The organism is Pseudomonas sp. SC11, from assembly GCF_047039205.1.
Lineage (GTDB): Bacteria > Pseudomonadota > Gammaproteobacteria > Pseudomonadales > Pseudomonadaceae > Aquipseudomonas > Aquipseudomonas boreofloridensis.
Window position 1 is genome coordinate 4609971 of record NZ_CP178183.1, and the last position, 57671, is coordinate 4667641.

Here is a 57671-nt window from a genome sequence, read left to right on the forward strand (position 1 = left end):
CCGCAACAGACCACTCAGGGCAAGTACAAGCGGAACAGCCCACCACCCAATGCACCGCCATTGGCCAACTCGATCCGCCCACGCACGCCGTCACGCTCATGCAGCGCGGCGATCCTGGCGGCGAAGTACAGGCCCAGTCCGGTACTGCCGCTGCGCCCATCGATGCCCTGGATGTAATCGTGCTGACGTTCGAGCATGTAGGGCGGGTATCCGGCGCCGTCGTCGTTGACGCTGATCACCAGTTGTTCGCCCTGCTGCTCGACGCCGATCAGCAAGGCATGCCCGGCATGGCGAATGGCGTTGGTCAGCACATTGCCCACCACCGAGGCGACCAGTTCGCGGTCGAAGAAACCCAGCGGGCTTTCGCTGTCGATGCGCCAGGTGGCCAGCAGGTCGCGATGGCGAATGACCTCCTGCTGCTGCGCCAACTGTGCTTCGACGAAGTCCTCGAGCTCGTGATAGTCGGGACAGATGGGCAATTGGTTGATGCCCAATTTGTACAGCCCCAGCATCTGCACCAGCATGCCGTTCAGATGGCGGAACTCATGCTCGATCACCCCTTGTTCGCTCCCGCTGCGCGCCTCTTCGGGCAGGCGCGCCAGCCACTGGTCATGGGCCTGGATCAGCGCCGACAGCGAGTTCTTCATGTCATGGACGGTGGAGGCGATCACCGTGGAGAAGTCCAGCCCCTGCTCATCCTGGCTCATGCCCCGAACACCCGTACATGCAGTTTGCGGTAGCGATCGAAGCGGTTGTCGCTGGCCGGGATGCCGGCCACGCTGTTCAGGCAGTTGCGGCATTCCTGCATGATCGCCTCCGGCGGGCTTTCACCGCCCACGCGCAGCAGCGCCTGGGCGGTGTTAAGCGCGATACTGATGTTTTTCGGCTGCAGCGAGAGTGCCTTGCGGAACATCTCCAAGGCCTCGTTCAATTGACCGCCCTGGTAGCTGCGCACCCCTTGGCGGTTGAGATCGACGGCTTCGGTCACAGCGCCGAGCACGGTGGGGTCGTCAGTGACCTTGGCCACGCTCTGCATCACCTTCGGATCGTCACCATAGGTTTCCACGCAGCCCTTGAGAATGGAGGTGCCGGCCGACGCCTGGCCCAGCGCATTGAGCTGGCTGGCCACGGTCAGCGCCGCATCGACCGAGAAGAATTGGTCCATCTTCTCCAGCCGCTGCATGGCCTGCTCGGTCAGCTTGGCGGCGGTCTCCGCATCACCCGCCTGCTGCAGACTGGCGGCCTTCATCAGGCGCGCCCGCACCTGCAAGCCCTGGTCCTCGGTATTCTCTTTGGCCACTTCGCTGAGCACGCTGTTGATTTCCACGCGGGTGCGCGCATCCAGGCCATTACCGACGTTCTTGTTCATCAGAGCCTGGGCCAGGCCGAGGTTGCTCTCGGCATCCTTGTAGCGCGAGCTCTGCCCCTGACTGACCGCATGTCGGTAAGCCTTGGAGGCGCCTTCGAAGTCCTCGTTGTCCAGCGCCAGCTTGCCCAGCGCCGCCTGACGCCGAACAGCCAAGGGCGACAGGCGCACGGCTTCTTCAAGCATGTTCTGGGCACGCTTGGTCTCACCCTTGGCCACCAGCACCTCGGCCATGCCGTCGTACAAGGCAGGCATGATCGGGAAGGCCTTCAGGGCCTGCTCGTACACGCCCTGGGCCTGGTCCTGCTGACCGCGCTTGTGCAGCAGACTGCCCAGGGCGGCATAGGCCCAGGGCTGTGGGCGGCTGGCCAGGATACTGGTGAGGAACTTCTCCAATTCTTCGAAGCGGTTGAGCTCGCGCAGCGCGTCTGCCCGATAGCGCAGGCACAGCGGGGCGAAGCGCGGATCCTGCTTGCACAACTGCGCACAGGCGGCCAGCACTTCGGCCGGCCGTCCCCGGTCCAGGGCCTGGAGGATCGGCTTGAGCAGCGTCTTGCGCTGCGTCAGTTTCTCCAGGCGCTGGGCCAGTCCCACACGGTTGAACGGTTTGGTCAGGTAAGCATCGGGTTCGTGCTCCAGCGCACTGAGCACAATGGACTGACTGCTCTCGGCCGTGACCATGATGAACACGCACTCATGGCTGATGAGCTTGTCCAGCAGCAGGTCTTCGAGCACTTGCTGGCCATTCTTCTTGCCATCGCCCAGGTGGAAGTCCTGGAGGACGAAGTCGTAGCGCTTCTGCGCGCACATGCGCAGGGCCTGCTCGCCACTGTCGGCGGTGTCCACGTCGCGCACGCCAAGTTCGCGCAGCATCGAGCGCGTGGAGGTACGAAAGTCGGTGTAGTCGTCGACGATCAGAAAGCTTTTTTGCCCGTACTGCAGCATCGACACAACCTGTATTGGGGAATGGGAAATTGACTGCGGCGCTTTGCTGTATCGGCCGTGCGTCGGAAAAGATGAGGCGAGGATGACGCCAGCAGGATAGCTATTAGCCATCATCCTAACGGGCCGCGCGCACCTAGGCCAGCAAGCCCAGCGATTTGGCCCTGGCCACCGCCTGGGTACGCCGCTCCACGCCCAACTTGCTGTTGATGTGACTGGCGTGGGTTTTGACCGTGTGCAAGGAAATGAACAGGCGCTCGCTGATCTGCTGGTTGGAACAGCCCTGGGCGATCAGTTCCAGAACCGCCAATTCGCGACCGCTGAGTGTCTCGCTGGCGACCGCACCCAGAACAGGCGCCTGCGGCAGGCGCGCCAACAGTCCTCGCTGAACGGGGCATGCCGGCAGTTTATCGAGCAGCTCGCGCAGCCAGGCCGGGTGCTCGTCGAGCAGCGCCTGAAAGGGATAGAGCGCACCGCCGCGGGCCGCCAGCAGGGCGTGACCGGCCACCTCGGACGCCTCCTGCCCACGCCCTTGCCCCAATAACACGCTGATCAACTGGCACGCGGCACTGAGCACCAGCATCAAGCCGCCGGTGTCCTGACCTTGTCTCATCAGCGACCGCAGGCGTTGCTCCGCCACATCGGTACGCCCAAGGGTGGCGTCGAGCAACGCCTGTTGCAGGTCGATGTGCAGCGCCAGCAAGGGGTGAAATTCCGGCGCTGCCGCCGCCTGTTCACCGCCGTAGGTCTGCCCCAGGCGTTGCAGCCAGGACTCGGCCAGGTCGGTGCGGCCCTGGGCCTGCCACAGCTCGCATTTGATCAGGGTGATCATCGCCAGGTAGAAGATCGGTGGGACGTCCCAGATATGCATCAGCCGCTCGGCCTCAGCCAGTTCGGCAAAGGCCTCGGTGAATCGACCCTCCCGCCCCTCCAGCGAAGCGATCATACAATGGCCGATCAATACGCTGATATCGCGACAGGCGCGCGCCTCGGCGATCCCGGCGCGCAAGCGCACACGGCCCTGCTCAGGCTGCAGCCGTGAAGCCTGCAGATAGCCTTCGTAGAGCACCAGTCGAGCACGCACCGCATACAGACGCTGGCTCGACAACCCCTGCAGTCGCTTCAAGCCGCTCTGCACCTCGTCCAACGCCCGCAGCACCTGGCCACGGGCATGCAGCACACGGGCGCGGTCGTAGTGCGCCAGCGCTTCGAACAAGGGGTTGCCGACGCGCTGAGCCAACTCCAACGCCTCACGGTTCCAGCCCCGCGCCCGCCAGAAGTCGCCATCGGCAATGGCCAGGTTGGACAACGTCGACAGGCACACCAGGCGCTGCCCATAGCGTTTGCACGGCAGGCTGTGCAGCGCTTCTTCACAGTACGCCAGGGTGCGCTGACGATCTCCGCGACCACGCGCGATGACACCGCTGAGCGCCAGCCACTGGGCAAGCATGGACCTTTGCGCAGTGGCTGACGGCGCCGGCAGAAAACGACTGAGATGGGCTGCCAGCTCCTCGGCGGCATCGAGCTGGCAAGCCAGACCCAGCGCCCAGCTGTACAGCACGATCAACCGCGGCGTGCTGATCAGCAGGCTGTCGGGCAGGTCCATCTTCCAGCGCAGCAACATACCGACGTTCTGCTCGGCCAGCAGTTGCTCCTCGGAAAGGCTCTGCACCAGCTCGGCGGCGGCCTCCAGCGACCCCGCACGCAGCGCCTGCTCCACGGCTTCGTCGAGCAGCCCCTGGCGCTCGAACCAGCGGCAGGCGCGCAGGTGCGAGGCGCTCGAAGGGTCGCTGACCTGCCGGCTGCGCAGCAGGTCGGAGAACAGGTGGTGGTAGCGAAACCAGCGTCCGTGCTCATCCAATGGCACCAGAAATACCTGGTGGGCCTGGAGGTAGCTGAGGATCTGGGCGCTGTCCTGGCGCTCGCGCAGGGCATCGCACAGGTCGCTGCAAAAGCGCTCCTGACACGCGGTGTCGTAGAGAAAGGCCTGAACCTGCGCAGGCAGAATCTCGATCACCTCCTCTAGCAGGTAGTCGCGAATCAGGCCCTGGGCGCCATGCAAGGCCTGGGGCAGTGCCTGTTCTTCGCCTGCCTCGCTGGCCGCCAGTTGCCAGAAGCGCAAGCCGGCGACCCAGCCATCGCTGCGCTGGATCAGGTTGTCCAAGGCTTGCCCGCGCAGACCGGTGGGCTGCCTCCCAATCACCGCCAGGGCCTCGTCAGGGGTCAGGCGCAAGTCCTGTTCGTTGAGTTCGACCAACTGCCGCGACAGACGCAGCCGGGCCAGATGCCAATCCGGCCGCTGACGGCTGGTGACCAGCAGCGTCAAGCCCGACGGCAGATGATTGAGCAGAAATTGCAGGCAGCGGTCGAGCACCGGTCCTTGTGCCAGGTGATAGTCATCCAGCACCAGCAGCAACGGCGTCTCGGCATCGAGGTGCAGGGCCAGTTCGTCAAGCAGGCCGTCCAGCCACGCTTCATAGGCAAACGGCTGATGACGCTGGCGCATGCGCAGCAGACCCATGGCCTGACCGCCGACCGCCGGACAGCACTGCTGCAGGCCTTCGAGCAGGCGCTCGAGAAACCGGCCAGGCTCGGCATCGCGCGCACTCAGACCCAGCCATAGACTGCGCCAGCGCTGCGGCAGACGCTCGCAGAATTCGATCGCCAACGAGCTCTTGCCAAAACCGGCCGGCGCATTCACCAGCAGCAGACGCCCCTGCAACCCGGCCTGCAACCGCTGGCACAGACGGCCACGCAGCACATGCCCCTCCGGTAGCGGTGGGCGAAAGAAACGCCCATCCCGCAGACCCTGGGCCTCGCTGGCGACTCCATGCATGCGGGACAGATCTGTCATGGCCGACTCGTTCGAACAGGAAGGTAACGGCGCGGATGTGCTGCGAGACTAGCGACAATTCACCCGCGTTTGAAGCAGATGAACGCGTTTGCTGGGAAAAAGACTACGACAAAAAGCAACAAGACTCACAGGCATCAGTGAGATCTATGGCGAGTCATAGAACAGCGGGTGCATTACCCAACGCAGTCAGCGAGCAGCCAACCAGACCAACGAAGCGAAACGCCCGCCTTGAGGGGTACGGCGATAGGAGAAGAAGCGGGGGTCGTTAACCGTGCAGAAACCACCGCCATATACGGCAGTGACGCCGCAGGCGGCCAAGCGAATGCGCGCCAGCGCGTAGATATCGGCCACCAGTTTGTCTGGGCGCTGGCCAGGCACAAAGGCACTGGCCGCGTGCGGATGGAGGTCGGTAAACGCATCGCGCACCTCCAGACCGACTTCGAAGGCGTGTGGACCGATTGCCGGCCCGAGCCACACCAGCACCTCCTCAGGCGCCAGCCCCAGGCGCTCGAGGGTGGCTTCCAGCACGCCGCCAGCCAAGCCACGCCAGCCGGCGTGGGCGGCGGCGACACGGGTACCGGCACGGTCGCAGAACAGCACCGGCAGGCAGTCGGCAGTCATCACGCAGCAGGCGATGCCCGGCTGATCGGTCCAACTGGCATCGGCCTGCGCCACGTGAGCGGGGTCGGCGTCGGCCACGTGCGTACCGTGCACTTGCTGGAGCCAGACGGGTTGGGTATCCAGCGTGTCGCGCAGACGCCGACGGTTTTCGGCAACCGCTGCCGGATCGTCACCGACGTGATCGCCCAGATTGAAGGTGGCATAGGGCGGCAGACTGACGCCGCCATCGCGGGTAGTGACGCAAGCGCGAACCGAGGCCGGGGCCGGCCAGTCGGGATTGATCAGCGAGTGCGTCAGCTCACTCATCCGATGAAGCTCTCGCGGTCCTGGTCCAGCAGCGACAGCAGCCACATGAAGTCATCCGGCAGTGGCGACTTCCACTCCATGCGCTCACCCGTGGCCGGATGGTCCAGCGCCAGGAAGCGCGCATGCAGGGCCTGGCGAGGGAAATGCTTGACCGCCTCGACCATCGCCACACTGGCCGCCGGCGGAATGCGGAAGCGACCGCCGTAAGTCTGGTCGCCCACTAACGGGAAACCGACATGGGCCATGTGCACGCGGATCTGGTGGGTACGCCCGGTTTCCAGCTTGACCCGCACATGGGTGTGCGAGCGGAAGCGCTTGAGCACGCGATAGTGGCTGACCGCCGGTTTGCCACCGTCGGTGACCGCCATACGCTGGCGCATGCCGCCATGACGACCGATGGGGGCGTCGATCTTGCCGCCGGCGGTGACCACGCCGACCACGATGCATTCGTAGATGCGGCTCACCGAGCGCTTCTGCAACTGATCGACCAGGTTGGTCTGCGCCTGCAGGGTCTTGGCCACCACCATCAGACCGGTGGTGTCCTTGTCCAGACGATGAACGATGCCGGCGCGCGGCACGTTGACGATGTCCGGCACGTGGTGCAGCAAGGCGTTGAGCAAGGTGCCACTGGCATGCCCGGCGGCCGGATGAACCACCAGCCCGGCCGGTTTGTTGATCACCAGGATCTGATCGTCTTCATAGACGATGTCCAGCGCAATGTCCTCGGCCTCCCACTCGCCCTGGGCTTCCTGTTCGGCCTCGAGCGCCAGGACCGAGCCACTGTGGACGGTGTCGCGCGGGCGCAGTACCGCACCATCGACGGTCAAGCGACCTTCCTTGATCCACGAAGTCAGGCGCGAACGCGAGTACTCGTCGAACAATTGGGCGGCGACTTGGTCGAGGCGTTGCCCCCCCAGTTCGGACGGGACCTCTGCACTTAATTGAATGATCTCGGACATGCTCGAATCGATGGGCTTACAGCCTTTGGTTTCGGCTGCGTGCTTGTGGTTAAATACGGCTTCTTTTGCCCCGGGGTTCGCCGGGGGCGCTCATCATAACAGGACGGCACCGCCCAAGACAGCGGCCGTCAAAGGACGCAAGCCGCCATGCAAGTGAAACACCTGCTGCTGATCGCCATCCTCGGGCTCACCGCTGCCTGTTCCTCGAACAAGGAAGTCATTGACGAGAACCTCAGCGAAGCCGAGTTGTACCAGCAGGCGCAGGCCGACCTGGACAACCACAGCTTCACCAGCGCCGTGAACAAGCTCAAGGCCCTGGAATCGCGCTACCCGTTCGGCCGTTACGCCGACCAGGCCCAGCTCGAGCTGATCTACGCCAACTACAAGAACACCGAGCCGGAAGCCGCCAAGTCGGCCGCCGAGCGCTTCATTCGCCTGCACCCCCAGCACCCGAACGTCGACTACGCCTACTACCTCAAGGGCCTGACCTCGTTCGACCAGGATCGTGGCCTGCTGGCGCGCTTCCTGCCGCTGGACATGACCAAGCGTGACCCGGGCGCGGCCCGCGACTCCTACAACGAGTTCGCCCAGCTCACCAGCCGTTTCCCCAACAGCCGCTACGCCCCGGACGCCAAGCAGCGCATGATCTACCTGCGCAACCTGCTGGCCTCCTACGAGATCCATGTCGCCGACTACTACCTGAGCCGCGAGGCCTACGTCGCTGCCGCCAACCGTGGCCGCTACGTGGTGGAAAACTTCCAGGAAACCCCTTCCGTGGGCGATGGTCTGGCCGTGATGACCGAGGCCTACCAGAAGATGCACCTGGACGAGTTGGCTGCCACCAGCCTGGAAACCCTCAAGCTCAACTACCCGAATCACCCGAGCCTGGTCGATGGCCAGTTCGTGCCGCAGCAAAAAGACGATGACGACCGCTCCTGGCTGTCCAAGGCCACCCTGGGCTTGATCGAGACCGACACCCCGCTGCCGCCGGGCGAAACCCGCGCCAACCAGGATGTGGTGCGTCAGTTCAAGGACGCCCGTTCGGAAATGCCAGCCGAACTGCTGCCCAAGGACGAGAACGGCGACCCGATCCTGCCAGCAGGACCAAAAGATGCCGACGAAGATCGCTCCTGGTTCAGCTATCTGACCTTCGGTCTGTTCGACTGACCGCTCGCGTAACGACAGAAAGGGAGACTCGCAGGTCTCCCTTTTTTCATGGCCGCAGCCTAGACTGTGGCCTCTTCAATTCACGACAAGCTGGACACCATGGTTCGTCTACTCTTCTGGATCGCCCTGATCGCCGCCGCGTTCTGGCTGTGGCGCAAATTCAAGATCAGCCAGCAATCGCGCCCAGAGCAACGCCTCGAAGATCCCCTGACCATGGTGCGCTGCGCCCATTGCGGCGTGCACTTGCCCAACGACCGGGCGCTGCGCCTGGGCAATGACTGGTACTGCAGCCAGGCGCATCTGGAGCAGGGGCCGCTGAAAAAGCGGTGACGACGTACAACGCACACACATTCGTTTTTCAGATCTTCACTTTACAAGCGATACATCAGCACGTATTTTGAAGATCTGTCTGCAACCAAAAGTTGCAAACATCTCATCTACAATCGCGTTCAAAAAATGCGATCCCATGCAGGTAGCCAAACGCCCAATGAAGTAATTGCAATCTCATACAACGGAGTTTCATCCATGCACGATGCATACGCTTTCATCTCTCCCCTCTTCCCCCTCGCCTCCCACACTTTGTACCTCAGCGCAGACAGGCGCTCGAACTCTTTCGGCCAGCGGCTGATCTCCTGATCTTCGACACCCTATTGTCTTATTCGAACCGACACGTCACCTCATGCAGGCGGTACGCGTTCGACTGAACTATCTGCAATAGGCCCCACGAGATATCCGAACTGCGACATCGTCGCCGTATATTACCGTGCCCGCCTGAAACGCTGACGGCGGACTTGTAAACTAGCGCCTGGAAATTTCATGAATACCAAAGACTTATTGGACGAGTCTGTACGCATCCGCGAAAGTTACGCCCAGCTCCCTTTTCAAGGGTTCTGGACATGGTTAACCGGCAAAGAGTTACGTGGGCGCAAGGCGCTCTGGCAATCATCGCCACTGGAGTGTCTGGCCTGGTCCTGTCTCTGGCTGATAGGGGGCATCGCGACTTCGCTGTTCATTCTGTTGAACGACTATAGCCGCCTGTGGCTCATCCCCTCCGTTATCTTTACTGCGGGGGGTGCTCGTTATATCGTGGCAACCATCATTCATCATGCGGTGCACCACACGCTCTTAAGCAGCCCCCTCAAGAATCGAGTGATATCGGAAGTGCTGTCGACGATCACGATCGTCCAACCCTACGATGTCTATCGACAGTTCCATGTCTTCGAACACCACGGTAGCGATTTTTCCACCACGGGCGACCAAGACTTGGCAGCCATCTATCGCATGGGCCTGACGCCCGGCAAGAGTTTATCCGAACTCAAGATGATTCTGTTTCTGCAGTGCCTAAACCCCGTGTTCCACGTCAAGTTCCTGTTCGGCAGGGTGAAAGCAAACTTTATCGGTGCGCCGATGTATCGAGTTTTGATGAGCCTGATCTGGTTCACCCTGCTCGGACTGTCGCTGTATGTCTTGGGGGGCGAAGTGTTCGGGCTCGCATTCATCTTGCCGATGGTTCTGGTTTATCAAGTCTGCTCGGTACTTCATTTGGTCACCGAACATGTATGGGTCGTTCGTAAAGCCGGCCAGACGGTGAAATCCTCGCATGTAAACAATAGCCTGGGTCGATTCTGCGGTGAACCAACGCCACGGGGCAGCAGTGTGGTCACGCTAACGCCCATGTGGTTGCTATGGCTGGCGCGACACCTGCTGTGGCACCTGCCCTGCAGGATCCTGTTCGTTCAGGGATCGCTGTCTGTACATGACTGGCATCACCGCCACGGCGGCAAACGTAATTGGCCGGACTCCATCCAGGCCCGCGAGATGGAAATCGTCAAGCAAGCCGAAGCCGGCGAGTACTCCTACACCGATATCTGGGGCTTCGACAATGCGCTGCACTATACGCTCGGCGGCATCAGCCAATCGGAAGAAGCCATCGACCTGAGCAACATCCGCTACCGCTTGAACTGACCCTCTGCACACGATAAGGAATTCACATGCCGACCACTCTCGAACGCGCTGCTGCGCAGGACAACCTGTTGAACATCGTAAATGGTTTTCGATTCATTTCAGGAAGCCATTATCTTCAGGACATCAGCCAAGAGCAGTTGCTGGCGTTCCGTCAGTTCTACAACGCTCAAGTCGCCGAAGACCCCTACGCGCCCGGTGTGCGCGACCGAGGGATGCTCAAGATTGTCTTTGACCCTTTCACTCTCGCGCTACGGCTCGCGGACACTCAGAACTACTTCCAATCCTATGGCGCCAACGACTCCGATGGTGGTCGTGTACGCGTGTTTCCAGGCATCTGCCCCTCTCTGATAAACAACAAGACTTTCATCAGCATCCTCGAACAAGACGCCGAACTCATGAGGGTCTATTGCGAACGGCTTGATCGCACCTCCCTGAATCTCAGTGTGCATTTCATTCGCTACAAAGCTGAAGAGGGGGGGGCCTCGTACAGTTCACCGGTATGGCTGCACCTGGACGATGAACCGCTGGTCTTCATCCATCTCGTGGAACTGACCCACAACGCCTTGGGCGCGGACAATGTCATCTCCGGAATGGATAACAAACCCACCAACGTCCTGCGCCTGATAGCGCCTTTCGACACACTGGTGGTAGACACCATGAAAAAGCATGCAGTGACCCCACTGGGCTCATCGGCAGGCACTGCCTACCGTGACGTGATGCTGATTAATCTGGAAGCCGACCTGCAACAAAAATAAGCCGCTGGCTGGAGTAGAAGACCTTGAGTGCAATGACAGACGAGAAGCAAGGGCGCATGGCCATGGTGTTGGCCATGATCATCTCGGGGACCATCGGCTTTTTTGTCGTATCTTCGCAACAGAGCCCATTCAACGTGGTGTTTTTCCGCTGCGCAATAGGTGGATCAGGCCTGATACTTTACTGCTTGTACAAAGGCTTCTATCGTTCGCTACGGATCACTCGGCGGCAGGGTTTATTCCTGCTGCTGGGTGCACTGACGCTCATCTTCAACTGGGTATTTCTGTTTTCTGCCTATACCCTGACCAGTATTGGCATAACGACCATCATCTATCATCTGCAGCCGTTCTTTCTGCTGTTCAGCAGCCTGCTGTTCATGAAGGAGCGGATCAAACGCTCTCACCTGCTCTGGCTCACATTGGCCTTCGTGGGGCTGATTGTCATCGTGCGTCCTGAACAAGCCACCCTTGACCAGCGCTTCTACTTAGGCTGCCTGAGCGCCCTGGCTGCGGCGATCCTCTATGCCGTTACCACGCTGCTGACCCGACAGATTTCAAGCGAGATGCGTCCGGAGGTCATCGCCAGCAGCCATATGGTAATCGGTACGTTGGTTTTCGCATTCCTCGCCGACTTCAGCCTGGTGCCAGTCACAGGTTCGCACTGGGGCGCCATCGTGACGCTGGGCTTGTTCCATACAACATTCATGTATTTGCTGCTCTATACAGCCTTCAAGAAAGCCAGCACTGCAAGTCTGGCCGTCTTCGGCTTTCTCTACCCGCTGGTGGCCCTGGTCGTCGACTACTTTGCATTCGGGCATGTGATAGGCCTGGGCCAGGCATTGGGCGCCGTGCTCATTCTGGCTTCCGGGCTGGCGTACAACCAGAATGTGGTTATTGGCGCTCTGGAACGACGCTCGCAAAACGACGCGCGGGTGTCGATCAAGGTGGGAAGCGAAAAATCATGAGCCGCGATCTTATCAAGCGGATCCTCAACGCCCGTCTTTACGATGTCGCCATCAAGACCCCCCTCCAACAAGCGCCGAAGTTGTCATCCCAGTTGCGTAATCGCATCCTGCTCAAGCGTGAAGACCTGCAACCGGTGTTTTCTTTCAAAATTCGCGGAGCTTACTGCAAACTTGCCCAGCTTGATGACCAGCAGCGCCAGCTGGGCGTGATAACGGCCTCGGCAGGCAATCACGCCCAAGGGCTGGCGCTGGCTGCACAGGCGATGGATTGTCCGGCGATCATCGTGATGCCAGTCACTACGCCAGATATCAAGATCGATGGCGTTCGGGCTCGCGGCGCCCAAGTCGTTCTGCATGGCGATACCTTCAGCGAAGCGCTGTCCCACGCGCTGAGTCAATGCGCTCTGCATGGGCTGACATTCATACATCCCTACGATGATCTCGACGTGATTGCCGGGCAGGGCACTATTGGATTAGAAATCCTGGAGCAATGCACAATGCCCGATGCGATCTTCGTTCCAGTCGGCGGCGGTGGCCTCATTGCGGGTATCGCCGCCTACATCAAGTATGTCAGCCCCCAGACACGCGTCATCGGCGTTGAGCCTGAAGACTCCAACTGCCTGCAACAAGCGCTGCAAGCCGGGCAGCCAGTTCCACTTGCACAAGTTGGTCATTTCGCCGATGGCGTTGCGGTGAGCCAGGTCGGAAAACACACATTCGAGTTATGCCGACGTCATGTGGATCAGGTCATCACGGTAAACGACGACGAGATTTGTGCAGCGATCAAATCCGTGTTCGAAGAAACGCGATCGATTCTAGAGCCTTCTGGGGCATTGGCGGTGGCAGGCATCAAACGCTATGTCCATCAAAGCGGCAGCGTGGGACAGTGCTTGGTGGCCATCAACTCTGGAGCAAATATCAACTTCGACCGCCTGCGCCATGTGGCAGAACGTGCAGAGCTGGGCCAGCAGAGAGAGGCGTTGTGCGCTGTCACGCTTGCCGAACTCAAAGGCAGTTTTTGGTCGTTGTGCGAACTACTCGAGGGCCATCAGCTCACCGAGCTCGGCTACCGCCGTCAGCCGGGTAACCAGGCACAGGTGTTCCTCGGTGTGCAGACTCACCCGTCACAGGCACCGCGCGACAAACTTATCGGTATGCTCGCCAGTTTCGGCTTTCCTGTGCAGGATCTTACCGACAATGAACTGGCCAAGACCCATGTCAGGCACATGATCGGCGGACGCAGCCAAGCATTGCCCGATGAGAGGATAGTGAGCTTCGACTTTCCAGAACGGCCTGGCGCGCTGTTCAGATTTCTCGAACAACTGGACACTCGTTGGGATATTTCCTTGTTCCATTATCGTAATCACGGCGCGGCCCAAGGCCGCGTGCTCATGGGTTTGATAGTGCCGCCTGGGGACGAAGCCAAAATGCGTGAGGTCCTCGACGCGGTGGGCCACCGGTATCAGGATGAAACGGATAATCCTGCTTATCAGCTGTTTCTTGGCATATCGGCAAAAGCGAACCCGGGCGAGACAGTGAATCAGGTGCAATCAGCGGAGTCAGCCACCCTACGTCGGCCTTACCGGCATCTATCCCTCGAGCAAGAGACGGTCAGCTAGATCGAGACGCGCATGCGCGCAGGCACGGCGCGTAGGCTGAGGCATCCAACGAAGGCTGTTGGGCGCTCATCAGGTCGACCAACAGCTTGCACGAGGCCGGAGCAAGCACCAGTCCATTACGATAGTGGCCACAGTTCAGCCATAGCCCTGCATGCCCCGGCACCGGTCCTATGTAGGGAACGCCTTCTGGCGACCCAGGCCGCAGTCCCGCCCAATGCGCCACCACTGGCGCCTGCGCCAACTGCGGCAACAGCTCGATCGCCGATGCCCGCAGACTGTTCAGCGCCACCTCGGTCGGGGTCTTGTCGTAGCCTTCGTGCTCCAGGGTGCTGCCCACCAGAATGTGCCCATCCCGACGCGGGATCGCATACCGCCCTTTGGCCAGCACCATGCTCGGCAGAAAATCGGCGGCGCACTTGAACAGGATCATCTGCCCTTTAACCGGCTCGACTGGCAGCTCCAGACCCAGCGTGCGCAACAAGTCGCCGCTCCAGGCGCCAGCGCTGAGTACGACCTCGTCGGCACTGAGCACACCCTCCTGCGTGACCACACCGCTGATGCGCTCGTGCGTGCGCACAAAGCCGCTGATCTGGCAGTGCTCGCGCAAGCTCACATTCGGCAGCGCCAGCAATGCTGCTTTCAGCGACTTCACCAAGCGGGGATTACGCACATTGGCCACCCCAGGCATATACAGGGCTCGCTCGTAGCCAGGACCCAGCGCCGATACCGCCGCATAAGCGGCCGAAATGGGCACCTCACTCAGCGGCCGCTGCTCACGCGCTGCCCAGGCCAAGGCCTGACCCTGGTCCTCCAGGTCGAGCCAGTACAATCCAGTGGTGTGAACCTGCGGGTCGATACCCGTACTGGCGAACAGATGGTCTCCCAACTGCGGATAGAAATCCTGCGACCAGTGCGCCAGCGCAGTCACTGCCGGGCTGTAGCGCCAAGGGTACAACGGCGAGACGATGCCCCCTCCTGCCCAGGACGACTCACGCCCCACGGCCCCCTGATCGCACACCACCACCTGCTCGACGTTCGCCGCCAAGTTGTAGGCCGTCAGCAGGCCGATCACACCACCACCGACAATTACTACGCGCTTGCTCATCTGTCGTTCCACTGCCTGAAGAAAAATGCCTCACCAGCACGCTGTCGCGTCCTGAGCACCGGGGTTGTCGCGCACGCCTGCCTGATCGAGAAGATAATCACCGCAACGATCATCGGCCATCAGTCCACCGGGTAGACGTACGGCCAGCAAACGATAGCGGTCCGCCTCTCGCCAGGCGTGCAGGCGATAGAACCGGCTGCCTTCTGGCAGCGTCGTGTGCAACGGGTCGTTGCCGGCATACTGGCCGGTGCGCGCATGATGATACTCCAGGCGCTGGGCGGCATCGTGCAACAGACCGACCACCTCACTACGAGCTGCACGCCGGAGAGGATCGCTGTAGCTGGGATAGGCGACGCCCGCCAGGATGCCGAGCGCTGCCAGCACAAGCAACAGCTCCATTAGACTAAGGCCGCGCTGCATCGCTGCTCTCCCTGAAACGCTGGCGCCAGACGATACGCTGTGGCGGGTGGGCCTCGACGCTGTCCTGCGCATAGATCGCCTCGATCACTTGACGCGCACGCGCCTCGCGACTCACAGCGGTGACACGGTACAGCGTCACAGGCGTACCCTGCGGCACGTGTACCGCTCGGGTCGTGACGCCAAGACGCTGCACGAGAAAGAAGCCGTGCTCGCTGGCTTGCCAATCCCCCTGATCAGCGATCAGATTGTGAGGATCGGCAGGCGGCACACAGGCGCTGCACGCTTGCAGCGGTGTGTGTGCAAGCGCTTGGGCACCGGCCAGCAGACTCGCCTCCGCCTGCTCCAGCGCGCGGGCGGACGCCAGCACATTGCCGGCCAACGTGGACTGCAGCAAGGCTTCTCGCAGTGCTGAGGTTGCGAACAGTCCAAGCAACAGGCTCGACATCAGCGCCAGCAGCAGCACCATGCCTCGCTGACGACTCATGACGGGGGCAACCGATTGCGCAGGGCCACACTCAGGGCATAGGTGCGCTCCACCTGCCCCTCCAAGTCGCCCAGGATCAGCTGTAAATCGAGCCGTGTGCCCTGCTCGGCCTCAACGCGCATCACCCGGAAATCACGCACGTTGTCGATCAGCGACGCATTGAATCCGCCGCTGGCAAGCATCAGGCTGCCGCCCTGGAGCCTATAGGTATGGCGGCGCAAGCCGATCGACAGCGGTGCACCAGGGAGCGAGTGACGCTTTCCATGCACCTGCGCCCATTCCAGGCAATCGGTGTGCAAGGTCCAGTCCGGTGAGCCCGCCGCACCGGACAACTCGGCCGTGACGAGACTGAGCCTGGCCAGGCGGCCATCGCTGAGGTGCTCGATCTGCAAGGGCTGGGCGAACGCCTGCCGCGCGCCGGCATCGTGAAACTCGACGGCCTCCGGGGACAGACAGCCAAAGCTTGCAGTCATGCGAATGTCCAGAGCCAGCCGTTGCAGCACCAGCATGGCATCCTCCTGCAGGCGCGCCAGAGCGCCTTGCACCCGCCACAGCTGCTGGCCCGAGAACAGCACCTGGCCCGCTGCGGCCAGTACCATCAAACCCAACGCCAGTGCCAGCAGAGCCTCCATGAGCCCGAAGCCGCGCTGCCGGGCGCTCATGGCAAGACCCAACCCTGCAACTGGATGGTCTGAGGCTGGGCACCGCGCGCATCCTGCCAGCAGGTTTCCAGACGCAGCCACTGACCCGCTACCACCGCCTGCCCCCGACCGGAACTTCCCAACAGCGCCTCCAGGCGCGCTCGCCAGTCATGCAACGCGGCGGGCTGAAACCGCCCGGCACTACGCGTCTGCTCGATGAGGCTCTGCCCCAAGTGCACCACCTGGGCATCACGCCGTGCGCCCTCGGCCGCGTGCAGCGCGCGCATCTGCAGCGACGCCGAGGTGAACAGCCCCACCCCCAGTACCAGTACCGCCACCACCACCTCCAGCAAGGTCATGCCCTGCTCCCTGAGCTTCATCATTCGCCTCCTGCGAAATTTCCCGCCTGACGTGATCGGTTCGGCCGACTGGACCTCCTGGCCCCAGACCTCGAAGCTACAGAGAAGCACTTCCAGGGAGGAATGCACGATGCGGCAACAGGGAGTAACACTGATGCAACTGCTGGGCGTCCTGGCCCTGCTCGGTGTTCTGACACAGCTCGGCGCGCCGGCCTACGCCGACTGGCGCGAACGCGTCTATCAGGCTGCCGTCGCACGGGAGTTGGCACAGAGCCTGCGCAGCGCCCGCAGCCAGGCACTGCTGCACAGCCAGGCCATGGTTGTGCGACCTATCGAGCAAGAGTGGGGACGGGGGTGGCGCGCAGTGCTGGAAGCCAGCGGGCAGGTGGTGCGTGAACACCGATTGCGGCGTCAGTCGAACATCGCCGCCAACCTGGCCGAAGTGAGGTTCGATGCCCTGGGGATACCGAGGCGCGACAACGGCGCTTTCGTCGGGGGAACGTTGCAGATCTGCACAGAGGCTCGAGGCCTCAGCCAGCACCGTGTGGTACTGGCGCCCAGCGGGCGTGTCAGTGTGCGCAGCGAGGCAATGCAGACCCCCCGCTGCCCAGAGCCCTGATCAGATCAGAGTACGCACGCGCAGTTCTTTGGGCATGGAGAAGGTGATGTTCTCCTCGCGCCCATCGAGTTCCTCGGCGCCACTCGCGCCCCAGGCCCTGAGCTGATCGATCACGCCACGCACCAGCACTTCGGGCGCCGATGCACCAGCGGTGATGCCGATTCGCTGAACACCGTCGAACCAGCTGCGCTGCAGGTCCTCGGCGCCGTCGATCAGATAAGCTGGCGTGCTCATGCGCTCGGCCAGCTCACGCAGGCGATTGGAGTTGGAACTGTTCGGGCTGCCGACCACCAGCACCACATCGCACTCGTCGGCCAGTTGCTTGACGGCATCCTGGCGATTCTGGGTGGCATAGCAGATATCGTCCTTGCGCGGCCCGCCGATGTTCGGAAAGCGTGCTCGCAAGGCGTCGATGACGCGACTGGTGTCATCCATCGACAAGGTGGTCTGGGTAACGAACGCCAGATGCTCCGGGTCGCGCACCTGCAAGGTGGCGACATCCTTCTCGTCCTCGACCAGGTAGATCGCACCGCCATTGCTGGCATCGTACTGACCCATGGTGCCTTCGACTTCCGGGTGCCCGGCATGGCCGATGAGAATGCACTCACGGCCATCACGGCTGTACTTGGCCACCTCGATGTGCACCTTGGTCACCAACGGACAAGTGGCATCGAATACCTTCAGTCCGCGCCCCGCCGCCTCTTGACGCACAGCCTGGGACACGCCATGGGCGCTGAAGATGACGATGACATCGTCTGGCACCTGGTCCAGTTCTTCGACGAACACCGCACCACGGTTACGCAGGTCTTCCACCACGAACTTGTTGTGCACCACTTCATGACGCACATAGATCGGCGGACCGAAGACTTCCAGCGCACGGTTGACGATCTCGATCGCCCGGTCAACGCCCGCGCAAAAGCCGCGCGGGTTGGCGAGTTTGATTTGCATGCTCGGCTCCAGACTCACAGGGCCTTCACGTCGAGGATCTTGACCTCGAAGCTCAAGGTCTTGCCAGCCAGCGGATGGTTGAAATCGATGGTCACCTGGTTATCGTCGAAGGCTTTGACCACGCCCGGAAGCTCGGTGTTGGCAGCATCGTTGAAAATCACCAGCAGACCGTCGGACAGTTCCATACCTTCGAATTGCGTACGCGGCATCACCTGGACGTTCTGTGGATTCGGCTGACCGAAGGCGTTTTCCGGGGCAATGCTCAAGGTGCGCTCGTCCCCGGCCTTGAAGCCGAACAGCGCATTCTCGAAGCCCGGCAACAGGTTGCCATCACCTACCTTGAACGTGGCCGGCGCCTTGTCGAACGTACTGTCGACAGTGTCGCCGTTTTCCAGATGCAACGCGAAGTGCAGGGTGACTTCGGTGTTCTGGCCGATACGGGTGTCAGTCATGTACGGCCTCCTCGGACTTCTTGCTCTTGAACATGTCCAGCGCCAACATCACCGCACCCACCGTAATTGCGCTGTCGGCCAGGTTGAAGGCGGGGAAATAGTGCGTATTGCGCCAGTGGACCAGGATGAAGTCGACCACATGGCCAAGCACTACCCGGTCCCACAGGTTGCCGATGGCGCCGCCCAGTACCAAGGCCAGCGCGACAGCCAGCCAGGTCTCGTTGCGCCCCAGGCGCTTGAGCCAGACCACCAGCACGGCGCTGACCACGACCGCAATCAGCGCGAACAGCCAGCGCTGCCAGCCAGAGCTATCGGCCAGGAAACTGAAGGCCGCGCCTGTGTTGTAGGCCAGCGTCCAGCTGAAGTAGTCGGGAATCACCACGATCTGCTGGTACATGGTCAGGGCGTTGTCGAAGTACAGCTTGGTGGCCTGGTCGAGGACCAGGACCAGCAAGCTCAGCCACAGCCAGGCCAGCCGGCCGAAGCGCCCTGCGGCAGGATTAGGCATAGTGGCGCACCTCGCCCTTGCCGCTGATGTTGTCGACGCAACGCCCGCAGATCTCCGGGTGCTCCGGATGGCTGCCGACGTCGGCGCGGAAGTGCCAGCAACGACCGCACTTGGCGTGACCGGACTTGACCACCTTGAGCTTCAGGCCCTCCACCTCGGTTGCCACCGCCTCGGCCGGGGCCTGGGCGAATGGGGCCAAACTGGCGGCCGACGTGATGAGCACGAAGCGCAGTTCATCGCCCAGCTTGGCCAGGTCGGCGCTCAGGCCCTCTTCAGCGAACAGGCTCACTTCGGCCTGCAGGTTGCCGCCGATGACCTTGGCCGTGCGCTGATTCTCCAGCTCTTTGTTGACCGCCGCCTTGACCGCCATGATGCGGTCCCAGTACGCGCGGTCCAACTCACTGTCCTGCGGCAGCTCGGTCAGGCCCTGATACCACTCGTTGAGCATCACCGATTCATTGCGCTCACCGGGCAGGTACTGCCAGATCTCGTCGGCGGTGAAGGACAGGATCGGCGCAATCCAGCGCACCAGGGCCTCGCTGATGTGGTACAGCGCGGTCTGGCAGGAGCGGCGGGCGACGCTGTTGGCCCCAGTGGTGTACTGACGGTCCTTGATGATGTCGAGGTAGAAGCCGCCCAACTCCTGCACGCAGAAGTTGTGCACCTTGGAATAGACGTTCCAGAAGCGATACTCGCCGTAGTGCTCCTGCAGCTCGCGTTGCAGCAGCAACGTGCGGTCGACCGCCCAGCGGTCGAGCGCCAGCATGTCTTCGGCCGGCAGCAGATCGCGGGCCGGGTCGAAACCGGACAGGTTGGAAAGCAGGAAGCGTGCAGTGTTGCGGATGCGCCGGTAGGCATCGGCGCTGCGCTGCAGGATCTGCTCGGAAACGGCCATCTCGCCAGAGTAGTCGGTCGCGGCCACCCAAAGACGCAGGATATCGGCGCCCAGGGAGTTGTTGACCTTTTCAGGCTCAATGGTGTTGCCCAGCGACTTGGACATCTTGCGGCCGTTCTCGTCGACGGTGAAGCCGTGGGTCAGCAGCTCGCGGTAGGGGGCATGACCATCGATGGCGCAGCCGGTGAGCAACGAGGAATGGAACCAGCCGCGGTGCTGGTCGGAGCCTTCCAGATACAGGTCGGCGCGAGGCCCCGTGGCATGACCGATGTCATGCGAGCCGCGCAGCACGTGCCAATGAGTGGTGCCAGAGTCGAACCAGACGTCCAGGGTGTCGGCGATCTTCTCGTACTGCGCGGCCTCATCACCCAGCAGTTCGGCAGCGTCGAGCTTGAACCAGGCTTCGATACCCTGCTGCTCGACGCGCTTGGCTACCGCCTCCATCAATTCGACGGTGCGCGGGTGCAGTTCACCAGTCTGTTTGTCGAGGAAGAACGGGATTGGCACGCCCCAGTTACGTTGACGCGAGATGCACCAGTCCGGACGGGTGGCGATCATCGCATGCAGGCGCGCCTGGCCCCACGCTGGGACGAACTGGGTGTCCTCGATGGCCTTGAGCGCGCGCTCACGCAGGTTCTCACCGCTGGCAGGCTGCTTGTCCATGCCGACGAACCATTGCGCCGTGGCGCGATAGATCAGCGGGGATTTGTGGCGCCAGCAATGCATGTAGCTGTGGGTGATGATTTCGGTGTGCAGCAGCGCGTCGACTTCCTGCAGCTTCTCGACGATGGCCGACCCCACCTTGAAGATGAACTGGCCACCGAAGAATTCCAGTGAAGGCGCGTACACGCCGTTGCTTTGCACAGGCGTGAGAATTTCATCGTTTTGCATGCCGTAGCGCTTGCAGGTGATGAAGTCGTCCTCACCATAGGACGGCGCAGTATGGACGATACCAGTGCCTGCGCTGAGCTCGACGTAGTCGGCCAGATAGATCGGCGAGTTACGGTCGTAGAAGGGATGACGGAAGTTGATCAGTTCCAGGGCCGCACCTGGCGTACGCGCGATGATCTGACCCTCACGGCCGTAACGATCGAGACAGGCAGCCACCAGCTCCTCAGCCAGCACGAGCAGGCGGTCGCCCACATCCACCAAGGCGTAGCTGAAATCGGCATGGACACTCAACGCCTGGTTGGCAGGAATCGTCCAGGCAGTAGTGGTCCAGATCACGATGGAAGCAGGCTTGGGCAGCGTGTCCATGCCGAACGCTGCAGCCAGCTTGCCGGTGTCGGAAGGGCTGATGGGGAAAGCGACGTCCAGCGTCTGGGATTTTTTGTCCGCATACTCGACCTCGGCTTCAGCCAATGCCGAGCCGCAATCGAAGCACCAGTTCACTGGCTTGAGGCCCTTGAACACGAACCCTTGCTTGACCATCTCGGCCAGCGCGCGGATTTCACCGGCCTCGTTGGCGAAGTCCATGGTCTTGTAGGGATTGTCCCAGTCGCCCAGCACACCCAGGCGAATGAATTCGGCCTTCTGCCCTTCGATCTGCTCGGCGGCGTAAGCGCGGCACAATTCGCGGGTCTGGTCGGGGCTCAGGTGCTTGCCGTGGGTGACCTCGATCTTGTGCTCGATCGGCAGGCCGTGGCAGTCCCAGCCCGGAACATACGGCGCGTCGAAGCCGGACAGGGTCTTCGAACGCACGATCATGTCCTTCAGTATCTTGTTCAGTGCATGACCGATGTGGATCTTGCCGTTGGCATAGGGCGGGCCGTCGTGCAGGACGAACTTCGGACGGTCCTTGCCAATCTCGCGCAACTTCCGGTACAGGCCAATGCTGTCCCAGCGCTGCAGGATCTGCGGTTCGCGCTGAGGCAGGCCGGCCTTCATGGGGAAGGCGGTGTCCGGGAGGTTAAGCGTGGCTTTGTAGTCGGTCATTTCAGGCTCTTGGTTAGCGGTTGAGCGTGCCAGTGGGCACGTGCGGCGGCGATGTCCGCGTCGATCGCCGACTTCAGCGCCTCCAGGGAGGCGAATCGCTGCTCCTCGCGCAGCTTGTGGTGGAATTCTACCGTCAGGCGCCGGCCATACAGGTCGCCGGCGTAATCCAGCAGATGAATCTCCAGGTGGGGACGGCCATCACCGGCGACGGTGGGTCGAACCCCGATATTGGCGATGCCTGGCCAAACCTTGCCGTCGATCTCGGCGCTGGTCAGGTACACGCCGGACAACGGTATGCGGCGACGCTTGAGCTGGACGTTGGCGGTCGGCGTGCCCAGCTGGCGAGCCAGTTTCTGGCCGTGCAGGACGCGTCCGCTGATGGTGTAGGGACGGCCCAGCAGGTGCGCAGCCAAGGCGAAGTCAGCATTGGCCAAGGCCGTGCGTACTTGCGTGCTGCTGACCCGCAGACCGTCCTGAACAACGGTTTGCGCGGCCTCGACGGTAAATCCATGGCGCTTGCCAGCCTCGACCAGAAAGGCGAAGTCGCCGGCGCGATCGCAGCCGAAGCGGAAATCGTCGCCCACTTCGAGATGACGCACACCGAGGCCGTCGACCAGGATCGTCTCGACGAACTGCTCGGCACTCAGCTCGCTCAAGCGCTGGTTGAAGGCCATGCACAGCACTCGGTCGATGCCCTCGGCGGCCAGCAACTCGACCTTGTCGCGCAGACGCGCCAGGCGGGCCGGCGCGGTATCCGGCGCGAAGTACTCGCGCGGCTGGGGCTCGAAGATCACCACGCACGTCGGCAGCCCGAGCGCTTGTCCGCGCTCGCGCAGGCGCGCCAGGATGGCCTGGTGGCCCCGGTGCACTCCGTCGAAGTTGCCAATGGTGGCGACACAGCCCCGGTACTCGGGGCGCAGGTTGTGAAGACCTCGAACCAGCTGCATAACGCGCTTCTTGCTCATAAAGTGGTCGATTATAACCACACCAGGGCGCTGGTGACAGGCAGCAACGCCTTGGTGGGCCATGGAGTTGGAAAAATCGACGCCAGGGCGACGGAGGGCCTCAGTGCAGCGCCTTGCGGGCAAAATGCCGTGGCCGGAAGCCGCACAGCAGCAGGCAGCCGAAGTAAGTCACCACGCCAGCGACGATCAACGCCCCCAGGCGCAGGAAGCGCGCGAGCATGTTGCCCTGCTCCCAGGCCGGCATAACGTGCATGCCCAGCAACAGTACCGCCGACATCAGCGTCACCGCCAGCACCAGTTTGGCGAGGAACAGCATCCAGCCAGGCTGTGGCTGGAACAACTGATGGCTGCGCAGCTTCCAGAACAGCAGTCCGGCATTCAGGCACGCGCCCAGACTGATGGCCAGGGCCAGGCCCGCATGCTGCAGCGGGCCGACCAGCGCCAGGTTGAACAACTGGGTGCAGACCAGCGTGAAGATCGCGATCCTGACCGGGGTGCGAATGTTCTGCTGGGCATAGAAACCTGGAGCCAGCACCTTGACCAGAATGATCGCCAGCAGTCCCACGGAGTAGGCGATCAGTGCTCTCTGGGTCATCGCGGCATCGGTCGCGGTGAACTTGCCATACTGGAACAGCGCTACCGTCAGGGGTTCGGCGAGGATCGCCAGGGCCAGGGTGCAGGGCAATACCAGCAGGAAGCACAGGCGCAGGCCCCAATCGAGAATTCGCGAGTACTCTTCACGATCCCGATTGGCGTAGGTCTTGGCCAGCGTAGGCAGCAGAATGGTTCCCAGCGCCACGCCCAGCACCCCCGAGGGTAACTCCATGAGACGGTCGGCGTAGTACATCCAGGACACCGACCCGGCGACCAGGAACGAGGCGAAGATGGTGTTGATGATCAAAGAAATCTGGCTCACCGACACCCCAAGGATTGCCGGCAGCATTTGCTTGAGCACGCGCCATACACCTGTATCGCGCAAATTCAGGCGCGGCAGTACGAGCATGCCGATTTTCTTCAACGCGGGCAGTTGGTAGAGCAACTGCGCAAGGCCGCCGGCCAGCACACCCCAGGCCAACGCCATGATCGGCGGGTCGAAATAAGGCGTGAGAAACACGGCGAAGCCGATCATCGCCACGTTCAACAGCGTGGGCGTGAACGCCGGTACCGTGAAGCGGTTCCAGGTGTTGAGAATCGCCCCTACCAGGGACGACAGCGAGATCAGCAATATATAAGGAAAGGTCACTCGCAGCAGCGCAGTGGTGAGCGCGTACTTCTCGGTACTGTCGACGAAACCTGGCGCGGTGACCCACACCACCCAGGGCGCAGCCAGTATCCCCAGTGCCGTGACCAACGCCAGCACCAATGTCAGCAGGCCGCTGACGTAAGCGATGAAAGTTCGCGTCGCCTCCTCGCCTTGTTGGGATTTGTACTCGGCCAGAATAGGCACGAATGCTTGGGAAAACGCGCCTTCGGCAAAAATACGTCGCAACAGATTGGGCAGTTTGAAGGCGATGAAGAAGGCGTCGGTGGCCACGCCAGCGCCGAAAATGCGCGCCAGTATGGTGTCGCGCACAAAGCCGAGCACCCGGGAAATCATGGTGATCGAACTGACTGCAGCCAGGGATTTGAGCAGGTTCATCGAAAAGTTTTACGCCTGAGACTTGAGAGCGCTGCCAGATGGCGCTGGAGTATGCGATAATCCCGCTTCTCTGCAGGGGTGCAATAAACTTCCGAGTTTACAGGTCGTTGCGCAGAAAGGAATCTCTCCTTCCGCGCTCGCATGCCACTCGGCAGATCCTTGCAACTGGCCTTGACATCCGTCCGAGTCATCGGCATGATTCGCGGCCTTATTTGTTTGCTATTTACCCAAAAGTCTTTCGAGGAGCTCGACGGTGGCCAACACACCTTCCGCCAAGAAACGTGCAAAACAGGCTGAGAAGCGTCGCAGCCACAACGCCAGCCTGCGTTCCATGGTCCGTACCTACATCAAGAACGTAGTCAAGGCCATCGACGCTAAAGACGCCGAAAAAGCGCAAGCTGCCTACACTCTGGCTGTGCCTGTCATCGACCGTATGGCCGACAAAGGCATCATCCACAAGAACAAGGCTGCTCGCCACAAAGGCCGTCTGAATGGCCACATCAAGGCGCTGAAAGAAGCTGCAGCTGCCTAAGCGACGCGCTTGAACAAAAAAACCGACCTTAGGGTCGGTTTTTTGTTGTCTGAAATTTGAGCATGCCTTGTAGTCAACGTGCGTTCACAAGAACGGGCTGCGCTTGGCAGCCCGGCAGTTGTTCTATTTGCCCAGCGGAATCTTGGGCGCCCACACTAACCAGGCGTCGTCTGGCTTGTCGAACAGCGGGAAAGTCTGCTGCGCACGTGCAGGATTGCCCATCTGCTCCCCGTCTGGCGTCGCGAAGGCGATACCACCGTCAATGAGAGTTTCCAACGATTCGGTACGCACTGTGGCGCCCTTGAACAGGCCCCAGTCGAAACCAAAGCCGCTGCTGTTCCAGAAACGACTACCGCCGCGCACCAAGGCCGCATAACGAGGCTCGATGAGTATGTGGATCAACACACGATCGGCACTCTGGCCCAGCTCATAGCCGGTGACCTTGCCTACTTGCACCTCTCGATAAGTGACCGGTACGCCAGGCTTGATGGAGCCGCGCCTCGGTGCGCTAAGTGTCAGCGGCAGGCCAAGTTCAGGACCTTTCACTTCAGGGGCCTCGCTCAAGGCGATGAAATCGCGCTGCGGCCCTCGATTGTTCGAGGCAGGCTGCACCTCCAGGTACTGCCCACTGACCAAGGTATCCAGGTTCTCGGTGCGAACCAGCCCGAGCGCCGGCTTCACCACCCAGAATTGAGTCCCTACACGAGCGATACGGTCTGCCGACTCGGTAATCCGCGCACGCAGCAGCACAGCCTGCAGGTCGGCAGTGAGGTCGACGCTTTCGAGGCTGCCGACTTCAAGACCACGGAAGCGGATCGGCGTACCGGGCTTCAGACCATCGGCGCGATCCACGCGAATGGTAATCAGGCTGCCAGCTCGATTGGCGGCCTCCTCGTTCTCCAGCAGACGGAAGCGCGGGATATGCCGTTTCAAAGGCACGTTTGGCTCCGGCGTATCGAATGCGATCCCGCCAGCCATCAGCGTTTGCAGCGACTCACTCTTGATCTTGATACCCGATAGACCGCCGGTGAGCGTGATGCCGCTGGCATTCCAGAAACGTGTAGAACCATTGACCAGATTGGCGTACTCCTTCTCGATATGAACGCCAATCAGAATACGCTTGCTGTTGCGAGCGAACTGATAGCTCTGCACGCTGCCGACCCGGACCTGACGGTAGGTCACCGGACTGCCCACTTCCAGCGAACCTAGCGTATCGGCGAACAGCACCAAGTGCAGGCCGGGTGCCTTGAGATCGAGTGGCGGCGCCTTGGGGCGGGCTTCAAACTCGCGCTGCGGACGCGCCCCTTTCTCGCCCGGCCGAATGGCGATGTAGTTACCTTTGACCAGCGCCTCGATACCGGTGATACCGGCCAGGGAAATGGACGGTTTGACCACCCAGAACTGCGTACCCTCGACCAGGTAGTCCTCGGCCAGCGGATCGAGCGTCAGTTCTGCCATTGCACCGGTGAGGTCGTCGTCGATCTTCAGGGTCTTCATCGAGCCGACCTGAATCCCCTTGTACATCACAGGCGTACGGCCAGCCTGCAAACCGTCATAGTCGGTCAGGTGCACCTTGACCCGGATACCGGCTTGGGCAGCATCGAAATCTTCGTACAGCCGGAACGGGAGATTCGGGTCGGTGGGCGGGCTGTCCTTGCGATGCTCAGGCGTGGCGAAGGCGATACCGCCGGCGATGATGCTCGACAGCGACTCACTGCGCACCTTCACGCCGGACAGGTTGGCGTCGATGCTGATACCGCTGGCATTCCAGAAGCGCGTGTGTTTGCGCACCAGGTTCGCGTATTCAGGCTCGATGAACAGCTTGATCTCGACCGTATCGTGATCATCGGACAGTTTGTAGCTCTTCACCTTGCCGACTTGAATCTGTTTATAGAACACCGGACTGTCACGGTTCAGCGACCCCAGACGGTCAGCCTTGAGGGTCAGGTGCAAGCCTGGCTCCTTATCGGACAGCGGCGGCGCCTCGGCCAAGGCCTTGAACCGCTTGGTAGGCTCACCCTGTCCCGGATCGACTGCAATGTAGTTGCCGGAGACCAGCGTTTCGAGTCCCGATATGCCAGCAAGGCTCACGCTCGGTTTGACCAGCCAAAAGCGCGTGCCTGTGGTCAGGTGTACTTCGGCTGCCTTATTCATCTCGATGGTCGCGATCACGCCTTTATTGCTGCCTTCGGCATCCAGCACCAATGACTTGACCTTACCGACCGACATCCCTTTGAAGATGACCTCAGTCTTGTTGGCGACGATCCCCTCACCCGTTTCGAAGCGCACCTGGATCTCCACACCTGCCTCACGATAAGCCTGCCAGGCAAGCCAACCGCCGATAAGTAGCGCAATCAAGGGAAGGATCCAGATGGCCGACCAATTGGAAGCTGGGCGGGTTTTTGCCGTTGGCAGATCACTCATGGTCGTCATCCGACTCCGTGTTGTCCCAGATCAGTCGGGGATCGAAAGTTAAGGCAGCAAGCATCGTCAAAATCACCACGGCAGCGAAAGCAACGGCGCCGAGATTGGGTTCGACACTGGCAATACGGCCGAATTTCACCACGGCCACCAAGATGGCGATGACGAAGATATCCAGCATCGACCAGCGACCGATGAACTCAATGAACCGGTACATCAAAATCCGCTGCCGTGCGGAAAGAGGCTGGTGGCGCTGAACCGAGTACAGCAACAGCCCTATACCGATCAGCTTGAAGGTAGGCACCAGAATACTGGCGGTGAAGACCACGGCGGCAATCGGCAACATGCCATGCTTCATCAATGTAATGACCCCGGACATGATGGTGTCCGGACTGCCCTGCCCCAGTGTGCTGACGGTCATGATCGGCAGCAGATTGGCCGGAATGTAGAGAATCATCGCCGTGATGAGCAAAGCCCAGGTATAGACGATGCTGTTAGGGCGCCGGGCATGCACCACAGCGCCACAACGGCTACAGGTCTGCGAGTCGTGGCCATGACGCTGACGGTTTAACGCATGACATTCGTTGCACACCAGAATACCGGCATCAATCGCCCGCATGGGTGTCCTCCCCCGACAGCGCGACCCAGATCTGATGCGGGGACATCACCACCTCGAGCCAGACTTGGACCAGCAACAGGCTGATAAAGCAAAACAGCCCCAGTCCCAGCGTCAATTGCGCAAGATCGACCAGTTTGACGATCGCCACCAGTACGCCCATGAAATAGACCTCAAGCATTCCCCACTCACGCAGGTGGTGATAAATGCGATAGACCAGCAAGCCATGACTGCGACCGACATTCAGGCGAATACTCAACAGTACCAGCAACTGACATAGCAGCTTGAGCAGCGGAATAGCCATGCTGCAGAGGAACACCACCACGGCGACTCCTCGCATATCGGAATGATACAGGCCTAGCACGCCGCTCCAGACAGTGTCGTCGGAGGTCTGGCCGAACAAGTGAAGCTGCATGATAGGTAGGAAGTTGGCCGGAACGTAGAGCAACAGGGCGGTCAGGACCAATGCCAGACTTCGATTGACCACATTGTGTCGATGCGCGTAGAGCTCATAGCCGCAACGCGGGCATAGGGCTTTCTCATCGTTTTTCAAAACGGGCCTGCGTAGCAGCAGGTCGCACTCATGACAAGCCACGAGGTCATCCAGCGGCAGATCGGCCAGCGCTTCAGGGTCGGCGACGTTAGGCATAGGGGGGTCTGGTAGGAAAGTCGGCTCTATTCTAGTGTTCCGACCGAAAATGTGGGAGATGGTGCGTTACAGGCACAGTTACCATTGATTGCAGAGGACAGGCACGTCTGAGCTCGTCGTGAGAACCGTCCTTGATCCTATCCTGTCGGAAATTATCACCAACCAGAAAAGACAAAACCCCTACCTGCTCACGCAGATAGGGGTTTTGCGAAATGAATCTTGACGATGACCTACTCTCACATGGGGAAACCCCACACTACCATCGGCGATGCATCGTTTCACTGCTGAGTTCGGGATGGGATCAGGTGGTTCCAATGCTCTATGGTCGTCAAGAAATTCGGTTGCCAGTGCGCCCTTACGGACACCCCAGCCTATTCGGATATGTGATTCTGTGGTTCGTCGCGAACTTTCGGTTCTTTCGTCTTCACCACCACAATTCAGCGCTCACGCTCAAATTGCTTGGGTGTTATATGGTCAAGCCTCACGGGCAATTAGTATGGGTTAGCTCAACGTCTCACAGCGCTTACACACCCCACCTATCAACGTCGTAGTCTTCGACGGCCCTTCAGGGGATTCTAGATCCCAGTGAGATCTCATCTTGAGGCAAGTTTCCCGCTTAGATGCTTTCAGCGGTTATCTCTTCCGAACATAGCTACCCGGCAATGCCACTGGCGTGACAACCGGAACACCAGAGGTTCGTCCACTCCGGTCCTCTCGTACTAGGAGCAGCCCCTCTCAAATCTCAAACGTCCACGGCAGATAGGGACCGAACTGTCTCACGACGTTCTAAACCCAGCTCGCGTACCACTTTAAATGGCGAACAGCCATACCCTTGGGACCGGCTTCAGCCCCAGGATGTGATGAGCCGACATCGAGGTGCCAAACACCGCCGTCGATATGAACTCTTGGGCGGTATCAGCCTGTTATCCCCGGAGTACCTTTTATCCGTTGAGCGATGGCCCTTCCATACAGAACCACCGGATCACTAAGACCTACTTTCGTACCTGCTCGACGTGTCTGTCTCGCAGTCAAGCGCGCTTTTGCCTTTATACTCTACGACCGATTTCCGACCGGTCTGAGCGCACCTTCGTACTCCTCCGTTACTCTTTGGGAGGAGACCGCCCCAGTCAAACTACCCACCATACACTGTCCTCGATCCGGATCACGGACCTGAGTTAGAACCTCAAGGTTGCCAGGGTGGTATTTCAAGGATGGCTCCATGAGAACTGGCGTCCCCACTTCAAAGCCTCCCACCTATCCTACACAAGCAAGCTCAAAGTCCAGTGCAAAGCTATAGTAAAGGTTCACGGGGTCTTTCCGTCTAGCCGCGGATACACTGCATCTTCACAGCGATTTCAATTTCACTGAGTCTCGGGTGGAGACAGCGCCGCCATCGTTACGCCATTCGTGCAGGTCGGAACTTACCCGACAAGGAATTTCGCTACCTTAGGACCGTTATAGTTACGGCCGCCGTTTACCGGGGCTTCGATCAAGAGCTTCGCTTGCGCTAACCCCATCAATTAACCTTCCGGCACCGGGCAGGCGTCACACCCTATACGTCCACTTTCGTGTTTGCAGAGTGCTGTGTTTTTAATAAACAGTCGCAGCGGCCTGGTATCTTCGACCGGCATGGGCTTACGGAGCAAGTCCTTCACCCTCGCCGGCGCACCTTCTCCCGAAGTTACGGTGCCATTTTGCCTAGTTCCTTCACCCGAGTTCTCTCAAGCGCCTTGGTATTCTCTACCTAACCACCTGTGTCGGTTTGGGGTACGGTTCCCAGTTATCTGAAGCTTAGGAGCTTTTCTTGGAAGCATGGCATCAACCACTTCGTCGCCTAAAGGCAACTCGTCATCAGCTCTCGGCCTTGAAATCCCGGATTTGCCTAAGATTTCAGCCTACCACCTTAAACCTGGACAACCAACGCCAGGCTGGCCTAGCCTTCTCCGTCCCTCCATCGCAATAACTGCAAGTACAGGAATATTAACCTGTTTTCCATCGACTACGCTTTTCAGCCTCGCCTTAGGGACCGACTAACCCTGCGTCGATTAACGTTGCGCAGGAAACCTTGGTCTTTCGGCGTGCGAGTTTTTCACTCGCATTGTCGTTACTCATGTCAGCATTCGCACTTCTGATACCTCCAGCAAGCTTCTCAACTCACCTTCACAGGCTTACAGAACGCTCCTCTACCGCATCACCAAAGGTGATACCCGTAGCTTCGGTGCATGGTTTGAGCCCCGTTACATCTTCCGCGCAGGCCGACTCGACTAGTGAGCTATTACGCTTTCTTTAAAGGATGGCTGCTTCTAAGCCAACCTCCTAGCTGTCTAAGCCTTCCCACATCGTTTCCCACTTAACCATGACTTTGGGACCTTAGCTGACGGTCTGGGTTGTTTCCCTTTTCACGACGGACGTTAGCACCCGCCGTGTGTCTCCCATGCTCGGCACTTGCTGGTATTCGGAGTTTGCATCGGTTTGGTAAGTCGGGATGACCCCCTAGCCGAAACAGTGCTCTACCCCCAGCAGTGATACATGAGGCGCTACCTAAATAGCTTTCGAGGAGAACCAGCTATCTCCGAGCTTGATTAGCCTTTCACTCCGATCCACAGGTCATCCGCTAACTTTTCAACGGTAGTCGGTTCGGTCCTCCAGTCAGTGTTACCTAACCTTCAACCTGCCCATGGATAGATCGCCCGGTTTCGGGTCTATACCCAGCGACTAAGCGCCCTATTAAGACTCGCTTTCGCTACGCCTCCCCTATTCGGTTAAGCTCGCCACTGAATATAAGTCGCTGACCCATTATACAAAAGGTACGCAGTCACCTAACAAAGTAGGCTCCCACTGCTTGTACGCATACGGTTTCAGGTTCTATTTCACTCCCCTCTCCGGGGTTCTTTTCGCCTTTCCCTCACGGTACTGGTTCACTATCGGTCAGTCAGTAGTATTTAGCCTTGGAGGATGGTCCCCCCATGTTCAGACAAAGTTTCTCGTGCTCCGTCCTACTCGATTTCATTGAAAAGAGACTTTCGTGTACGGGGCTATCACCCACTATGGCCGCACTTTCCAGAGCGTTCCACTAATCTCAAATCAACTTAAGGGCTGGTCCCCGTTCGCTCGCCACTACTAAGGGAATCTCGGTTGATTTCTATTCCTCAGGGTACTTAGATGTTTCAGTTCCCCTGGTTCGCCTCTTGCACCTATGGATTCAGTACAAGATACCTAGGTTATCCTAGGTGGGTTCCCCCATTCAGAGATCTCTGGATCACAGTCTGTTTGCCGACTCCCCAAAGCTTATCGCAGGCTACCACGTCTTTCATCGCCTCTGACTGCCAAGGCATCCACCGTATGCGCTTCTTCACTTGACCATATAACCCCAAGCAATCTGGTTATACTGTGAAGACGACATTCGCCGAAAATTCGCACGTCGCTCTTTCGAGCAGAACTCACAAATTTTACCTCAGCCTGATTTCCAGCAGTGAAACTGGTCATCAGTCTGTATCTATCACATATCCGAATTTTTAAAGAACGATCTGACAAAAGCCAGAAATCAACATTCCAACGCCACGTCAACGCGACGCGCGAATGCTCATTTCTGAGTTCTAACAGTGCTGTACAAAGGTGGTGGAGCCAAGCGGGATCGAACCGCTGACCTCCTGCGTGCAAGGCAGGCGCTCTCCCAGCTGAGCTATGGCCCCGTGTATCTGCTACATCTCGTAGGCCGCACCAAGTAATTGGTAGGTCTGGGCAGATTTGAACTGCCGACCTCACCCTTATCAGGGGTGCGCTCTAACCAACTGAGCTACAGACCTATAACAGGGTCGCGTTACAGCATCGTCTTTTCACAATGAATCAAGCAATTCGTGTGGGAGCTCATCAGCAGGCTGATGTCTTCGATTAAGGAGGTGATCCAGCCGCAGGTTCCCCTACGGCTACCTTGTTACGACTTCACCCCAGTCATGAATCACACCGTGGTAACCGTCCCCCCGAAGGTTAGACTAGCTACTTCTGGTGCAACCCACTCCCATGGTGTGACGGGCGGTGTGTACAAGGCCCGGGAACGTATTCACCGCGACATTCTGATTCGCGATTACTAGCGATTCCGACTTCACGCAGTCGAGTTGCAGACTGCGATCCGGACTACGATCGGTTTTGTGAGATTAGCTCCACCTCGCGGCTTGGCAACCCTCTGTACCGACCATTGTAGCACGTGTGTAGCCCAGGCCGTAAGGGCCATGATGACTTGACGTCATCCCCACCTTCCTCCGGTTTGTCACCGGCAGTCTCCTTAGAGTGCCCACCATAACGTGCTGGTAACTAAGGACAAGGGTTGCGCTCGTTACGGGACTTAACCCAACATCTCACGACACGAGCTGACGACAGCCATGCAGCACCTGTGTCAGAGTTCCCGAAGGCACCAATCCATCTCTGGAAAGTTCTCTGCATGTCAAGGCCTGGTAAGGTTCTTCGCGTTGCTTCGAATTAAACCACATGCTCCACCGCTTGTGCGGGCCCCCGTCAATTCATTTGAGTTTTAACCTTGCGGCCGTACTCCCCAGGCGGTCAACTTAATGCGTTAGCTGCGCCACTAAAATCTCAAGGATTCCAACGGCTAGTTGACATCGTTTACGGCGTGGACTACCAGGGTATCTAATCCTGTTTGCTCCCCACGCTTTCGCACCTCAGTGTCAGTATCAGTCCAGGTGGTCGCCTTCGCCACTGGTGTTCCTTCCTATATCTACGCATTTCACCGCTACACAGGAAATTCCACCACCCTCTACCGTACTCTAGCTTGCCAGTTTTGGATGCAGTTCCCAGGTTGAGCCCGGGGCTTTCACATCCAACTTAACAAACCACCTACGCGCGCTTTACGCCCAGTAATTCCGATTAACGCTTGCACCCTCTGTATTACCGCGGCTGCTGGCACAGAGTTAGCCGGTGCTTATTCTGTCGGTAACGTCAAAATTGCAGAGTATTAATCTACAACCCTTCCTCCCAACTTAAAGTGCTTTACAATCCGAAGACCTTCTTCACACACGCGGCATGGCTGGATCAGGCTTTCGCCCATTGTCCAATATTCCCCACTGCTGCCTCCCGTAGGAGTCTGGACCGTGTCTCAGTTCCAGTGTGACTGATCATCCTCTCAGACCAGTTACGGATCGTCGCCTTGGTGAGCCATTACCTCACCAACTAGCTAATCCGACCTAGGCTCATCTGATAGCGCAAGGCCCGAAGGTCCCCTGCTTTCTCCCGTAGGACGTATGCGGTATTAGCGTTCCTTTCGAAACGTTGTCCCCCACTACCAGGCAGATTCCTAGGCATTACTCACCCGTCCGCCGCTGAATCGAGAAGCAAGCTCCTCTCATCCGCTCGACTTGCATGTGTTAGGCCTGCCGCCAGCGTTCAATCTGAGCCATGATCAAACTCTTCAGTTCAATACTGCTTGGGTTTTTAAGAAACCCTAAACTTGGCTCAGCAATCTCAAATGACTATGTGATTTCTCGCATGGCCACTTGTGATGCTGATAATCTATGCGACAATCAGTCCGTACTCACAAGCACCCACACGAATTGCTTGATTCGATTTGTTAAAGAGCGTTTGGCTAAGAGCGTTTCGCCTCAACCAAGGCCGTGCATTCTACAGCAGCCTTACTTCGTGTCAAGCGTTTATTTTGAAGTTTTTACCGAGAAACTCGTTTAGCTTCAAACACTTGACTCGCTGCGATCTCTCGTAGCGGGAGGCGAATCATACAGCACCAACCGATGCTGTCAACTGCCTTTTTCACCGCTTTCAACCCGAGGATCGAAGCCCTTCGCACCGCACCTAACTCGCTTAACTCGTTGATTCTCAAGGAGTTTCGCGTTCCGTTTGCTGCGGAAGTGGGGCGCATTATAAGGGGATCTGAACAGCGGTCAAGGCTTAATTCCAAATAAATTCAAATAGTTGAAACAAGTTGGTCGCTAAGGCGATTGAGCCCCCTACCCCGCGTCGTCGCCTCATGCGTACTTACCGTGCATTTATCCGCCTGCGACCTACCCGCCCCAAACCCCGGGCCACCACCGGAATTCGCAGCACCAACAAAAGCACCCCAAGGGCCGCATAGAACGCCCATTCCTCTAGGTCCGAGCGGACAATCCACAGGTAATGCAGCAACCCAAGGGCCAACACGCCATACACCAGACGGTGCAACTTCTTCCACCGCGCCCCCAGTCGCCGCTGAATGTAGCGATTCGAGGTGACAGCCAACATCAGCAACCCAAGCAAGCCCAACGCCCCCACAATGATGTAAGGCCGCTTACGCAACTCGATCGCCAACTGCCCCCAATCCAGCCCCAGAATAAAGAACAGGTAGGCCAGGACGTGAAGCACGATGTAAGCAAACGCCCACAGCCCCAACTGGCGTCGAACCACGATCCAGCCAGGCCATCCCGTCAGCTTCTGAAAAGGCGTCATGCACAAGCTGATCAGCAGGAAAATCAGCGCGCTAAGCCCCAGACGGTCCATCATGACCTTCCCCGGATCAGGCCCCAACAGACTCATGGCCGCTTCATACAGCCACCAAAGCGGGAACGAGCAACCGATGAGAAAAACCGCCAGGCGAAACCAGGGATAGCGCATCAATAGTTCTTCCTCAGATCGAGGCCGCTATAGAGTGATGCGACTTCTTCTTCATAACCATTGAACATCTGCGTGGCACGCACGTTAGGGCTGAAAAGGCCACTGGGCAGACGCCGCTCACGCGCCTGGCTCCAGCGCGGATGATCGACCTGCGGATTGACGTTGGCATAGAAACCGTACTCACTGGGCGCCAAGCCCTGCCAAGTCGTGTGGGGCTGCTCACTCACCAGGCTCATCCGCACGATCGACTTGATGCTCTTGAAGCCATACTTCCACGGCACCACCAAGCGCAGCGGAGCCCCATTCTGGTTAGCCAGCTCGCGCCCGTACATGCCCACCGCCAATATCGCCAGCGGATTCATCGCCTCATCCAGACGCAGCCCTTCCACGTAAGGCCAGTCGATCAAGGCGAAGCCGGAACGTTGCCCTGGCATGCTCTGGGGATCCTGCAGCGTTTCGAAGCGGACGTAGCGAGCCTTGGCGGTGGGCTCAACCTGCTTGAGCACATCGGCCAACGGAAACCCCAGCCAAGGGATCACCATCGACCAGGCCTCGACGCAACGCAGCCGATAGATTCGTTCCTCCAACTGCAGCGGCTTGACGAAGTCTTCCAGCGCATAGCGCCCCGGCTTACCGACCTCACCATCGACGACTAGGCTCCAGGGCTCGGTTTTCAGACTGCCTGCATTGGCAGCAGGATCCCCTTTGTCAGGCCCGAACTCATAGAAATTGTTGTAGTGGGTAGCGTCCTTGAAAGGCGTGATGGCTTCGTCCTTGACCGTCACTGCCTGCCAGCGTGCATGCTCAAGCTTGTCCTTAAGCCATGCGGGCGCGGCGCCATCATCGACATCGGCATAACGCGATACTTGTGCAGCCTGGCCCAGCCGCGGCAAGGCCGACAACGCCAAACCGGCCATCGAGCCCCCTAACAGGGAGCGGCGTGAGACGTAGAGGCTTTCAGGGGTGACCTCCGATTCGTGGCAATCGGATGATCTAGGCAGCTTGATGAGCATGACGGCTCCAAAGCACTGGTGAGGGATGTACCAGTAAGACTCTGGAGCCGGGAGGTTATTCCAGCATTAACTATTTTTCAGTTCTTGCGCCGACGGGTGCGCAGCAAGTACTGCACGGGGCCGGAGATCGCATAACCGAGGAAGATCAGCAGCAGGATGCGTGGCGGATCACTGAATACCACGGCGAACACCAATACCACGGCCAGGATGGCAACGAACGGCACACGGCCTTTCAGGTCGAGTTCCTTGAAGCTGTTGTACTTGATGTTGCTGACCATCAGCATGCCGGCGGCCGCAACCAGCAGCGCGACCAGGAAGGATAATTTCGAACCTTGGATGCCGTAATCGCTGAAGGCCCAGACAGTACCGGCCACTACACCTGCCGCTGCCGGACTGGCCAGGCCGATGAAGTAGCGCTTGTCGGCCGTGCCAACCTGAGTATTGAAACGGGCCAGACGCAGTGCGGCACCCGCCACATAGATGAAGGCAACCATCCAGCCGACCTTGCCCATGTCACCCAGTGCCCAGCCGAAGGCCAGCAAGGCGGGCGCCACACCAAAGGCGACCATGTCGGACAGCGAGTCATACTCGGCACCGAAGGCGCTCTGGGTGTTGGTCATGCGTGCCACGCGGCCATCGAGACTGTCGAGCACCATGGCAACGAAGATGGCGATGGCCGCGAAAGCGAAATACTTGCTCGCCTCGCGCGGATCGCCCGCGCTCAGAGCGCTTTGCGCGCTGATGGAGTTGATGATCGAGTAGAAACCGGCGAACAGGTTGGCGGTGGTGAACAGGTTGGGCAACAGGTAGATACCGCGGTGCCGGACCTTGCGCCCTTCGGCATCGTGACCTTCTTCGACATGCTCATCGACAGGTAGCAGGCTTTCGGCGTCGGAGGGCTTGTTCGGCTCTTCGGGACGTTCGGTCATGAAAAGTACCTTGCAACGGGGTGGAATAGATTCGACATGGGCCGGCGAAACAGGTTCTGACAGCCGACCTCTGGTCGCTTTATACCAGATGCGGGCGGCCTAAACGAAAAAACGCGGCCGAAGCCGCGTTTTTCATCTATTCGAGCAAGACTCAGTTCTTGGTCTTGTCGACGATCTTGTTGGCCGCGATCCAAGGCATCATCGAACGCAGTTGCTCGCCGATCACTTCGATACCGTGGGCTGCGTTGTTGCGACGCTTGGCGGTCATCGACGGATAGTTGGTAGCACCTTCGCTGATGAACATCTTCGCGTACTCGCCGTCCTGGATGCGCTTGAGGGCATTGCGCATGGCCTTGCGGGATTCTTCGTTGATGACTTCAGGGCCGGTGACGTACTCACCGTACTCGGCGTTGTTGGAGATCGAGTAGTTCATGTTGGCGATGCCGCCTTCGTACATGAGGTCGACGATCAGCTTCAGCTCGTGCAAGCACTCGAAGTAGGCCATTTCCGGCGCATAACCGGCTTCGACCAACGTTTCGAAACCGGCCTTGACCAGCTCAACGGTGCCGCCGCACAGAACGGCCTGCTCGCCGAACAGGTCGGTTTCGGTCTCGTCCTTGAAGGTGGTTTCGATGATGCCGGTACGGCCGCCACCGACACCTGCGGCGTAGGACAGTGCGACGTTCTTGGCGTTGCCCGAGGCGTCCTGGTAAACAGCGATCAGGTCAGGAATACCGCCGCCTTTGACGAACTCGGAGCGAACGGTGTGACCCGGCGCTTTCGGCGCGATCATGATCACGTCGAGGTCGGCACGCGGAACGACCTGATTGTAGTGGATGGCGAAGCCGTGGGAGAAGGCCAGGGTAGCGCCTTTCTTGATGTTCGGCTCGATTTCGGTTTTGTACAGGGTGCCCTGGAATTCGTCCGGGGTCAGGATCATGACCAGGTCGGCAGCGGCGACGGCCGAGGCCACGTCAGCCACTTTCAGGCCGTGGGCTTCTGCCTTGGCGACGGTGGCCGAACCTTTACGCAGACCGACGGTGACGTCTACACCGGAGTCCTTCAGGTTGCACGCCTGGGCGTGACCTTGGGAGCCGTAACCGATGATGGCGACTTTCTTGCCCTGGATGATGGAGAGGTCGCAGTCTTTGTCGTAGAACACTTTCATGGAAATACCCCTGGTTATATCTCGGCCCCGCAGGGCCATCGCTAATTGGATGTAGTTAGATGCTGAGGACTTTGTCGCCACGGGCAATGCCGGTGACGCCACTGCGCACGGTTTCGAGAATCGATGCGGTGCCGATCGCCTGAATGAAGCTGTCCAGCTTGTCGCTGGTTCCGCTCAGTTGCACGGTATACACGCTGGCGGTGACGTCCACGATCTGGCCACGGAAAATGTCCGTGGTGCGCTTGATCTCGGCACGCTGAGCGCCGGTGGCCTTGACCTTGACCAACATCAGTTCGCGCTCGATGTGGGCGCTCTCCGAGAGGTCGACCAGCTTGACCACTTCCACCAGCTTGTTCAGGTTCTTGGTGATCTGCTCGATCACTTCGTCGTGGCCCACGGTGGTCAAGGTGAGGCGCGACAACGTCGGGTCCTCGGTCGGTGCCACGGTCAGGCTTTCGATGTTGTAGTTGCGCTGGGAGAACAGACCAACCACGCGCGACAAGGCACCGGGTTCGTTTTCCAGCAGCAGGGAAATGATGTGCCGCATATCAGGTACGCTCCGTCTTGCTCAGCCACATGTCACGCATCGAGCCATCCTTGATCTGCATGGGATAGACGTGCTCGGACCGGTCCACCGCGATGTCGATGAACACCAGGCGGTCCTTCATCGCGAAGGCCTCTTCCAGCTTCGGCTTGAGGTCTTCCAGGCGGGTGATGCGAATACCCACATGGCCGTATGCCTCGGCCAGCTTGATGAAGTCAGGCAGCGACTCGACGTAGGAGTGGGAGTGACGGCCGTTGTAGGCCATGTCCTGCCACTGGCGAACCATGCCCAACACCCCGTTGTTCAGGTTGACGATCTTCACCGGCAGGCCGTACTGCATGCAGGTGGACAGTTCCTGAATGTTCATCTGGATGCTGCCTTCACCCGTCACGCAGGCCACGTCCTGATCCGGGAAGTTGAGCTTGATGCCCATGGCGGCCGGGAAACCGAAGCCCATGGTGCCCAGGCCACCGGAGTTGATCCAGCGGTTGGGTTTGTTGAAACGGTAGTACTGCGCTGCGAACATCTGGTGCTGGCCCACGTCGGATGTGACGAAGGCATCGCCCTGGGTCACTTCGCACAGCGTCTCGATCACCTGCTGGGGCTTGATCACGCTGCCGTCACCCTTGTCGTAAGGGAACAGACCGCGATCACCGCGCCATTCGTCGATCTGCTTCCACCAGGCATCCAGCGCAACCTTCTCAGGCTTTTCGCCGATTTCCTTGAGGATCGTCAGCATCTCGCTGAGCACGCTGTCGACTGGGCCGACGATCGGCACATCGGCCTTGATCATCTTGGAAATCGACGCCGGGTCGATGTCGATGTGGATGATCTTGGCATTCGGACAGAATTTGGCCGGTCCATTGACCACACGGTCGTCGAAGCGCGCGCCGACCGCAAGGATGACATCGGCATTGTGCATCGCCTGGTTGGCGGTGTAGCTGCCGTGCATGCCTAGCATGCCGAGGAACTGGCGATCAGTGCCCGGGAAGCCGCCCAATCCCATCAGGGTATTGGTCACCGGCAGGTTCAGTGACTTGGCGATTTCGGTCAGCGCCGCAGAACCGCCCCCCAGAATCACGCCGCCACCGGAATAGATGATGGGGCGCTTGGCGGCCACGAGCATCTCGGCCGCCTTGCGGATCTGCCCGGAGTGACCACGTACGGCTGGGCTGTAGGAGCGCAGCTTGACCTTTTTCGGGTAGACGTATTCGAATTTCTCGGCCGGGTTGGTCATGTCCTTCGGAATGTCGACCACGACGGGGCCCGGACGGCCGGATTGAGCCAGATAGAAGGCTTTCTTCAGCGTCTCGGCGATCTCGGTCGGGTGCTTGATCATGAAGCTGTGCTTCACGATCGGCCGCGAGATCCCGATCATGTCGGTTTCCTGGAAGGCATCGGTGCCGACCATGGTGCTCGGCACCTGGCCCGACAGGATGACCATCGGAATCGAGTCCATATAGGCGGTGGCGATGCCGGTGATGGCATTGGTCGCCCCGGGACCGGAGGTCACCAGCACCACACCCGCCTTGCCGGTGGCGCGGGCGTAGCCGTCGGCCATGTGGGTGGCCGCCTGCTCATGACGAACCAGGATGTGTTCGACTTCCGGTTCCTTGAACAGGGCATCGTAAACATGCAGGAGAGCACCGCCAGGGTACCCGTAGATGTGCTTAACGCCTTCGTCACGCAAGAAGCGGACGACCATCTCAGCGCCAGATAAAAGCTCCACGTTGTTCACCTCTAAAACGCCAGAATACCGCCCCATCCGGGCGGGTCTTAATAGGTTTACTGCCAAGCAGAGCATGAGCGAACGTCAGCACTGACTGAGCAAGTATTGGGAGCGCCCCAGAGTGTTGCGGGGTTTTCCCACCCAGCGCGAGGTAACGCGTTGCGGGGTGTAGCGAGTCGGCGCGGGTGTGCGCCTCATGATCTGCCTAGCGGGTCTGCTTCTGGCAGTCCCCCTACAGCGGAAACTGGATTCTTCTGATTCAGCGCGTGCAAGTCAAGAAAAATTATTGCCAGTTTTCCCAAGAGTTCAATTTCATCCACCACTAAAAAGCAGTGATGCAGCAGGAAAATAAAGATTTCCATAAAAAAGGGCCACAATCTGCGGCCCCGGAAGCAAAAACAGAGAAAATCAGGCAGATGGCGTGATCAATTCGTCGAATGTGGCCAGCAGCCGCCGAAGCTCACGACTTTCTTCAGGGCGATGAGCAAACACGGTTTCGGCCATGACCAGAATCCCCGACGCGTTGGGCAGGGGATGCCCATGCTCGAGAATCAACTTCATGCGTGGCAGGAAAATCCATTGCAGCCATTGCTCGAATGTTAGGCTGTCGACTGCGAAGGGTACGTTGCTGGCAAGTGCCTCAGGGCTGGGCGGATGCTCATCCCACCAACCCTGGATCTGCAGCTCCCGCTCGATCAGTAGCAGATGATCGGCGATGTCGAGGATACGCTGCTCCATCACGACGCGGTCCGCGCCTTCTGACGGGCCGACGCCGCGCCAGCACTGTCACCTTGCTTGTCACGGGCCTGGGCGATGACGTTCCACAACTCGGCTTGCAGATCAGGGCGGCCGTTGGCATAGGTCAACGCCCGGCGAGCCAGTTGCTCGGCCTGCGCGGCATCACCCTGGGACAGTCGCACCTGGGCCAGGCGGAACAGCACCTGTGGCTCACGCGGAGCGATACGTTGGGCACGTTCGAGGCTCGACGCGGCGCCATTGAAATCGCCGCCGCCCTGCTGCTGCTGGGCAGTGGTGAGCAAGGCGAGTACCGGCCCATCGAGCTGCTCGTCCGCCGACAGTCCACCGGCACTGCTACGCGGAATGCCGGTCGGCGCACTGCTGGCCGCTGGCGCATTGTTCATGGCGGCGATATCGAACGGCTCATCACCGGCCGGGTTAGGGCTGGTGGTGATCGGGCCGGTGCTCAAGGGCGCAGCACCGGTCTGTGCCGGGTAGGTCTGGATCGGCGTCGAGCCCGCGCCTTGCGGGATCATCACGGTGACGCCCGAGTCTTCAGGCAGCGACTGAGCCTGGGACGTGCCGCCGCTCGGTGCCCGCACCGGCGCACCCCGATTGGCGGTCACGCGCTCGCTGTTCGAGACCCGGGTGCTCGAATCCACCACGGGTATGGCGCCACGCGGGACGCTGGCGCAACCGTGCAACACGGCCAGCGCGGTCAAGGCAGGAAACCACCACTTGTTCACGTCATACCCTCTTCAATACAGCCACTCAATTCATCCAGCCCTTGACCCAGTCCATGACCGACTCGGCAGGATTCTGCTCGCCGCCACAGGCCGTGCCGGGCGCTGGTTCGCTGCCGCGAATATACGGCATCTGCACCGCTCCCGGACAGCTGGCATCCGAGCCCTGGCCGCTGTGCGGGTCGATCCAGGCCAGGACCACGTTGTCCGGCTGCGGCATGTCCAACGGCAGCGGATCGGCCTTGCGCATGAAGCTGGTCCACACCTGCAGCGCACCGGTAGCACCCGTAAAGGGCGTCTTGCCGTTGTCGTCGCGGCCAAGCCAGACCACCGCCAGCAGATCCTGGCTGAACCCAGAGAACCAACTGTCGCGCGAATCGTTGCTGGTGCCGGTCTTACCTGCCAAGGTCAGGTTATTCGGCAGCACGTTGTACACCGAGCGTCCGGTGCCCTCGCGCATCACCCGCTGCATGGCGTTCTGCACCAGGTAAATGGCGCCGGGGTCGAAGGTCTGCTGGATCTGGAACGGGTAGCGCTTGAGCGGCTCGCCCTCGGCGGTCAGCACACTGCGAATACCGCGCATCGGCGTATTGAAGCCGCCATTGGCAATGGTCTGGTACATGGTCGCAACCTGCATCGGCGACATGCCACCGGCGCCCAGCAGCATCGAGGGGAATGCAGGCCAGTCCACCTTCACACCGAGGCGGCCGATGGTCTTGAGTACGTTGGGCACCCCCACCTCCAGGCCGAGCTTGGCCGTGGACAGGTTGAGGGAGTTGGCCAAGCCCTGATAGAGGTAGATGGTGCCGTGCGGGCGGCGGTCGTAGTTCTGCGGACGCCAGACCTGACCATCGGCGCCCTTGACCGAGAACGGTTCGTCCTGCACCCAACTGGTCAAAGTGTACTTGTTCGGTTGTTCGAGCGCGGTCAGGTAAACCGCGGGCTTGACCAGGGAACCGATCGGGCGCACGGCATCGATGGCCCGATTGAAGCCAGCGAAGCCCGACTGCCGACTGCCGATCAGCGCCTGCACTTCGCCGGTTTCCGGATTGGTCACCACCATCGCCGACTCGACCTCATCAGCACCTTTGCGGCCGGCCAGACGCTTGAAGGTGTCGGTCATGGCCGTTTCAGCCTTCATCTGCAGGATCGGATCGAAACTGGTGAAAATCCGCAGGCCTTCCTCGGTCAAGTCTTCATCGCGATAGTCCTGGCGCAGTTGACGCTTGACCAGGTCGAGGAACGCCGGGAAGGAGCTGTCTGCAAGGCTGCCGCGCTTGGTGACACCCAACGGCATCTTCTTCGCGGCATCGACGACCTCCTGACTGGCCACACCTTGCTGGGCCAGCAGGTCGAGCACCAGGTTGCGACGCTGCAATGCGCGCTCCGGATATCGCCGAGGGTTGTAATAGGACGGCCCCTTGACCATGCCCACCAGCAGCGCGATCTGGTGCAGCTTCAGTTCGGACAGCGGCTGGCTGAAGAAGAACTGGCTGGCAAGCCCGAATCCGTGTACCGCACGCTGACCATCCTGACCGACGAACACTTCGTTCAAATAGGCTTCGAGGATCTCGCGCTTGTCGTAGTGCAGTTCCAGCAGCAAGGCCATCATCGCTTCGGTCAGCTTGCGGCTGAGGCTGCGCTCGTTGGTCAGGAAGAAGTTCTTCACCAACTGCTGAGTCAAGGTGCTGCCGCCCTGGCGCATGGCGCCGGACGAAGTGTTGACCCACATGGCCCGGGCAATCGACTTGGGCGACACACCGTGGTGACTGTAGAAATCGCGGTCTTCGGTCGCGATCAGGGTTTCCAGCAAGTACGGCGGCACCTGATCGATATTGATCAGAATGCGGTCTTCGAGATTTTTCGGGTAGATGCCGCCAATCATCAGCGGCTCCAGCCGCACCACATCGAGCTTGGCACCGTTGGCGCCCGCCAGCCCGGCCACATAATCGCCGGAGAAGCGCACGCGCACGAACTGCGCAGGCTCCATGCCTTCGTAGAACTGGAAGCCACGGGTGTTGAGGTCCACCGTGCCACCGTTGACCGACGCTTCACCAGGACCGTTGACGGCGGTCTCACGGCGATAGCCCAGGGCATCGAGTTCGGTGAGGAAGTCATCCTTGCTCAGCTTCTGGCCTGTGAAGAGCTCCAGCGGCCGAGCATAGACCTTGGCCGGGATGGTCCAGCGCTTGCCGGAGAACTTCTCCTGGACGACAGCGTCGAGATACACCGCAAAGCCGGCGATCACCACCAGGCCGACCAGGCTGAGCTTCAGCGCCCAGCCCAGCCAGACGCGGGAGCGGCTGGGCGGACGTTTTTTCGGAGTTCGGGGATTTCGAGTTCGAGTCATGACGGCGGATTATACGCACTTTGCGAAGGCTGGGGTCGGCCTGCGGCGGTAGGCAGGGGCGGCTGCATTGACCATAATGTGAGCTTCGAATTCCCTGACCCCCGGAAGGATCTCCGTGAGCCAAGCCCTGATCAGCGCGCTGCAGAACCCCGCCCTCTACCCTCACGCCGTCGAGGGTTTCGAGCTCATCGAGACGCACATCTCCTGGGTGCTGCTCACGGGCGAATATGCCTACAAGATCAAGAAACCGATGAACTTCGGGTTTCTGGATTTCACCACGCTGGAGCAACGCCAGCATTTCTGTAACGAAGAGTTGCGCCTGAATCAGCGCCTGACCGACGGCCTCTACCTGGAAGTGCTGCCGATCACGGGCAGCGCCGACGCGCCACAGATCGGCGGCACGGGCAAGGCGATCGAATACGCCCTGAAAATGCGCCAGTTCCCCCAAGGCCAGATGCTCGGCACGCTGCAGGCCAACGGTGAACTGAACGCCGGACATATCGACCAGATGGCCCGGCAGATCGCCGAATTCCATCTGCAGGCGCCGCAGGTGCCGGTCGAGCACCCCCTGGGCACACCCGAATCAGTGATGGCGCCGGTCGAGCAGAATTTCGAGCAGATCCGTCCTTTCCTCACCGACAAGGCCGACCTGCAGCAGCTCGATGCCCTGCAAGCCTGGGCGCGCAGCAGCTTCGACCGGCTGCACGGCCTGCTGCAAGCGCGCAAACGCGACGGCTTCATTCGTGAATGCCACGGTGACATCCACTTGGGCAATGCCACCGTGATCGACGGCAAGGTGGTGATCTTCGACTGCATCGAGTTCAACGAGCCGTTTCGCCTCACCGACGTCTACGCCGACGTCGGATTCCTGGCCATGGACCTGGAAGACCGTGGCCTCAAGTGCCTGGCTCGCCGCTTCATCAGTCAGTACCTGGAGCTGACCGGCGATTACCAGGGCCTGGAGTTGCTGAACTTCTACAAGGCCTACCGGGCCCTGGTGCGGGCCAAGGTCGCCTTGTTCAGCATGGCGCCTGACGCCGACGGCATGCAACGCGCCACCACCCTGCGCACCTACCGCAAGTACGCCGATCTGGCTGAAAGCTACAGCGCCATTCCTTCGCGCCTGTTGGCCATTACCCATGGCGTCTCGGCGGTGGGCAAGAGCCACGTGGCCATGCGCTTGGTGGAATCGCTGGGAGCGATTCGCGTACGCTCGGATGTGGAGCGCAAGCGTCTATTCGGTGAACAGCCCGTACACAGTACCGGCGAGTTGCAAGCCGGGATCTACGACCAGGAAGCAAGTACAGCGACCTACCAGCGCCTGAACGCTCTGGCAGACACCATCCTGCGCGCCGGTTTCCCCGTCGTGCTAGACGCCACCTACCTCAAGCGCGAACAGCGCAAGGCCGTAGCGAATGTGGCCAGTAGCACAGGCGTGCCTTTCCTGATCCTCGACTGCCAAGCCCCCGAGGCGGTCATCATCAGTTGGCTTGAGCAGCGTCAGACGGAAAATGTCGATCCATCCGACGCCACGCTGGAGGTCGTCAAGGCTCAACAAGCCAGTCGCGAGCCACTGGACGACGAGGAAGCGGTCCACGGCAAGCGTGTCGATACCCATGAAAGCGCCAGCATGGACCAGTTGATCGAGCAGATCCGCCAGCGCCTGCCGGGTTTGTGACAAGCGCGGGGTGATCGAAGTGGCACATGGGCAGTCCGTCGTCATCCGATGGCGAAAGGCCGCGCCTGTGCCAAGCCCCGCTACACTCCAGTCTGACCGTTCGCGATTTATCCACAGAACCGATCGGCCAGCGCAAGGAGGCTCGATGAATGATGAGTTGCAGCATCTGAAGAATCTGGGCAAGACCTCTGCGCAGTGGTTGCATGCCTCCGGCATCCACAGCGTATCCGACCTGCGCCGCCTGGGTGCGGTCGGCGCGTACCAGGCAGTCAAGACCCGAGGGTTCCGTGCCTCGAAGGTATTGCTGTACGCCATAGAAGCCGCACTGCTGGACATGCATTGGAATGACCTGCCGGCCGAGCGCAAACAAGCGCTGAACCAGCAGTTGGATGCCAAGACGGTCCCGCAAAAAAAATCGTGACGAGTGAAAAAAGAGGTTGACCACGAAATGAGAATCGTTATGATTATCACAACTGGTCGCGAGACTGGTTGGGTAAACTGAAAGCCCCTGGTTCGGACTCTCAGATTATCTCCTCATCAGGCTAATCACGGTTATTGACCCGGCAATTTGCCGGGTCTTTTTTTGCCTGGACAACGCTCGTTGATCGAACACACCCGTGCCAACAACGTCAGCGGGCGATGATCAGCGGATGCCCCAATTCTGGATGCGCCTGCACCAGCACATCGATGCCAAACACCGATTTCAGCGCCTGGGGTGTGAGCACCTCGGTGGGCGCTCCGTAGGCATGGGTCCTGCCCTGCTCAAGCAACAGGATATGGTCGCAGTAGCGCGCTGCCAGATTCAGATCGTGCAGAATCAGCAAAACGGACGCTCCGCAATCCGCGAATCGCCGCACCGTTTGCAGGGTCGTATGCTGATGCAGCGGATCCAGCGCCGAGGTGGGTTCGTCGAGCAGTAGAATCGCGCCTTCGTTACCGGGCCACAACTGGGCCAGTACCCGCGCCAGGTGCACGCGCTGGCGCTCGCCTCCGGACAGTGCCAAGTAGTTGCGCGCGCTCAGATGCAAGACATCGGCGGCCTCCAGCGCCGCGTCGATGATCTGCCGGTCAGACTGTTGCCCGCTGTCGTGAGGTAAGCGCCCCATGCCCACCACCTCTTCGACGCTGAAAGCGAATCCGAGACTGGACGCTTGCGGCAACACCGCCAGGCGCCGAGCGCGCTCTGGGCCCGACCACTGCGCGAGGTCCCTCCCATGCAGCCTGACCTGACCCTGACTGGGCGCTAGCTCACCGCTCAAGCTCCCCAGCAGGCTGCTTTTGCCTGCACCATTGGGTCCCAGTACGCCCAACACCTTCCCGGCGCGCAACTGCAGGTTGATATCACGCAGGACTTCGGCACCGCCTCGGCTGAGCGACAAGCCCTCGACTTCGAGCATCAGCGGTTCCTCCTGACCAATAGGAACAGAAAGAAGGGTGCACCGATGAATGCCGTGACGATACCGATGGGCAACTCGGCAGGCGCCAGCGCCAGCCGCGCCACCAAGTCGGCGAACAGCAGCAGCGCGCCGCCAGCCAGCAACGAGGCCGGCAGCAGTACACGGTGGTCCGGCCCTGCAAGCAGTCGCACCAAGTGCGGCACAACCAGTCCGACAAACCCGATCAACCCCGCCGCAGCCACCGCCGCACCCACGCCCAGGGCCGTGCAGAACACCAGTTCGCGCTTGAGTGCCTCGACCTCGATACCCAGATGACGGGCCTCCGACTCGCCCAGCAACAAAGCATTGAGCGCCCGCGCCCGACGCGGCAGCCACAGACTCACGCCCAGCGCCACGAGCAGCAGCGGCCACAGACGCTGATAGCTGGCGCCGTTGAGACTGCCCAGGTTCCAGAAGGTCAAGGTCCGCAAAGTGGCGTCATCCGCCAGATAAGTGAACAGCCCGACTGCCGAACCACCCAGCGCGGTCATGGCGATACCGGCCAACAGCATGGTGGCGACGTCCGTCTGCCCGTCACGTCGGCCCAGGCGATAGACCAACGCAGTGACGCCGAGCCCACCTATGAACGCACAGAACGAGAGCAAGTAGGGCGCCAGGAGGTCGGGTAAGCCACCCACCCAGCTTCCACCGACAATGGCGACGGCGGCACCGAACGCCGCGCCACTGGCGACACCGACCAAGCCGGGGTCGGCCAGCGGATTGCGAAACAGCCCCTGCATGGCCACACCGGACAGTGCCAGCACGGCGCCAACCGCCAGTCCCAACAACGTGCGCGGCAGGCGAATCTGACCGAGGATCAGCTCGGCCTGCTCAAGCCCCGCGCCTTGGAGCGGCAACCCCAGCAATCGTGCGCCTGCGCGCAGGACGTCGAGCAACGGCAGGCTGACCGGCCCCAGTGCCAGTGACAACCACACCGCCAGCACGCACAGAAGGGTAAGACCGATGAACAGCGCGCGCGGGCGGACGCGTTGCCTCATGGGGCGAAACTGGCCTTGTCTGCCGGATAGAACGCCGCTGCCAGCTCATGCAGTGTGGCTGGGAGGCGTGGCCCTAAACCACCGACCAACAAGGTGGGATCCAGCGAAAGCAGGCGCTTGTCGCGTGCCGCACGCGACGCAGCAAGCCCCGGATTCTCCTTGAGCAAAGCAGCGAGCGCCTGGTCACCCGCCAGGGCACGGTCAGAGAACACCACCACATCCGGGTCCAGCCCAGCCAGCGCTTCGACGGAAAAGTTCTTGTAACCCTGATGATCGGCCAGGTTGCGCGCACCCGCTTGACGCAATAGCCAATCGCCTGCCGTGCCCTGCCCCGCGATCAGCGGCTTGGCACCGGCATGCCCGACCAGCAGCAGCACGCCTGGCGCGCGCTGGTGAGCCTGGGCCTGTTCGATCTTGGTGCTCAGTGCCTCGAGCTCACGATGGTAGCGGGTCGTCAGCTCGCGGGCTTGTTGCTGGGCTCCGAGCAACTCACCCAGGTGCGCAAGATTCTGGTCCACTGCTGCCAGATCGGCTGCGCTGGAAAACAATTCGACACGCACGCCCGCCGCACGGACCTGCGCCAACACCGGCGGCGGCCCCATTTCTTCAGTCCCCACCAGCACATCGGGACGCAGGCTCAGAATGCCTTCGGCCGACAGCTGGCGTTGATAGCCAATGCTCGGCAAGGCCTTGAGCGACGGCGGATGCTGGCTAGTGGTGTCGACGCCGACCAGACGCGACTCACCTCCCAGGGCACTGATCCATTCGCTCAGCGCACCGCCCGCGCTGACCCAGCGCTGGGCGGGAGCTTCAGCCAACGCCTGGGTCGAAAGCGTAAAGCCGGCCAAGAGGATGAATAGAGCAGCCGTACGACGCATCATCGGGTTACCTCGCAGAAGACAGCCGAGCACCTTGAGGCCCTCGGCAGAACTGCGCACCATAGGAAGGCTGACGCAGTGAATACGGTCAATTTGATAATTATTCGCATTGATGCGTCAAGCGACTACCGCTTTCGAGAGTTACGCCTACCATGCATTTCCTCTGCCCCACCGAATCACTAGCCGAAGGCAGCAGCCGCGCCTTCAGCGTAGCCGGTCAATCGCTGTTCGGCGTGCGCCGTCAGGGTCGGGTCTACCTCTACCGAAACCGCTGTCCACACCGCGGCATCGCGCTGAATTGGGATGAGCAGGCCTTTCTCGACGACAGCGCCAGCCTGATTCACTGTGCCCATCATGGGGCACTGTTCCTGATCGAATCCGGCGAGTGCATCGCCGGGCCTTGCGAAGGCGAAGCCCTGCACGCACTGGACTGTCATGAGGACAGCAGCGGCATCTGGCTCAAGGATTGAGCAGCACCGGCAAGCGACGTTCGAGCACGATCTGCTCGGCATCCAGGCGCGCGCCATAAGCCAATACTTCGACGCCGTCAGCCACCGCAGCGCGCAACGCCTTGGCGTAGGCCGCATCGATTTCCTCGGCCGGGCGTACCGCCTCTATCCCTGTGAGATTGACGCAATACAGTTGCACCGCGCGAATGCCCTGGCGCGCCAATGCCGCCAACTCGCGCAAGTGCTTGGCGCCGCGCTGGGTCACGGCATCCGGAAAGGCAGCCACCGTGCTGTCGGGATAGCCCAGGGTGACGCTCTTGACTTCGACGTAGGCCGGGCCCTCGGCGAATTCGAGCCGAAAATCGATGCGACTGCCCTCCTCGCCATACGCCACTTCGCGCCGCAGCGCGGTGAAGCCGGCCAGTTCGGCGATGACGCCAGCGCGCAGGGCCTCGTCGACCAAGGCGTTGGCCCGACCGGTGTTGACGCAGGCCAGGCGCCCCTGCGGCGTCTCGCTGATCTCCCAGGTGCCGGGCAGCTTGCGCTTCGGGTCGTTGGAGCGGCTGAACCATACCTGTCCACCCTCACGCATGCAGTTGAGCATGGAGCCGGTGTTCGGGCAGTGAATGGTCAAGTGCTCGCCACTGTCCAGTTCGATATCGGCAAGGAAGCGCTTATAGCGGCGCAGCAGGCGCGCCCGTTCGAGTGGAGGATCGAAGCGCATCAGCCTTGCCAGCTCCGCAGACCGCGCTCGATGCGCTGCACCGCCTGCTCAAGACGCGGCAGGCTCTGGGTGTAGGCAAAGCGCACATGGTGGCCGGCCTGGTGGCGACCGAAATCCAGGCCGGGCGTGAAGGCCAGATGCTCTGTTTCGAGGAAATGCCGGCAGAACGCGAAGGCGTCGCCGCCAAAGGCGCTGATGTCGGCATATAGATAGAAAGCGCCTTGCGGCTCTACGGCGATTCCGAAGCCCAGCCCGCGCAGGGCAGGTAGCAGATAATCACGGCGGCGGGCGAACGCCGCACGGCGCTCTTCGAGAATCGCCAGGGTGTCGGGCTGGAAACAGGCGAGCGCCGCATGCTGGGCCATGCTCGGGGCGCTGATGTAGAGGTTCTGGGCCAGTTTCTCCAAATCGGCCACCGCCGAGGGCGGCGCGACCAGCCAGCCGAGGCGCCAACCGGTCATGCCGAAATACTTGGAAAAACTATTCAGTACGAAGGCTTCGTTATCGACCTCCAGCACGCTGGGCGCTTGCATGCCGTAGGTCAGGCCATGATAGATCTCGTCCACCACCAGATGCCCATGGCGCTCGCGCGTGGCCTGAGACAGGCTGGCCAAGTCGTTGCGATCCAGCACCGTGCCGGTCGGATTGGCAGGTGAGGCCACCAAGGCACCGACGGTGTCCTGGTTCCAGTGGCGCTGCACCAGGTCGGCGTTGAGCTGGTAATTCACTTCCGGCCCCACCGGTACCAGTTGCGCGCCGCCCTCCACCAAACGCAGGAAATGGCGATTGCACGGATATCCAGGGTCGGCCAACAGCCAATGCTTGCCTGGGTCCACCAGCAGACTGCTGGCCAGCAGCAATGCACCGGAGCCTCCGGGGGTGATCAGGACACGCTCGGGATCGACCGACACGCCGTAGCGTTGGCCATAGAAACCGGCGATCGCCTCGCGCAACGCCGGCAGACCGCGGGCGGCGGTGTAGCGGGTGTGGCCGGCGGCCAGCGCGGCCTGACCGGCCTCGACGATCGGCGCGGCGGTGGTGAAGTCCGGCTCGCCGATCTCAAGGTGAATCACATCATGACCTGCCGCTTGCAGCTCATTGGCCCGTGCCAGCAGGGCCATGACATGGAAGGGTTCGATGGCGCGACTGCGCGCGCTGTAGGGATAGGCCATGACCTTCTCTCGTTTGGGACTAGACTGATGATTCTACTGTCGACCGACACAGAACGGACGCTGCGGGCCGCTGTCAATACCTCGGATCGGGCGGGCTAGCGCAACCCCCGACCTATCTGGTAAGTTCGGCGGCTCGCAGTCGCAGGGCCGGCGGTCGCCGGAAATGGAGCATCCTGCGCATTGGATCAGATGAGTGAGAGGCGGTCTATTCATGTCCACCGTAGAAAAGCAAAAAACCGGTCAGACCATGTACGGTGTCGAGCCCTATGTCGAAACCAAGGGTGAGGAATACATGGGCACTCCCATGCGCGCGCACTTCACCAAGCTGCTCAGCGCCTGGAAAGGCGAGCTGATGATCAGTGTGGACCGCACTGTGGACCACATGAAGGACGAAGCGGCGAATTTCCCGGACCCGGCCGACCGTGCGAGCCAGGAAGAAGAATTCGCGCTTGAACTGCGCAACCGCGATCGCGAACGCAAGTTGATCAAGAAGATCGACAAGACCCTGCAGAAAATCCAGGACGAGGAATACGGCTGGTGCGACACCTGCGGTATCGAGATCGGCCTGCGCCGGCTGGAAGCTCGCCCAACGGCCGACCTGTGCTTCGACTGCAAGGAAATTGCCGAGAAGAAGGAAAAATCGGCCGGCAAGGGCTGATCCTGACTTCATCCGAATGGGGCGCATCTAGCGCCCCATTTCATTTATATGCCTGACATGCCCATGAAAGACTCCCGCTATATAGGCCGCTTCGCCCCCACTCCCAGCGGTTTCCTGCACTTCGGCTCACTGGTCGCCGCCCTGGCCTCCTGGCTCGACGCACGCGCCGCAGGCGGCCGATGGTTGCTACGCATGGAAGACACCGACCCGCCCCGCGAGATGCCTGGCGCGCGCGACGCCATTCTGCAGACGCTGGAGCGCTACGGCCTGCACTGGGACGGCGAGGTGGTCTTCCAGAGTCAGCGCCACGACGCCTATGCCGCCGTGGTCGATCGGCTGTTCAGCATGGGCCTGGCCTACGCCTGTACCTGCTCGCGCAAGCAGCTCGAGGGACATGGCGGCCTCTATCCCGGCTTTTGTCGCAACGCGGGCCATGCTCGCGAAAACGCGGCCATCCGCATCCGGGTCCCTGAACTGATCTACCGCTTCGACGACCGCGTGCAAGGTCGCTTCGAGCAGCATCTGGGCCGCGAGGTGGGCGATTTCGTCATCCAGCGTCGCGACGGACTGTACGCCTATCAACTGGCGGTGGTCCTGGACGATGCCTGGCAGGGAGTTACCGACATCGTGCGTGGCGCCGACCTGCTCGACAACACGCCGCGCCAGCTGTACCTCCAGGAATTGCTCGGCTTCTCGCAGCCGCGCTACCTGCACATCCCGTTGATCACCCAACCTGACGGGCACAAACTGGGCAAGACCTACCGCTCGCCGCCGCTGCCGGCCGAACAGGCGACACCGCTGCTGCTACGAGCACTTCGAGCGCTGGGTCAGCAGGCACCGGCAACGCTGTCGAGCGCGCCCCCCAGTGAGGTGCTGGCCCAAGCGATCGCGCAATGGCGCCCCGACGCGATCCCGGCGCGGCCCTCGTTACCCGAGGCCGAACTGAGCTGATGCCACGGCGCACCCGCCGGCCACCGCGCCTTTCTGCGTGATAAAAAGCCCAGCCAATTCAAATCCTTGGCGAACGAGTGCGAATCCCGCTAGCATCGCCCCGGACATTTGCGCCAATAATAAGAAGCTCACTTGCGCAGCACCTTGCCATCGAGGCCCGCATGTATATCTATCGCTTGGTCCTGCTTCTGGTCGTGGGGATCTACCTGTTCTCCCCGGCCATCATGGACTGGTGGATCGAACCGACCGGAGCCTGGTATCGCCCTTACCTGCTCTGGCTGATCCTGATCGTCGTCACCTTCATCCTGCAGAGCCAACGAGATGCCGATGAGCTTTAGCCTGACCCAGATGATCCTGATCAGCGCCGCCTACCTGCTGGTGCTGTTCGGCGTGGCCTGGATCAGCGAGCGCGGGCTGATCCCGCGCTCGGTCATCCGCCATCCCCTGACCTACACGTTGTCCTTGGGCGTCTACGCCAGCGCCTGGGCCTTCTACGGCTCGGTAGGCCTGGCCTACCAATACGGCTATGGTTTCCTTGCCTGCTACCTGGGCGTGTCCGGCGCCTTTCTGTTGGCCCCCGTTCTGCTCTATCCGATCCTCAAGATCACCCGCACCTACCAGCTCTCTTCGCTGGCCGACCTGCTGGCCTTTCGCTTTCGCAGCACCTGGGCCGGCGCCCTGACCACGGTGATCATGCTGATTGGCGTGCTGCCGCTGCTGGCCCTGCAGATACAGGCGGTGGCCGACTCCATCAGCATCCTCACCGGCGAACCGGTCAAGGCACGGGTCGCCTTCGCCTTCTGTGTGCTGATCGTGCTGTTCACCATCTTCTTCGGCTCGCGGCACATCGCCACCCGCGAAAAACACGAAGGCCTGGTGTTCGCCATCGCCTTCGAGTCGGTCATCAAGCTGCTGGCACTGGGCGGCATCGGCCTGTATGCGCTGTACGGCGTGTTCGGAGGTCCGCACGAGTTGGAAGTCTGGCTGCTGCAGAACCAGACCGCACTGGCAGCCTTGCACACCCCGCTGCAGGAAGGCCCATGGCGCACCTTGCTGCTGGTATTCTTCGCCTCGGCCATCGTCATGCCGCACATGTACCACATGGCCTTCACCGAGAACCTCAGTCCCCGCGCCCTGGTCAGTGCCAGTTGGGGCCTGCCGCTGTTCCTGCTGCTGATGAGCCTGGCGGTGCCGCTGGTGCTGTGGGCCGGTCTGCGCCTGGGCGCGAGCACCAATCCAGAGTACTTCACACTAGGCCTGGGCATCGCTGCCAATAACGAAGCGCTGGCCTTGCTGGCCTATGTCGGCGGGCTTTCCGCCGCCAGCGGCCTGATCATCGTCACCACCCTGGCGCTGTCGGGCATGGCGCTCAATCACCTGGTGCTGCCGCTGTACCAGCCACCGGCCGAGGGCAATATCTACCGCTGGCTGAAGTGGACCCGTCGCGCCCTGATCGTGGCGATCATCACTGCGGGCTTCGTCTTCTACCTGACCCAGAATACCCACCAGAGCCTGGCCAATCTTGGCATCGTCGCCTTCGTCGCCACCCTGCAGTTCCTGCCCGGCGTGCTCTCGGTGCTGTACTGGCCGACCGCCAACCGCCGCGGCTTCATCGCGGGCCTGCTGGCTGGCACCCTGGTCTGGCTGGTGACCATGCTGCTGCCACTGCTGGGCAACGTGCAAGGCTTCTACATTCCCTTGCTGGACATGATCTACGTACTGGACGACACCAGTTGGCACATGGCAGCCATCGCTTCGCTGGCCGCCAACGTCCTGCTGTTTACCTTGATATCGCTGTTCACCAATGCCAGCAGCGAGGAAGTCAGCGCCGCCGAGGCCTGTGCCGTGGACAACGTGCGCCGCCCACAGCGTCGCGAACTGCACGCTGCCTCACCCCAGGAGTTCGCCACCCAACTGGCCAAGCCGCTGGGGGCCAAGGCCGCACAGAAAGAGGTCGAGCAGGCCCTGCGCGACCTCTACCTGCCGTTCGACGAGCGCCGTCCCTACGCCCTGCGTCGACTACGTGATCGCATCGAAGCCAACCTTTCGGGACTCATGGGTCCCAGCGTGGCCCAAGACATGGTCGAGACTTTCTTGCCCTACAAGTCCGGGAACGAGAACTACGTCACCGAAGACATCCACTTCATCGAAAGCCGGCTGGAAGACTACCACTCGCGCTTGACCGGCCTTGCCGCCGAACTCGACGCCCTGCGCCGCTATCACCGCCAGACGCTTCAGGAACTGCCCATGGGCGTCTGCTCGCTGGCCAAGGATCAAGAGATCCTGATGTGGAACAAGGCCATGGAGGAACTGACCGGAATCGCCGCCAAGCATGTGGTGGGGTCGCGCCTGATCACCATCGCCGAACCCTGGCGCGGTTTGCTCGAAGGCTTCATCAACCTGCCTGACGAGCACCTGCACAAACAACGCCTGGCGCTCGACGGCCAGCCGCGCTGGCTGAACCTGCACAAGGCGGCGATCGACGAACCGCTGGCTCCGGGCAACAGCGGCCTGGTGCTGCTGGTCGAAGACCTCACCGAAAACCAGGCGCTGGAGGAGAAGCTGGTGCACTCCGAACGCCTGGCCAGCATCGGTCGCCTGGCGGCGGGCGTGGCCCACGAAATCGGCAACCCGATCACCGGCATCGCCTGCCTGGCGCAGAACCTGCGCGAGGAACGCGAAGACGACGGTGAGATCATCGAGCTGTCCAGCCAGATCCTTGAGCAGACCAAGCGCGTGTCACGCATTGTCCAGTCACTGATGAGCTTCGCCCACGCCGGTGGCAGCCATCAGAACAACGAAGAACCGGTGGCCCTGGCCGAGGTGGCGCAGGATGCGATCGGGCTACTGGCCCTGAACCGGCGCAATTTCGAGGTGCAGTTCTTCAACCTGTGTGACCCCGACCATTGGGCCGAAGGCGATCCGCAGCGCCTGGCCCAGGTACTGATCAACCTGCTGTCCAACGCCCGCGATGCCTCGCCCCCGGGCAGTGCGGTGCGTGTGCGTAGCGAAGCGAGCGAACACACCGTCGACCTGATCGTCGAAGACGAAGGCAGCGGCATTCCGAAAAACATCATGGATCGCCTGTTCGAGCCGTTCTTCACCACCAAGGATCCAGGCGAAGGAACCGGACTGGGGCTTGCGCTGGTCTATTCCATCGTGGAAGAGCATTATGGGCAAATCACCATCGACAGCCCGGCCGATCCTGATCGGCAATGTGGCACACGGATCCGCGTGACCCTGCCCCGGCATGTCGTAGCGACGTCCCCTGACATTCGAGACCGTCGAGAGAATTGAATCAATGCCGCACATTCTGATCGTCGAAGACGAAACCATCATTCGCTCGGCCCTGCGCCGACTGCTGGAACGCAACCAGTATCAGGTCAGCGAAGCCGGCTCGGTACAGGAAGCCCAGGAGCGCTTCAGCATTGCCTCCTTCGATTTGATCGTCAGCGACCTGCGCCTGCCCGGCGCTCCCGGGACCGAACTGATCAAGCTCGGAGAAGGCAAGCCGGTGTTGATCATGACCAGCTATGCCAGCCTGCGCTCGGCAGTCGATTCGATGAAGATGGGCGCGGTGGACTACATCGCCAAACCGTTCGACCACGATGAAATGCTGCAAGCCGTCGCCCGCATTCTGCGCGACCGCCAAAGTGCTTTCGCCAGCGCCACCACTGCCGCCGAACCAAGCCGCACCAGCAAGGGTGGGGCAGCCGAAAAGCCCATGAATGCCCCGGCCAATGGCGAGATCGGCATCATCGGCGCCTGTGCGCCCATGCAGGACCTGTTCAGTAAAATCCGCAAAGTCGCGCCCACCGACTCCAATGTGCTGATCCAAGGCGAGTCCGGCACCGGCAAGGAGCTGGTGGCGCGCGCGCTGCATAACCTCTCGCGCCGCGCCAAGGCGCCGATGATTTCCGTCAACTGCGCGGCGATCCCGGAGACCCTGATCGAATCCGAGCTGTTCGGCCACGAAAAAGGCGCCTTCACCGGTGCCAGCGCCGGCCGCGCCGGCCTGGTGGAGGCGGCAGACGGTGGCACTCTGTTCCTCGACGAAATCGGCGAGTTGCCGCTAGAGGCCCAGGCTCGCCTGTTGCGTGTGCTTCAGGAAGGCGAGATCCGCCGGGTCGGATCGGTGCAGTCGCAAAAGGTCGATGTGCGCCTGATCGCCGCTACCCACCGTGACCTGAAGAACCT

49 protein-coding genes, 2 tRNA genes and 3 rRNA genes (1 of these 54 only partly in view) are annotated in these 57671 nt (G+C 60.7%); 16 read left to right on the forward strand and 38 right to left on the reverse strand.

The genetic code is table 11. The features are described from left to right. Positions 1-14: 14 nt before the first annotated feature. The 5 genes from ACK2SD_RS20605 to rluD form a co-directional block, all read right to left on the reverse strand. The gene (locus ACK2SD_RS20605; protein WP_029614588.1) at positions 15-707 is read right to left on the reverse strand and encodes a sensor histidine kinase; all 693 of its coding nucleotides are present in this window, start codon (positions 705-707) and stop codon (positions 15-17) included. Continuing rightward, positions 704-2311: a response regulator gene (locus ACK2SD_RS20610; protein ID WP_412460712.1), complete on the reverse strand. Its 1608-nt coding sequence runs from the start codon at positions 2309-2311 to the stop codon at positions 704-706. The genes ACK2SD_RS20605 and ACK2SD_RS20610 overlap by 4 nt, the downstream gene beginning before the upstream one ends. 133 nt (positions 2312-2444) lie before the next feature. Continuing rightward, positions 2445-5162, reverse strand: coding sequence for a LuxR C-terminal-related transcriptional regulator (locus ACK2SD_RS20615; protein WP_412460713.1), 2718 nt, complete (start codon positions 5160-5162; stop codon positions 2445-2447). A gap of 186 nt (positions 5163-5348) precedes the next feature. Next, entirely contained in the window at positions 5349-6089 is a 741-nt protein-coding gene (gene pgeF, locus ACK2SD_RS20620; protein ID WP_412460714.1) for a peptidoglycan editing factor PgeF, read from the reverse strand. After that, positions 6086-7048 (reverse strand): 23S rRNA pseudouridine(1911/1915/1917) synthase RluD, encoded by a 963-nt coding sequence (rluD, locus tag ACK2SD_RS20625; RefSeq protein WP_029614586.1) that lies wholly within the window; start codon positions 7046-7048, stop codon positions 6086-6088. Before rluD ends, pgeF begins: the two co-directional genes overlap by 4 nt. Before the next feature lie 147 nt (positions 7049-7195). Here rluD and ACK2SD_RS20630 point away from each other — a divergent pair, with 147 nt between their 5' ends. From ACK2SD_RS20630 to ilvA, 6 genes are all read left to right on the forward strand, one after another. Then, entirely contained in the window at positions 7196-8215 is a 1020-nt protein-coding gene (locus tag ACK2SD_RS20630; RefSeq protein ID WP_029614585.1) for an outer membrane protein assembly factor BamD, read from the forward strand. Between the two features lie 99 nt (positions 8216-8314). After that, complete coding sequence (locus tag ACK2SD_RS20635) at positions 8315-8545, forward strand: PP0621 family protein (RefSeq protein ID WP_412460715.1); 231 nt, start codon at positions 8315-8317, stop codon at positions 8543-8545. Between the two features lie 486 nt (positions 8546-9031). Then, positions 9032-10180, forward strand: coding sequence for a fatty acid desaturase (locus ACK2SD_RS20640; protein WP_412460716.1), 1149 nt, complete (start codon positions 9032-9034; stop codon positions 10178-10180). 26 nt (positions 10181-10206) lie between these two features. Beyond that, entirely contained in the window at positions 10207-10935 is a 729-nt protein-coding gene (locus ACK2SD_RS20645; protein WP_412460717.1) for a 2OG-Fe dioxygenase family protein, read from the forward strand. A gap of 32 nt (positions 10936-10967) precedes the next feature. Further along, on the forward strand, positions 10968-11897 hold the full coding sequence (locus tag ACK2SD_RS20650) for a DMT family transporter (RefSeq protein ID WP_412462348.1): 930 nt from the start codon (positions 10968-10970) through the stop codon (positions 11895-11897). Further along, positions 11894-13516 (forward strand): threonine ammonia-lyase, biosynthetic, encoded by a 1623-nt coding sequence (gene ilvA / locus ACK2SD_RS20655; RefSeq protein WP_412460718.1) that lies wholly within the window; start codon positions 11894-11896, stop codon positions 13514-13516. Before ACK2SD_RS20650 ends, ilvA begins: the two co-directional genes overlap by 4 nt. On the opposite strand, the gene thiO is transcribed toward ilvA, so the two are convergent. The 5 genes from thiO to ACK2SD_RS20680 are packed head-to-tail and all read right to left on the reverse strand — an operon-like array spanning position 13509 to position 16549. Further along, the gene (gene thiO, locus ACK2SD_RS20660; RefSeq protein WP_412460719.1) at positions 13509-14621 is read right to left on the reverse strand and encodes a glycine oxidase ThiO; all 1113 of its coding nucleotides are present in this window, start codon (positions 14619-14621) and stop codon (positions 13509-13511) included. The two genes, ilvA and thiO, sit on opposite strands and share 8 nt — an antisense overlap. Before the next feature lie 30 nt (positions 14622-14651). Continuing rightward, complete coding sequence (locus ACK2SD_RS20665) at positions 14652-15041, reverse strand: type IV pilin protein (RefSeq protein WP_412460720.1); 390 nt, start codon at positions 15039-15041, stop codon at positions 14652-14654. After that, complete coding sequence (locus tag ACK2SD_RS20670; RefSeq protein WP_039575289.1) at positions 15025-15525, reverse strand: hypothetical protein; 501 nt, start codon at positions 15523-15525, stop codon at positions 15025-15027. Before ACK2SD_RS20670 ends, ACK2SD_RS20665 begins: the two co-directional genes overlap by 17 nt. Then, the gene (locus ACK2SD_RS20675) at positions 15522-16187 is read right to left on the reverse strand and encodes a prepilin-type N-terminal cleavage/methylation domain-containing protein (protein ID WP_412460721.1); all 666 of its coding nucleotides are present in this window, start codon (positions 16185-16187) and stop codon (positions 15522-15524) included. Before ACK2SD_RS20675 ends, ACK2SD_RS20670 begins: the two co-directional genes overlap by 4 nt. Beyond that, on the reverse strand, positions 16184-16549 hold the full coding sequence (locus ACK2SD_RS20680; protein ID WP_295488040.1) for a prepilin-type N-terminal cleavage/methylation domain-containing protein: 366 nt from the start codon (positions 16547-16549) through the stop codon (positions 16184-16186). Before ACK2SD_RS20680 ends, ACK2SD_RS20675 begins: the two co-directional genes overlap by 4 nt. Positions 16550-16679: 130 nt before the next feature. Here ACK2SD_RS20680 and ACK2SD_RS20685 point away from each other — a divergent pair, with 130 nt between their 5' ends. Continuing rightward, complete coding sequence (locus ACK2SD_RS20685) at positions 16680-17144, forward strand: GspH/FimT family protein (protein ID WP_412460722.1); 465 nt, start codon at positions 16680-16682, stop codon at positions 17142-17144. Here the strand turns inward: ACK2SD_RS20685 and ispH are convergent, their stop codons facing one another. The 6 genes from ispH to murJ all read right to left on the reverse strand — a co-directional run bounded on the left by ispH (position 17145) and on the right by murJ (position 24486). Further along, entirely contained in the window at positions 17145-18092 is a 948-nt protein-coding gene (ispH, locus tag ACK2SD_RS20690; RefSeq protein ID WP_039575282.1) for a 4-hydroxy-3-methylbut-2-enyl diphosphate reductase, read from the reverse strand. Between the two features lie 14 nt (positions 18093-18106). After that, entirely contained in the window at positions 18107-18544 is a 438-nt protein-coding gene (locus ACK2SD_RS20695; RefSeq protein ID WP_029614581.1) for an FKBP-type peptidyl-prolyl cis-trans isomerase, read from the reverse strand. Beyond that, the gene (lspA, locus tag ACK2SD_RS20700; protein WP_039575279.1) at positions 18537-19052 is read right to left on the reverse strand and encodes a signal peptidase II; all 516 of its coding nucleotides are present in this window, start codon (positions 19050-19052) and stop codon (positions 18537-18539) included. Before lspA ends, ACK2SD_RS20695 begins: the two co-directional genes overlap by 8 nt. Next, on the reverse strand, positions 19045-21882 hold the full coding sequence (ileS, locus tag ACK2SD_RS20705; RefSeq protein ID WP_412460723.1) for an isoleucine--tRNA ligase: 2838 nt from the start codon (positions 21880-21882) through the stop codon (positions 19045-19047). The genes lspA and ileS overlap by 8 nt, the downstream gene beginning before the upstream one ends. Next, positions 21879-22829: a bifunctional riboflavin kinase/FAD synthetase gene (gene ribF, locus ACK2SD_RS20710; RefSeq protein WP_039575274.1), complete on the reverse strand. Its 951-nt coding sequence runs from the start codon at positions 22827-22829 to the stop codon at positions 21879-21881. The genes ileS and ribF overlap by 4 nt, the downstream gene beginning before the upstream one ends. Positions 22830-22947: 118 nt before the next feature. Continuing rightward, the gene (murJ, locus tag ACK2SD_RS20715; RefSeq protein ID WP_412460724.1) at positions 22948-24486 is read right to left on the reverse strand and encodes a murein biosynthesis integral membrane protein MurJ; all 1539 of its coding nucleotides are present in this window, start codon (positions 24484-24486) and stop codon (positions 22948-22950) included. Positions 24487-24739: 253 nt separating this feature from the next. Between murJ and rpsT the strand changes: the two genes are divergently transcribed. Continuing rightward, entirely contained in the window at positions 24740-25018 is a 279-nt protein-coding gene (gene rpsT, locus ACK2SD_RS20720) for a 30S ribosomal protein S20 (protein WP_029614579.1), read from the forward strand. Between the two features lie 123 nt (positions 25019-25141). On the opposite strand, the gene ACK2SD_RS20725 is transcribed toward rpsT, so the two are convergent. The 17 genes from ACK2SD_RS20725 to mrcB all read right to left on the reverse strand — a co-directional run bounded on the left by ACK2SD_RS20725 (position 25142) and on the right by mrcB (position 44530). Beyond that, entirely contained in the window at positions 25142-27442 is a 2301-nt protein-coding gene (locus ACK2SD_RS20725; protein ID WP_412460725.1) for an MlaD family protein, read from the reverse strand. Further along, on the reverse strand, positions 27435-28058 hold the full coding sequence (locus ACK2SD_RS20730) for a paraquat-inducible protein A (RefSeq protein ID WP_342649709.1): 624 nt from the start codon (positions 28056-28058) through the stop codon (positions 27435-27437). Before ACK2SD_RS20730 ends, ACK2SD_RS20725 begins: the two co-directional genes overlap by 8 nt. Further along, positions 28045-28704 carry a paraquat-inducible protein A gene (locus ACK2SD_RS20735; protein ID WP_029614576.1) on the reverse strand — a complete coding sequence of 220 codons (660 nt, stop codon included), beginning with the start codon at positions 28702-28704 and terminating at the stop codon, positions 28045-28047. The genes ACK2SD_RS20730 and ACK2SD_RS20735 overlap by 14 nt, the downstream gene beginning before the upstream one ends. A gap of 217 nt (positions 28705-28921) precedes the next feature. After that, positions 28922-29037: ribosomal RNA gene (rrf, locus tag ACK2SD_RS20740) — 5S ribosomal RNA — on the reverse strand. Between the two features lie 137 nt (positions 29038-29174). Beyond that, a 23S ribosomal RNA gene (locus ACK2SD_RS20745) occupies positions 29175-32066 on the reverse strand. 254 nt (positions 32067-32320) lie between these two features. Beyond that, a tRNA-Ala gene (locus tag ACK2SD_RS20750) sits at positions 32321-32396 on the reverse strand. Between the two features lie 37 nt (positions 32397-32433). After that, a tRNA-Ile gene (locus ACK2SD_RS20755) sits at positions 32434-32510 on the reverse strand. An 86-nt stretch (positions 32511-32596) separates the two neighbouring features. Continuing rightward, positions 32597-34133, reverse strand: a 16S ribosomal RNA gene (locus ACK2SD_RS20760). Together the 16S, 23S and 5S rRNA genes with 2 tRNA genes alongside form the textbook arrangement of a ribosomal RNA operon. 571 nt (positions 34134-34704) lie before the next feature. Beyond that, positions 34705-35316, reverse strand: a complete 612-nt coding sequence (gene msrQ / locus ACK2SD_RS20765; RefSeq protein ID WP_412460726.1) for a protein-methionine-sulfoxide reductase heme-binding subunit MsrQ — start codon at positions 35314-35316, stop codon at positions 34705-34707. Continuing rightward, complete coding sequence (gene msrP / locus ACK2SD_RS20770) at positions 35316-36329, reverse strand: protein-methionine-sulfoxide reductase catalytic subunit MsrP (RefSeq protein WP_412460727.1); 1014 nt, start codon at positions 36327-36329, stop codon at positions 35316-35318. Before msrP ends, msrQ begins: the two co-directional genes overlap by 1 nt. 77 nt (positions 36330-36406) lie before the next feature. After that, positions 36407-37258: a CDP-diacylglycerol--serine O-phosphatidyltransferase gene (pssA, locus tag ACK2SD_RS20775; protein ID WP_029612651.1), complete on the reverse strand. Its 852-nt coding sequence runs from the start codon at positions 37256-37258 to the stop codon at positions 36407-36409. Positions 37259-37409: 151 nt separating this feature from the next. Continuing rightward, positions 37410-38426, reverse strand: coding sequence for a ketol-acid reductoisomerase (gene ilvC / locus ACK2SD_RS20780; RefSeq protein WP_039575260.1), 1017 nt, complete (start codon positions 38424-38426; stop codon positions 37410-37412). A gap of 55 nt (positions 38427-38481) precedes the next feature. Next, a complete protein-coding gene (ilvN, locus tag ACK2SD_RS20785; protein WP_003250040.1) occupies positions 38482-38973 on the reverse strand; it encodes an acetolactate synthase small subunit in 492 nt (163 codons plus the stop codon). A 1-nt stretch (position 38974) separates the two neighbouring features. Beyond that, positions 38975-40699 carry an acetolactate synthase 3 large subunit gene (locus ACK2SD_RS20790; protein ID WP_412460728.1) on the reverse strand — a complete coding sequence of 575 codons (1725 nt, stop codon included), beginning with the start codon at positions 40697-40699 and terminating at the stop codon, positions 38975-38977. A 408-nt stretch (positions 40700-41107) separates the two neighbouring features. Next, positions 41108-41440 (reverse strand): YqcC family protein, encoded by a 333-nt coding sequence (locus ACK2SD_RS20795; protein WP_412460729.1) that lies wholly within the window; start codon positions 41438-41440, stop codon positions 41108-41110. After that, positions 41437-42183, reverse strand: coding sequence for a tetratricopeptide repeat protein (locus ACK2SD_RS20800; protein ID WP_295480976.1), 747 nt, complete (start codon positions 42181-42183; stop codon positions 41437-41439). Before ACK2SD_RS20800 ends, ACK2SD_RS20795 begins: the two co-directional genes overlap by 4 nt. Positions 42184-42208: 25 nt before the next feature. Continuing rightward, a complete protein-coding gene (gene mrcB, locus ACK2SD_RS20805; protein WP_412460730.1) occupies positions 42209-44530 on the reverse strand; it encodes a penicillin-binding protein 1B in 2322 nt (773 codons plus the stop codon). A gap of 115 nt (positions 44531-44645) precedes the next feature. Between mrcB and ACK2SD_RS20810 the strand changes: the two genes are divergently transcribed. Next, positions 44646-46208, forward strand: a complete 1563-nt coding sequence (locus ACK2SD_RS20810) for an AAA family ATPase (RefSeq protein ID WP_029612656.1) — start codon at positions 44646-44648, stop codon at positions 46206-46208. 145 nt (positions 46209-46353) lie between these two features. Further along, positions 46354-46629: a TfoX/Sxy family protein gene (locus ACK2SD_RS20815; protein ID WP_029612657.1), complete on the forward strand. Its 276-nt coding sequence runs from the start codon at positions 46354-46356 to the stop codon at positions 46627-46629. 208 nt (positions 46630-46837) lie between these two features. Here the strand turns inward: ACK2SD_RS20815 and ACK2SD_RS20820 are convergent, their stop codons facing one another. The 3 genes from ACK2SD_RS20820 to ACK2SD_RS20830 are packed head-to-tail and all read right to left on the reverse strand — an operon-like array spanning position 46838 to position 49523. Continuing rightward, positions 46838-47605 carry a heme ABC transporter ATP-binding protein gene (locus ACK2SD_RS20820; RefSeq protein ID WP_412460731.1) on the reverse strand — a complete coding sequence of 256 codons (768 nt, stop codon included), beginning with the start codon at positions 47603-47605 and terminating at the stop codon, positions 46838-46840. Continuing rightward, positions 47605-48588: an iron ABC transporter permease gene (locus ACK2SD_RS20825; protein ID WP_317871456.1), complete on the reverse strand. Its 984-nt coding sequence runs from the start codon at positions 48586-48588 to the stop codon at positions 47605-47607. The genes ACK2SD_RS20820 and ACK2SD_RS20825 overlap by 1 nt, the downstream gene beginning before the upstream one ends. A gap of 50 nt (positions 48589-48638) precedes the next feature. Next, a complete protein-coding gene (locus ACK2SD_RS20830) occupies positions 48639-49523 on the reverse strand; it encodes a heme/hemin ABC transporter substrate-binding protein (protein WP_412460732.1) in 885 nt (294 codons plus the stop codon). 149 nt (positions 49524-49672) lie between these two features. Here ACK2SD_RS20830 and ACK2SD_RS20835 point away from each other — a divergent pair, with 149 nt between their 5' ends. Further along, positions 49673-49990, forward strand: a complete 318-nt coding sequence (locus ACK2SD_RS20835) for a Rieske (2Fe-2S) protein (protein WP_029612661.1) — start codon at positions 49673-49675, stop codon at positions 49988-49990. Here the strand turns inward: ACK2SD_RS20835 and sfsA are convergent. Continuing rightward, on the reverse strand, positions 49980-50693 hold the full coding sequence (gene sfsA / locus ACK2SD_RS20840) for a DNA/RNA nuclease SfsA (RefSeq protein WP_039575220.1): 714 nt from the start codon (positions 50691-50693) through the stop codon (positions 49980-49982). The genes ACK2SD_RS20835 and sfsA overlap by 11 nt on opposite strands. Further along, positions 50693-51865, reverse strand: a complete 1173-nt coding sequence (locus tag ACK2SD_RS20845) for a pyridoxal phosphate-dependent aminotransferase (protein WP_412460733.1) — start codon at positions 51863-51865, stop codon at positions 50693-50695. Before ACK2SD_RS20845 ends, sfsA begins: the two co-directional genes overlap by 1 nt. Before the next feature lie 211 nt (positions 51866-52076). Here ACK2SD_RS20845 and dksA point away from each other — a divergent pair, with 211 nt between their 5' ends. The 5 genes from dksA to ACK2SD_RS20870 all read left to right on the forward strand — a co-directional run. Beyond that, positions 52077-52523 carry an RNA polymerase-binding protein DksA gene (gene dksA, locus ACK2SD_RS20850; protein ID WP_412460734.1) on the forward strand — a complete coding sequence of 149 codons (447 nt, stop codon included), beginning with the start codon at positions 52077-52079 and terminating at the stop codon, positions 52521-52523. Positions 52524-52586: 63 nt separating this feature from the next. Then, on the forward strand, positions 52587-53474 hold the full coding sequence (gene gluQRS, locus ACK2SD_RS20855) for a tRNA glutamyl-Q(34) synthetase GluQRS (protein WP_039575215.1): 888 nt from the start codon (positions 52587-52589) through the stop codon (positions 53472-53474). Between the two features lie 161 nt (positions 53475-53635). Then, positions 53636-53812, forward strand: a complete 177-nt coding sequence (locus ACK2SD_RS20860; protein ID WP_003250005.1) for a hypothetical protein — start codon at positions 53636-53638, stop codon at positions 53810-53812. After that, entirely contained in the window at positions 53796-56771 is a 2976-nt protein-coding gene (locus ACK2SD_RS20865) for a sensor histidine kinase (protein ID WP_162889489.1), read from the forward strand. The genes ACK2SD_RS20860 and ACK2SD_RS20865 overlap by 17 nt, the downstream gene beginning before the upstream one ends. 4 nt (positions 56772-56775) lie before the next feature. After that, positions 56776-57671, forward strand: the 5' portion of a protein-coding gene (locus ACK2SD_RS20870; protein WP_412460735.1) for a sigma-54-dependent transcriptional regulator. It continues 553 nt past the right edge of the window; 896 of the gene's 1449 nt are visible here — the first part of the coding sequence; it begins with the start codon at positions 56776-56778; its stop codon lies beyond the right edge, outside the window.

Coding starts and splice junctions, on each gene's coding strand:
- ACK2SD_RS20735 (WP_029614576.1), bottom strand. CDS start 28,704: ATGCCTAACGTCGCCGACCCTGAAGCGCTGGCCGATCTGCCGCTGGAT.
- ACK2SD_RS20815 (WP_029612657.1), top strand. CDS start 46,354: ATGAATGATGAGTTGCAGCATCTGAAGAATCTGGGCAAGACCTCTGCG.
- ACK2SD_RS20835 (WP_029612661.1), top strand. CDS start 49,673: ATGCATTTCCTCTGCCCCACCGAATCACTAGCCGAAGGCAGCAGCCGC.
- msrP (WP_412460727.1), bottom strand. CDS start 36,329: ATGCTCATCAAGCTGCCTAGATCATCCGATTGCCACGAATCGGAGGTC.
- ACK2SD_RS20845 (WP_412460733.1), bottom strand. CDS start 51,865: ATGGCCTATCCCTACAGCGCGCGCAGTCGCGCCATCGAACCCTTCCAT.
- ACK2SD_RS20615 (WP_412460713.1), bottom strand. CDS start 5,162: ATGACAGATCTGTCCCGCATGCATGGAGTCGCCAGCGAGGCCCAGGGT.
- ACK2SD_RS20640 (WP_412460716.1), top strand. CDS start 9,032: ATGAATACCAAAGACTTATTGGACGAGTCTGTACGCATCCGCGAAAGT.
- msrQ (WP_412460726.1), bottom strand. CDS start 35,316: ATGCGCTATCCCTGGTTTCGCCTGGCGGTTTTTCTCATCGGTTGCTCG.
- ACK2SD_RS20670 (WP_039575289.1), bottom strand. CDS start 15,525: ATGAGTCGTCAGCGAGGCATGGTGCTGCTGCTGGCGCTGATGTCGAGC.
- ACK2SD_RS20605 (WP_029614588.1), bottom strand. CDS start 707: ATGAGCCAGGATGAGCAGGGGCTGGACTTCTCCACGGTGATCGCCTCC.
- ilvN (WP_003250040.1), bottom strand. CDS start 38,973: ATGCGGCACATCATTTCCCTGCTGCTGGAAAACGAACCCGGTGCCTTG.
- murJ (WP_412460724.1), bottom strand. CDS start 24,486: ATGAACCTGCTCAAATCCCTGGCTGCAGTCAGTTCGATCACCATGATT.
- ribF (WP_039575274.1), bottom strand. CDS start 22,829: ATGCAGCTGGTTCGAGGTCTTCACAACCTGCGCCCCGAGTACCGGGGC.
- ACK2SD_RS20695 (WP_029614581.1), bottom strand. CDS start 18,544: ATGACTGACACCCGTATCGGCCAGAACACCGAAGTCACCCTGCACTTC.
- ispH (WP_039575282.1), bottom strand. CDS start 18,092: ATGCAAATCAAACTCGCCAACCCGCGCGGCTTTTGCGCGGGCGTTGAC.
- ACK2SD_RS20665 (WP_412460720.1), bottom strand. CDS start 15,041: ATGCAGCGCGGCCTTAGTCTAATGGAGCTGTTGCTTGTGCTGGCAGCG.
- mrcB (WP_412460730.1), bottom strand. CDS start 44,530: ATGACTCGAACTCGAAATCCCCGAACTCCGAAAAAACGTCCGCCCAGC.
- ACK2SD_RS20865 (WP_162889489.1), top strand. CDS start 53,796: ATGCCGATGAGCTTTAGCCTGACCCAGATGATCCTGATCAGCGCCGCC.
- ACK2SD_RS20610 (WP_412460712.1), bottom strand. CDS start 2,311: ATGCTGCAGTACGGGCAAAAAAGCTTTCTGATCGTCGACGACTACACC.
- ileS (WP_412460723.1), bottom strand. CDS start 21,882: ATGACCGACTACAAAGCCACGCTTAACCTCCCGGACACCGCCTTCCCC.
- ACK2SD_RS20630 (WP_029614585.1), top strand. CDS start 7,196: ATGCAAGTGAAACACCTGCTGCTGATCGCCATCCTCGGGCTCACCGCT.
- ilvC (WP_039575260.1), bottom strand. CDS start 38,426: ATGAAAGTGTTCTACGACAAAGACTGCGACCTCTCCATCATCCAGGGC.
- pgeF (WP_412460714.1), bottom strand. CDS start 6,089: ATGAGTGAGCTGACGCACTCGCTGATCAATCCCGACTGGCCGGCCCCG.
- ACK2SD_RS20635 (WP_412460715.1), top strand. CDS start 8,315: ATGGTTCGTCTACTCTTCTGGATCGCCCTGATCGCCGCCGCGTTCTGG.
- thiO (WP_412460719.1), bottom strand. CDS start 14,621: ATGAGCAAGCGCGTAGTAATTGTCGGTGGTGGTGTGATCGGCCTGCTG.
- ilvA (WP_412460718.1), top strand. CDS start 11,894: ATGAGCCGCGATCTTATCAAGCGGATCCTCAACGCCCGTCTTTACGAT.
- ACK2SD_RS20830 (WP_412460732.1), bottom strand. CDS start 49,523: ATGATGCGTCGTACGGCTGCTCTATTCATCCTCTTGGCCGGCTTTACG.
- ACK2SD_RS20680 (WP_295488040.1), bottom strand. CDS start 16,549: ATGATGAAGCTCAGGGAGCAGGGCATGACCTTGCTGGAGGTGGTGGTG.
- rluD (WP_029614586.1), bottom strand. CDS start 7,048: ATGTCCGAGATCATTCAATTAAGTGCAGAGGTCCCGTCCGAACTGGGG.
- ACK2SD_RS20820 (WP_412460731.1), bottom strand. CDS start 47,605: ATGCTCGAAGTCGAGGGCTTGTCGCTCAGCCGAGGCGGTGCCGAAGTC.
- ACK2SD_RS20730 (WP_342649709.1), bottom strand. CDS start 28,058: ATGCGGGCGATTGATGCCGGTATTCTGGTGTGCAACGAATGTCATGCG.
- ACK2SD_RS20650 (WP_412462348.1), top strand. CDS start 10,968: ATGACAGACGAGAAGCAAGGGCGCATGGCCATGGTGTTGGCCATGATC.
- dksA (WP_412460734.1), top strand. CDS start 52,077: ATGTCCACCGTAGAAAAGCAAAAAACCGGTCAGACCATGTACGGTGTC.
- ACK2SD_RS20860 (WP_003250005.1), top strand. CDS start 53,636: ATGTATATCTATCGCTTGGTCCTGCTTCTGGTCGTGGGGATCTACCTG.
- sfsA (WP_039575220.1), bottom strand. CDS start 50,693: ATGCGCTTCGATCCTCCACTCGAACGGGCGCGCCTGCTGCGCCGCTAT.
- ACK2SD_RS20645 (WP_412460717.1), top strand. CDS start 10,207: ATGCCGACCACTCTCGAACGCGCTGCTGCGCAGGACAACCTGTTGAAC.
- gluQRS (WP_039575215.1), top strand. CDS start 52,587: ATGAAAGACTCCCGCTATATAGGCCGCTTCGCCCCCACTCCCAGCGGT.
- ACK2SD_RS20685 (WP_412460722.1), top strand. CDS start 16,680: ATGCAACTGCTGGGCGTCCTGGCCCTGCTCGGTGTTCTGACACAGCTC.
- ACK2SD_RS20675 (WP_412460721.1), bottom strand. CDS start 16,187: ATGAGCGCCCGGCAGCGCGGCTTCGGGCTCATGGAGGCTCTGCTGGCA.
- lspA (WP_039575279.1), bottom strand. CDS start 19,052: ATGCCTAATCCTGCCGCAGGGCGCTTCGGCCGGCTGGCCTGGCTGTGG.
- pssA (WP_029612651.1), bottom strand. CDS start 37,258: ATGACCGAACGTCCCGAAGAGCCGAACAAGCCCTCCGACGCCGAAAGC.
- ACK2SD_RS20725 (WP_412460725.1), bottom strand. CDS start 27,442: ATGAGTGATCTGCCAACGGCAAAAACCCGCCCAGCTTCCAATTGGTCG.